The 49,588-nt window shown below is 62.3% G+C and carries 43 protein-coding genes, 4 tRNA genes, 1 other RNA gene, 1 pseudogene and 1 riboswitch (1 of these 50 cut by a window edge); of the genes and pseudogenes, 20 read left to right on the top strand and 29 right to left on the bottom strand.

Features of this window, described 5'->3' with window-relative positions:
- A protein-coding gene (locus IGS55_RS19600) for a carbon starvation CstA family protein (protein WP_230517595.1) crosses the window boundary here: on the top strand, positions 1 to 1,454 show its 3' portion. Its footprint begins 607 nt before the window's first position; the window shows 1,454 of its 2,061 coding nt (coding positions 608–2,061); its start codon lies off the left edge, out of view; its stop codon occupies positions 1,452 to 1,454.
- Entirely contained in the window at positions 1,454 to 1,654 is a 201-nt protein-coding gene (locus tag IGS55_RS19605) for a YbdD/YjiX family protein (RefSeq protein ID WP_010396213.1), read from the top strand. Before IGS55_RS19600 ends, IGS55_RS19605 begins: the two co-directional genes overlap by 1 nt.
- 7 nt (positions 1,655 to 1,661) lie before the next feature.
- Here IGS55_RS19605 and IGS55_RS19610 read toward each other — a convergent pair whose 3' ends face one another.
- Positions 1,662 to 2,630 (bottom strand): IS1595 family transposase, encoded by a 969-nt coding sequence (locus IGS55_RS19610; RefSeq protein ID WP_230537260.1) that lies wholly within the window; start codon positions 2,628 to 2,630, stop codon positions 1,662 to 1,664.
- 461 nt (positions 2,631 to 3,091) lie between these two features.
- Here IGS55_RS19610 and IGS55_RS19615 point away from each other — a divergent pair, with 461 nt between their 5' ends.
- On the top strand, positions 3,092 to 5,947 hold the full coding sequence (locus IGS55_RS19615; RefSeq protein ID WP_230519438.1) for a hybrid sensor histidine kinase/response regulator: 2,856 nt from the start codon (positions 3,092 to 3,094) through the stop codon (positions 5,945 to 5,947).
- A 1-nt stretch (position 5,948) separates the two neighbouring features.
- Entirely contained in the window at positions 5,949 to 8,108 is a 2,160-nt protein-coding gene (locus IGS55_RS19620) for a putative bifunctional diguanylate cyclase/phosphodiesterase (RefSeq protein ID WP_230519439.1), read from the top strand.
- On the opposite strand, the gene IGS55_RS19625 is transcribed toward IGS55_RS19620, so the two are convergent.
- The 7 genes from IGS55_RS19625 to ubiD all read right to left on the bottom strand — a co-directional run bounded on the left by IGS55_RS19625 (position 8,077) and on the right by ubiD (position 15,833).
- A complete protein-coding gene (locus IGS55_RS19625) occupies positions 8,077 to 9,210 on the bottom strand; it encodes an esterase-like activity of phytase family protein (protein WP_230519440.1) in 1,134 nt (377 codons plus the stop codon). The two genes, IGS55_RS19620 and IGS55_RS19625, sit on opposite strands and share 32 nt — an antisense overlap.
- Positions 9,211 to 9,343: 133 nt before the next feature.
- Entirely contained in the window at positions 9,344 to 10,564 is a 1,221-nt protein-coding gene (locus tag IGS55_RS19630) for a CaiB/BaiF CoA transferase family protein (RefSeq protein ID WP_230519441.1), read from the bottom strand.
- Positions 10,565 to 10,571: 7 nt separating this feature from the next.
- Positions 10,572 to 11,162, bottom strand: coding sequence for a recombination mediator RecR (recR, locus tag IGS55_RS19635; RefSeq protein WP_034786598.1), 591 nt, complete (start codon positions 11,160 to 11,162; stop codon positions 10,572 to 10,574).
- Positions 11,163 to 11,209: 47 nt separating this feature from the next.
- Positions 11,210 to 11,536, bottom strand: a complete 327-nt coding sequence (locus IGS55_RS19640) for a YbaB/EbfC family nucleoid-associated protein (protein ID WP_034759121.1) — start codon at positions 11,534 to 11,536, stop codon at positions 11,210 to 11,212.
- Between the two features lie 42 nt (positions 11,537 to 11,578).
- Complete coding sequence (gene dnaX, locus IGS55_RS19645) at positions 11,579 to 13,888, bottom strand: DNA polymerase III subunit gamma/tau (RefSeq protein ID WP_230519442.1); 2,310 nt, start codon at positions 13,886 to 13,888, stop codon at positions 11,579 to 11,581.
- 239 nt (positions 13,889 to 14,127) lie between these two features.
- Positions 14,128 to 14,226: signal recognition particle sRNA small type (ffs, locus tag IGS55_RS19650), an RNA gene on the bottom strand.
- 122 nt (positions 14,227 to 14,348) lie between these two features.
- Complete coding sequence (gene ubiD / locus IGS55_RS19655) at positions 14,349 to 15,833, bottom strand: 4-hydroxy-3-polyprenylbenzoate decarboxylase (protein ID WP_230519443.1); 1,485 nt, start codon at positions 15,831 to 15,833, stop codon at positions 14,349 to 14,351.
- Between the two features lie 478 nt (positions 15,834 to 16,311).
- On the opposite strand from ubiD, the gene IGS55_RS19660 reads away from it, so the two are divergent.
- Positions 16,312 to 17,232 carry a lytic transglycosylase domain-containing protein gene (locus IGS55_RS19660; RefSeq protein ID WP_230519444.1) on the top strand — a complete coding sequence of 307 codons (921 nt, stop codon included), beginning with the start codon at positions 16,312 to 16,314 and terminating at the stop codon, positions 17,230 to 17,232.
- Positions 17,233 to 17,355: 123 nt separating this feature from the next.
- Here the strand turns inward: IGS55_RS19660 and nusB are convergent, their stop codons facing one another.
- The 3 genes from nusB to ribBA form a co-directional block, all read right to left on the bottom strand.
- A complete protein-coding gene (gene nusB, locus IGS55_RS19665; RefSeq protein WP_034759129.1) occupies positions 17,356 to 17,826 on the bottom strand; it encodes a transcription antitermination factor NusB in 471 nt (156 codons plus the stop codon).
- A gap of 91 nt (positions 17,827 to 17,917) precedes the next feature.
- Positions 17,918 to 18,400, bottom strand: a complete 483-nt coding sequence (gene ribH, locus IGS55_RS19670; RefSeq protein WP_034759563.1) for a 6,7-dimethyl-8-ribityllumazine synthase — start codon at positions 18,398 to 18,400, stop codon at positions 17,918 to 17,920.
- A 178-nt stretch (positions 18,401 to 18,578) separates the two neighbouring features.
- On the bottom strand, positions 18,579 to 19,697 hold the full coding sequence (ribBA, locus tag IGS55_RS19675) for a bifunctional 3,4-dihydroxy-2-butanone-4-phosphate synthase/GTP cyclohydrolase II (protein WP_086146059.1): 1,119 nt from the start codon (positions 19,695 to 19,697) through the stop codon (positions 18,579 to 18,581).
- A gap of 434 nt (positions 19,698 to 20,131) precedes the next feature.
- Here ribBA and IGS55_RS19680 point away from each other — a divergent pair, with 434 nt between their 5' ends.
- Positions 20,132 to 20,557, top strand: coding sequence for an OsmC family protein (locus tag IGS55_RS19680; protein ID WP_034759136.1), 426 nt, complete (start codon positions 20,132 to 20,134; stop codon positions 20,555 to 20,557).
- Here IGS55_RS19680 and IGS55_RS19685 read toward each other — a convergent pair.
- From IGS55_RS19685 to glyA, 11 genes are all read right to left on the bottom strand, one after another.
- On the bottom strand, positions 20,554 to 21,963 hold the full coding sequence (locus IGS55_RS19685) for a hypothetical protein (RefSeq protein ID WP_230519445.1): 1,410 nt from the start codon (positions 21,961 to 21,963) through the stop codon (positions 20,554 to 20,556). The genes IGS55_RS19680 and IGS55_RS19685 overlap by 4 nt on opposite strands.
- Positions 21,964 to 22,062: 99 nt before the next feature.
- Positions 22,063 to 22,698, bottom strand: coding sequence for a riboflavin synthase (locus IGS55_RS19690; protein ID WP_034786589.1), 636 nt, complete (start codon positions 22,696 to 22,698; stop codon positions 22,063 to 22,065).
- Between the two features lie 27 nt (positions 22,699 to 22,725).
- Positions 22,726 to 23,826: a bifunctional diaminohydroxyphosphoribosylaminopyrimidine deaminase/5-amino-6-(5-phosphoribosylamino)uracil reductase RibD gene (ribD, locus tag IGS55_RS19695; protein WP_230519446.1), complete on the bottom strand. Its 1,101-nt coding sequence runs from the start codon at positions 23,824 to 23,826 to the stop codon at positions 22,726 to 22,728.
- Between the two features lie 39 nt (positions 23,827 to 23,865).
- Positions 23,866 to 24,396, bottom strand: a complete 531-nt coding sequence (locus IGS55_RS19700; protein ID WP_230519447.1) for a GspH/FimT family protein — start codon at positions 24,394 to 24,396, stop codon at positions 23,866 to 23,868.
- 226 nt (positions 24,397 to 24,622) lie between these two features.
- Positions 24,623 to 25,126, bottom strand: coding sequence for a type IV pilin protein (locus IGS55_RS19705; RefSeq protein ID WP_230519448.1), 504 nt, complete (start codon positions 25,124 to 25,126; stop codon positions 24,623 to 24,625).
- A 56-nt stretch (positions 25,127 to 25,182) separates the two neighbouring features.
- Entirely contained in the window at positions 25,183 to 29,043 is a 3,861-nt protein-coding gene (locus IGS55_RS19710; protein ID WP_230519449.1) for a pilus assembly protein, read from the bottom strand.
- A complete protein-coding gene (locus IGS55_RS19715) occupies positions 29,040 to 29,696 on the bottom strand; it encodes a pilus assembly PilX family protein (RefSeq protein ID WP_230519450.1) in 657 nt (218 codons plus the stop codon). The genes IGS55_RS19710 and IGS55_RS19715 overlap by 4 nt, the downstream gene beginning before the upstream one ends.
- A gap of 12 nt (positions 29,697 to 29,708) precedes the next feature.
- A complete protein-coding gene (locus IGS55_RS19720) occupies positions 29,709 to 30,677 on the bottom strand; it encodes a PilW family protein (RefSeq protein WP_230519451.1) in 969 nt (322 codons plus the stop codon).
- Positions 30,674 to 31,243 (bottom strand): type IV pilus modification protein PilV, encoded by a 570-nt coding sequence (gene pilV / locus IGS55_RS19725; protein WP_230519452.1) that lies wholly within the window; start codon positions 31,241 to 31,243, stop codon positions 30,674 to 30,676. Before pilV ends, IGS55_RS19720 begins: the two co-directional genes overlap by 4 nt.
- A gap of 230 nt (positions 31,244 to 31,473) precedes the next feature.
- Complete coding sequence (gene nrdR, locus IGS55_RS19730) at positions 31,474 to 31,935, bottom strand: transcriptional regulator NrdR (RefSeq protein WP_034759169.1); 462 nt, start codon at positions 31,933 to 31,935, stop codon at positions 31,474 to 31,476.
- A 143-nt stretch (positions 31,936 to 32,078) separates the two neighbouring features.
- Positions 32,079 to 33,326 carry a serine hydroxymethyltransferase gene (gene glyA, locus IGS55_RS19735; RefSeq protein ID WP_230519453.1) on the bottom strand — a complete coding sequence of 416 codons (1,248 nt, stop codon included), beginning with the start codon at positions 33,324 to 33,326 and terminating at the stop codon, positions 32,079 to 32,081.
- A gap of 111 nt (positions 33,327 to 33,437) precedes the next feature.
- A riboswitch (ZMP/ZTP riboswitch) is annotated at positions 33,438 to 33,562 on the bottom strand.
- Positions 33,563 to 33,876: 314 nt separating this feature from the next.
- Here glyA and ybgC point away from each other — a divergent pair.
- The 10 genes from ybgC (at position 33,877) to IGS55_RS19785 (ending at position 41,403) form a co-directional block, all read left to right on the top strand.
- On the top strand, positions 33,877 to 34,278 hold the full coding sequence (ybgC, locus tag IGS55_RS19740) for a tol-pal system-associated acyl-CoA thioesterase (protein WP_230519454.1): 402 nt from the start codon (positions 33,877 to 33,879) through the stop codon (positions 34,276 to 34,278).
- A gap of 46 nt (positions 34,279 to 34,324) precedes the next feature.
- Positions 34,325 to 35,014: a protein TolQ gene (gene tolQ / locus IGS55_RS19745; protein ID WP_128140080.1), complete on the top strand. Its 690-nt coding sequence runs from the start codon at positions 34,325 to 34,327 to the stop codon at positions 35,012 to 35,014.
- A gap of 15 nt (positions 35,015 to 35,029) precedes the next feature.
- Positions 35,030 to 35,470, top strand: coding sequence for an ExbD/TolR family protein (locus tag IGS55_RS19750; protein WP_223278896.1), 441 nt, complete (start codon positions 35,030 to 35,032; stop codon positions 35,468 to 35,470).
- Between the two features lie 48 nt (positions 35,471 to 35,518).
- On the top strand, positions 35,519 to 36,538 hold the full coding sequence (tolA, locus tag IGS55_RS19755; protein ID WP_230519455.1) for a cell envelope integrity protein TolA: 1,020 nt from the start codon (positions 35,519 to 35,521) through the stop codon (positions 36,536 to 36,538).
- Positions 36,539 to 36,543: 5 nt separating this feature from the next.
- Positions 36,544 to 37,812 carry a Tol-Pal system beta propeller repeat protein TolB gene (tolB, locus tag IGS55_RS19760; RefSeq protein WP_442908188.1) on the top strand — a complete coding sequence of 423 codons (1,269 nt, stop codon included), beginning with the start codon at positions 36,544 to 36,546 and terminating at the stop codon, positions 37,810 to 37,812.
- Positions 37,813 to 37,855: 43 nt separating this feature from the next.
- Positions 37,856 to 38,377, top strand: coding sequence for a peptidoglycan-associated lipoprotein Pal (pal, locus tag IGS55_RS19765; protein ID WP_034759187.1), 522 nt, complete (start codon positions 37,856 to 37,858; stop codon positions 38,375 to 38,377).
- 134 nt (positions 38,378 to 38,511) lie between these two features.
- A complete protein-coding gene (ybgF, locus tag IGS55_RS19770; RefSeq protein ID WP_230519457.1) occupies positions 38,512 to 39,270 on the top strand; it encodes a tol-pal system protein YbgF in 759 nt (252 codons plus the stop codon).
- A 67-nt stretch (positions 39,271 to 39,337) separates the two neighbouring features.
- Positions 39,338 to 39,413 (top strand) — tRNA-Lys (locus tag IGS55_RS19775).
- Positions 39,414 to 39,502: 89 nt separating this feature from the next.
- Positions 39,503 to 39,578, top strand: a tRNA-Lys gene (locus IGS55_RS19780).
- A gap of 127 nt (positions 39,579 to 39,705) precedes the next feature.
- The gene (locus tag IGS55_RS19785; RefSeq protein WP_230519458.1) at positions 39,706 to 41,403 is read left to right on the top strand and encodes an AIPR family protein; all 1,698 of its coding nucleotides are present in this window, start codon (positions 39,706 to 39,708) and stop codon (positions 41,401 to 41,403) included.
- A 210-nt stretch (positions 41,404 to 41,613) separates the two neighbouring features.
- Here the strand turns inward: IGS55_RS19785 and IGS55_RS19790 are convergent, their stop codons facing one another.
- The 5 genes from IGS55_RS19790 to IGS55_RS19810 form a co-directional block, all read right to left on the bottom strand.
- On the bottom strand, positions 41,614 to 41,913 hold the full coding sequence (locus tag IGS55_RS19790) for a BrnA antitoxin family protein (RefSeq protein ID WP_230519459.1): 300 nt from the start codon (positions 41,911 to 41,913) through the stop codon (positions 41,614 to 41,616).
- The gene (locus IGS55_RS19795) at positions 41,873 to 42,145 is read right to left on the bottom strand and encodes a BrnT family toxin (RefSeq protein WP_230519460.1); all 273 of its coding nucleotides are present in this window, start codon (positions 42,143 to 42,145) and stop codon (positions 41,873 to 41,875) included. The genes IGS55_RS19790 and IGS55_RS19795 overlap by 41 nt, the downstream gene beginning before the upstream one ends.
- Positions 42,146 to 42,228: 83 nt before the next feature.
- Positions 42,229 to 43,359, bottom strand: coding sequence for an acyltransferase family protein (locus tag IGS55_RS19800; RefSeq protein ID WP_230519461.1), 1,131 nt, complete (start codon positions 43,357 to 43,359; stop codon positions 42,229 to 42,231).
- Positions 43,360 to 43,488: 129 nt separating this feature from the next.
- Positions 43,489 to 44,877 carry a hypothetical protein gene (locus IGS55_RS19805; RefSeq protein WP_230519462.1) on the bottom strand — a complete coding sequence of 463 codons (1,389 nt, stop codon included), beginning with the start codon at positions 44,875 to 44,877 and terminating at the stop codon, positions 43,489 to 43,491.
- A gap of 88 nt (positions 44,878 to 44,965) precedes the next feature.
- Positions 44,966 to 45,283 (bottom strand): ArsR/SmtB family transcription factor, encoded by a 318-nt coding sequence (locus IGS55_RS19810; protein ID WP_230519463.1) that lies wholly within the window; start codon positions 45,281 to 45,283, stop codon positions 44,966 to 44,968.
- A gap of 108 nt (positions 45,284 to 45,391) precedes the next feature.
- On the opposite strand from IGS55_RS19810, the gene IGS55_RS19815 reads away from it, so the two are divergent.
- Entirely contained in the window at positions 45,392 to 46,480 is a 1,089-nt protein-coding gene (locus IGS55_RS19815; protein WP_230519464.1) for an NADH:flavin oxidoreductase/NADH oxidase, read from the top strand.
- On the opposite strand, the gene IGS55_RS19820 is transcribed toward IGS55_RS19815, so the two are convergent.
- Both IGS55_RS19820 and IGS55_RS19825 read right to left on the bottom strand, forming a co-directional pair.
- Positions 46,474 to 47,979 (bottom strand): MDR family MFS transporter, encoded by a 1,506-nt coding sequence (locus IGS55_RS19820; RefSeq protein ID WP_230519465.1) that lies wholly within the window; start codon positions 47,977 to 47,979, stop codon positions 46,474 to 46,476. The two genes, IGS55_RS19815 and IGS55_RS19820, sit on opposite strands and share 7 nt — an antisense overlap.
- Positions 47,976 to 48,434, bottom strand: a complete 459-nt coding sequence (locus tag IGS55_RS19825) for a MarR family winged helix-turn-helix transcriptional regulator (RefSeq protein WP_230519466.1) — start codon at positions 48,432 to 48,434, stop codon at positions 47,976 to 47,978. The genes IGS55_RS19820 and IGS55_RS19825 overlap by 4 nt, the downstream gene beginning before the upstream one ends.
- A 120-nt stretch (positions 48,435 to 48,554) precedes the next feature.
- Between IGS55_RS19825 and IGS55_RS19830 the strand changes: the two genes are divergently transcribed.
- The 3 genes and pseudogenes from IGS55_RS19830 to IGS55_RS19840 form a co-directional block, all read left to right on the top strand.
- A tRNA-Lys gene (locus IGS55_RS19830) sits at positions 48,555 to 48,630 on the top strand.
- A gap of 71 nt (positions 48,631 to 48,701) precedes the next feature.
- Positions 48,702 to 48,777 (top strand) — tRNA-Lys (locus IGS55_RS19835).
- 485 nt (positions 48,778 to 49,262) lie between these two features.
- Positions 49,263 to 49,588: pseudogene (locus IGS55_RS19840) on the top strand (transposase); the annotation flags it as partial.

Here is a 49,588-nt window from a genome sequence, read left to right on the forward strand (position 1 = left end):
CCCTGTTCATGGGCGTGTATTCGCGCTTCATCCGCGTGGGCCGCATCGGCGAGATTTCCATCATCGGCTTCGTCTTGCTGATGCTGGCCATCATCGGCGGCCAGTACGTGCAGGAACACGCGGTGCTGGGCCCGATGTTCACGTTTACCGGCACGGAACTGACGTGGATGCTGATCGGCTACGGCTTCATCGCTTCCGTCCTGCCCGTGTGGCTGCTGCTGGCGCCACGCGACTACCTGTCGACCTTCCTGAAGATCGGCACCATCCTGGGCCTGGCCATCGGCATCATCGTCGTCGCGCCTTACCTGAAAATGCCGGCCATGACCAAGTTCATCGACGGCTCCGGCCCCGTCTGGTCGGGCAATCTGTTCCCCTTCCTGTTCATCACCATCGCCTGCGGCGCCGTTTCCGGCTTCCACGCGCTGATTTCCTCGGGCACCACGCCGAAGATGATTGAAAACGAAAGCCACGCCCGCTTCATCGGCTATGGCGCCATGCTGATGGAATCGTTCGTCGCCATCATGGCCCTGGTGGCCGCCTCGACCATCGAGCCGGGCATCTATTTCGCCATGAACAGCCCGGCCGCCCTGATCGGCACCACGGCGGAGTCCGCCGCACAGGCGATCTCGCAGTGGGGCTTCTATGTGACGCCGGAGATGCTGACGCAGACGGCCAAGGACGTGGGCGAGCACAGCATCATTTCGCGCGCGGGCGGCGCACCGACCCTGGCCGTCGGCATGGCGCAGATCCTGTCCGGCGCCATCGGCGGCAAGGCCATGATGGCCTTCTGGTACCACTTCGCCATCCTGTTCGAAGCGCTGTTCATCCTGACGGCCGTCGATGCGGGCACGCGCGCGGGCCGCTTCATGCTGCAGGATTTGCTGGGCAGCTTCGTGCCGGCGCTGAAACAGACGGAAAACGTCATCGCCAACCTGCTGGCCACGGGCCTGTGCGTGGCGGCCTGGGGCTACTTCCTGTATCAGGGCGTCGTCGATCCATTGGGCGGCATCAACACCCTGTGGCCGCTGTTCGGCATCGCCAACCAGATGCTGGCGGCCATCGCGCTGATCCTCGGCACGTGCGTGCTGTTCAAGATGAAACGTGGCCAGTATGCGTGGGTCACCATCACGCCGACCATCTGGCTGCTGCTGTGCACCCTGACGGCGGGCTGGCAAAAGATTTTCGACGCCAACCCGCGCGTCGGCTTCCTCGCGCACGCCAGGAAATACTCGGCGGCACTCGATGAAGGCACCCTGCTGGCGCCGGCCAAGTCGGTGGCACAGATGCAGCAGATCATCTTCAACGATTACCTGGACGCGGGCCTGGCCGCCTTCTTCGTGGTGGTCGTCGTCAGCGTGCTGTTCTTCGGCATCCGCACCATCCTGAAGGCGCGCGCCGACAGCAAGCCAAGCACCAAGGAAACGCCGTTCCAGGCCTTGCCCACGGTGCAATGATGATCGACGAAATCATCAAGGCCGGACGGTATCTGGGGCAAAGCATGCGGCTCATGTGCGGCTTGCCCGAGTACGACACCTATGTGGCCCACCGGGAAGTCACCCATCCCGGCGAGCCGATGATGACGTATGAAGAGTTCTTCCGCGAGCGGCAGGAAGCCCGCTACGGCGGGGCGGGAAAACGTGGGGGTTGTTGTTAATAGTAGGCTATGTCACCATCAGATGTGGGAATGCGCCCAGCGTTGCTTTCAATAACGTTTCCGGTGAACGGATGCGCCCGGCGTCGAGTATCCAGCGCCATCCCAGGTAGTTCGGCAGGTAGCGCGTCGCCACGCCGTGAAACGGCCCCATCCATTGTCGCAAACGGCTGTGATAGGCGTTGACATTCTGCACGTGGGCGGCGCCCCGCACGCGGATGCCGGCACGCAAGTTGACGGCCTGGTGGCTGATCCCCGCTTCCCGGGCGAAGGCGCGGTAGGCGCGATGGCCGTCGGTGACCAGCAAGACATCCTTGTCGATGACAGGCAACAAACAATGGTGCAGCTGCGCCTTCGTCAGCGCTCCTTTTCCTGTGACGAAATCGAGGGTCTGTCCCGTGCGGTCGCGCGCCACCAGGATGCAGACCTGTTCGTTCGATATGCCGCGCTTGTGGGCATGGCCGCCCCGGCGGCGGGGCGGACGCGTCATCTGCCGCGCTCCCTTTTCCGATTCCAGTACATACAGTTCGTCCGCTTCGGCAATGCCATGCAGGCCATGCGGCCGGTCCGTCTTGGCCAGCGATAAAAACCGGTGACGCCAGCGAAACGTGGTGTTGCGGTGTACGCCCAGCTGTAACGCCGCCTTGCGCACGGAATCCGATGCCAGCAGGCAATCGGCGTAGTCGAGCCACAGCGATTTATGACGCAAGCGCGCCAGCGGCGTGCCGGTGAGCGCATTGAAGGTGCGTCCGCACGGCACGCAGCGGTAGCGCTGCAGTCCATGCGCGTGACCATGCCGGTGCAGGTGAGGCGAGTGGCAGGCGGGACAGGCCAATCGCGGCTGCGCCACATTTTCCAGCAGCGCGACGGTCGCGTCGTGTGGCGCGTTGCCATGCAGCAGGGCAATGCCTGCCTGCCGCTGGCGTCTGCTCAGGTGAGCAAACTGCGCAATCAAGGTGATCCATTCGGCTGGCCGCATGATCTGCTCCCTGCGTGATTGATATGCAGAGTCAGACAGCACGGCCAAGGGAAAATTCCGGCATTCCCCTACTTGCCGATGACAGAGCCTAATAGTATGGTCAGTCCCTTCGGGATCGGCATGTGCCCCATTGGGACACATTCCCCCTCCTGGGTCTGACCCCGGCCTTTCAGGGGTTTAATTGCATCCCCAAAAGCAAATACCGGGGTCAGTTGCGTAGGTCGGATTAGGCCGAAGGCCGTAATCCGACAACATTGTTGGCCCCAATACGTCGGATTACGCGCGGCTTTGCCGCGCTAATCCGACCTCCGTGCTGCCCTCCGTTGTTTCATCTCGTATAAGTTCCCCTCCCCTCTCCTCCATTAGACCCACATCAATATCGGGATGTGTCTTTGCGTCTATATTTTTCCAACAGGAAATTAAAAATCAGTCAATAGACCGACGGGAGAAGCGCCGCAACCATGTTCAATTTCCAACGCTCCAGCATCAGCCAGAAGCTGACCATGATTTCGGTATTGTCGTCGGGCTGCGCGCTGCTGCTGGTGTTCGTGGCGTTTGCGCTGACGTCCGTGCTCAGCCACAAGAACGATGAAGGCAAGCAGCTGCTGTCGCTGGCGGGCGTGATCGGCGCGGCCGGCGCGGTGCCCTTGCTGGCGGGGAAATCGGCACAGCCGCAGGCGGAACAGGTGCTGGCGGCGCTGGCGGCACGCGACGAGGTCGCCCAGGCGGCCCTGTTCGACAAGGGCGGCCGCCTGTTCGCCCTGTACCGCGCGCCGCAGCATGCGGACGGCCTGGCGGCGCCGGAAGACATGGACCCGGCCCTGCTGGCCGATATCGCCGTGCAGCCCGTCACGCAAGGCACGGGCACGGCCCTGGCGCCCGCCATGCGCCTGTACCGCCCCGTCTACCGGCCAGGCGAACCGCAGCAGATCATCGGCGCCGTGCTGATCGAGGCCGACCTGAACCACATGTGGCGCGACATCGGCCGCCACGTGGGCGCCATCGGCGGCGCCACCGTGCTGTCCTTCCTGATCGCCGTGTTCCTCGCGCGGCGTTTCAAGAGCGTGATCGCCGAACCGATCACCAAGCTGATCGACACGGCGCAAAAAGTGTCGAGCAGCCAAACCTACAGCCACCGCATCGCGCACCAGCGCAGCGACGAGCTGGGCGTGCTGATCGACAGTTTCAACGACATGCTGGCGCAGATCGACAGCCGCGACAGCACCCTGGCCAATTACCGCGACCAGCTCGAACGCCAGGTGGGCGTGCGCACGGCGCAGCTGGAAAAGGCCAAGGATGCGGCCGAGGCGGCCAGCCAGGCGAAGAGCGCGTTTCTTGCCACCATGAGCCATGAAATCCGCACGCCGATGAATGGCGTGCTGGGCATGACGGAGCTGCTGCTGGCCAGCCCTTTGAGCCCGCAGCAGCGCCACTACACGAGCATGGTGCAGCGCTCGGGACAGAATTTGCTGGTGATCATCAACGACATCCTCGACTTTTCCAAGATCGAGGCGGGCAAGCTGAGCGTGGAATACATCCGCTTCAATTTCCGCGAATTGCTCGACGACATAGAACACGTGTTCGCGCCGCAGGCGCAAGCGAAAAACATCAGCCTGGAATTCGACATCGCCTACGACATTCCGATCGCCATCTGCGGCGACCCGAACCGTTTGCGCCAGATCATCGTCAATCTGCTGGGCAACGCCATCAAGTTTACGGAAACGGGCAAGGTCACCGTGAAAGTGACCGTCTGCAGCGAAGACGCGCCCAGCGTGGGCTTGCGTTTCGAGGTGCACGACACGGGCATCGGCGTATCGAGCGAGGCGCAGACGCGCATCTTCGAATCGTTCTCGCAGGCGGACGGTTCGACCACGCGCAAGCACGGCGGCACGGGCCTGGGACTGACGATCTCGAAACAGCTGGTGGAACTGATGGGCGGCACTATCGGCGTTGATAATGCTTTAACGCAAGGATCGATCTTCTGGTTCGAAGTAAATTTCGATAAACGGCGAGTCGACAGCGACGACCCGTCCTTCAACCTGAAAACCACGCGAGGGTTACGCGCCTTGATCGTTGACCACACACCGGCCACGCGCGCCGTGCTGGAGCGGCAACTGGCCAGCTGGCACATCGTCAGCGACAGCGCCGGCACGGCCAGCGACTGCCTGGCCAAGCTGCGCGCGGCCGCGCAGGCGGGCACGCCGTATGGCGTGGCGCTGCTCGACATGGAATTGCCGCGCACCAGCGGCCTGGCCCTGGCCGCCACCATCAAGAGCGACCCGCTGCTGGCCGAGCTCAAGCTTCTACTGCTGAGCACGGAACAGGCGGCGGCCGACCCGGTGCAGCGGCGCGAGGCGGGCGTGGCCTTCCAGCTGATCAAGCCGGCCCGTGAATGCGACCTGTTCGACTGCATCGTCACGCCGCCGCGCGCCAGCGAGGGCATGCGCATCCATCCGCCGCATGCGGCGAGACAAGTGGGCCGGCGCCAGCGGCGCCGCGTGCTGCTGGCCGAGGACAATCCCGTCAACGTGGAAGTGGCGCTGGCCATGCTCGACAGCCTGGGCCTGGACGTGGTCTGCGCGCGCAACGGCGAACAAGCCATGCAGGCGGCGCAGGCCGAGGATTTCGATTTGATCCTGATGGATTGCCAGATGCCCGTGATGGACGGCTTTGCCGCCACGGCGGAAATCCGCCGCCACGAACAGCAGTGCGGCCACGCGCGCGTGCTGCCCATCGTCGCCATCACGGCCAATGCGCTGCAGGGCGACCGCGAAGCGTGCCTGGCGGCCGGCATGGACGATTACCTGAGCAAACCGTTCACGCAGCTGGACCTGGGCCACACGATCGCGCGCTGGATCACCCTGCCGCGCGCCGCCACCGTGCACCACAGCGAAGCGCCGGAGCCGCAAGCGCCTGTGGAGGTGCCGCCCGCGCCGCCGCCCGAGCAAACGCCGACATCGGCCCAGCCGCTGAACCGGCAGGCGCTGGAAAACATCCGCGCCCTGTCCGGCATGGATGGCGATGCGCTGCTCGAGCGGGTCATCCTCGCCTTTACCAGCGAGACGCCGCGCCAGTTGAGCGCCATGCGCGCAGCGATTGCCGGCGCCGATGCGGAAGCGCTGCGCAAGGTGGCGCACAGCCTCAAGTCGGGCAGCGCCAACGTGGGCGCCGACAGTCTGGCGCAGCTGTGCAAGGAGATGGAAAAACTGGGCCGCGCCAGCAGCACCGAGGGCGCGGCTGCCCTGCTGCAGCAGATGCAGCAAGCCTTCCTGACCGTACGCGAATCGCTGAACGCCATCCTCGTGAAGGAACACTGACATGACAGCGCCCCTCTCCCCTCCCCGCGGCCTGGTGCTGGTGGCCGACGACGATCCCGTGATGCGCTTGCTGATGCGGCAAATGCTCACGCAGGTGGGCCTGGACGTGATCGAGGCCGAAGACGGCGTGCAGGCGCTGGCCAGCTACAAGCACAGCGGCCCGGACCTCGTCATGCTCGATGTCGACATGCCGGCCATGGACGGCTTTGCCGTGTGCCGCGAAATCCGCCACCAGGAAGTGGGCGGCACGGTGCCCATCATCATGGTCACGGGCGGCGACGAGCTGGAAGCCGTCACGCGCGCCTACGAGGTGGGCGCCACCGACTTCATTTCCAAGCCCATCAATTGGCCCATCCTCGGGCACCGCGTGCTGTACGTGCTGCGCGCCAGCGACGCCATCGCCCGCCTGCGCATCGCCGACGCGCACAACCGCGCCGTGCTGGCCGCCATCCCCGACACTTTCTTTCGCCTCAACAGCGAAGGTTTTTATCTCGACTACGAACAGGGCCACGACGCCAGCGCCGGCTTTTCCATCACCGACTGCGTGGGCAGCCATATCCGCGACGTGTTGCCGCCCGAAATCGCCGTGCGCCTGCTCGACCAGGCGCACGCCGTGCTGGCCACGCAGCACATCGGCTCGGTCGACTACACGCTCACGCACGAAGACAGCACGCGCCATTTCGAAGCGCGCCTGGTGGCGACGGGGGCCGATGAAGTGCTGGGCCTGGTGCGCGACATCAGCGAACGCAAGCGTACGGAAGAGCAGATCCGCCGCCTCGCCTATTGCGACAGCCTGACGGGCATCCCCAACCGGCAGGCGTTCCTGGAAACGCTGGAACGCGAACTGCTGCGTTCGAAAGAGCACGACAAGAAATTCGCCGTGCTGTTCATGGACCTCGACGCCTTCAAGCGCATCAACGACACCCTGGGCCACGACGTGGGCGACCATTTGCTCAAGGTGGTGTCCGAGCGCCTGCGCGAAACCATCCGCCCCAGCGACCTGGTGCTGCGCGCCGAACACGAGTTTGAAGCCACCTTCGGCGGCAGCAACCTGGCGCGCCTGGGCGGCGATGAATTCACGATATTGATACCCGACCTGGAGCGCGTGGAAGACGCGCTGAACGTGGCGCACCGGGTCAAGGAAGCCATGCGCCGCCCGTTCATGATCGAGGCGCACGAAATTTTCGTCACGGCCAGCATCGGCATCTCGCTGTATCCGGAAGATGGCGAGGATTGCAATTCGCTGCTCAAATATGCGGACACGGCCATGTACCACGCGAAGAATTGCGGCAAGAATAACGCCAAGCTGTACAGCTCTTCGCTGACGATGGAAATCATGAGCCACGTCAAGATGGAAGTGGGTCTGCGCAAAGCCTTGCAGAACAACGAACTGTACTTGCTGTACCAGCCGCAGATCGACGTGCCCAGCACGCAGATCGTCGGCGTGGAAGCGCTGGTGCGCTGGCGCCATCCGGAACGGGGCATCATTTCGCCCACGGAATTCATCCCGCTGGCCGAGGAGACGGGGCTGATCGTGCCCATCGGCGAATGGGTGCTGCGCACGGCGTGCAACCAGGCCAAGGCGTGGCAAAACGGTAGCGGGCGCGCCATCCGCATGGCCGTGAACTTGTCGGCCAAGCAATTCAAGGATGAAAACCTGATGCAGATCGTGCTCTCGGCCCTGGCCGACACGGGCCTCGATGCCCGCCTGCTGGAACTGGAATTGACGGAAGGAACCTTGATGGACGATGCGCGCGCCACCATGGTGACCCTGGAGCAATTGCGCGGCATCGGCGTGTACCTGTCGATCGACGATTTCGGCACGGGCTATTCGTCAATGAATTACCTGAAACGCTTCGACGTGCGGGCCTTGAAGATCGACAAGAGTTTTATCGCCGGCTTGCCGCAGGATGCGGAAAACGCGGCCATCACGCGCGCCATCATCGCCATGGCGCATGGCTTGAAGATGGTGGTGGTGGCCGAAGGCGTGGAAACGGACGAGCAGCTGGTGATGCTGGAAGAATACGGCTGCGACATGGCGCAAGGCTATTTCCTGGGCCACCCGTCGCCGCACGACACGATCACGGCCATGCTGGCCAGGCAGGCGAAGCAGCTGGCCAGCGTGGAAACTAGAGCACTTCGAAGGCAAGGATTTGCGTGACTTGCTGCGGATTAAAATTGTCGTCGGAAATCAACACGAGGCTGCGGCGGCCGTTTTCCAGACGCGGGCCCCAGCTGATGCCTTCGATATTGTCGACCCGTGCCAGGCCGATCTTTTCCAGGTCCAGCAGCAAACGCTTGCGCGCCGGCACATAGGTCGCGCCCGCCAGGGCCGGCAGCGCCTGCACATCGGTGGCGCCCTCCGTTTCCATTTCGTAGATGCGCACGTGGTTCGCATAGACGCCGTCCGCGTTGGCCACGCCGGCCCGCTCCACCACCAGCAACTGGTGGTCGTTCACGGCGAGGATTTCCGACACGCCATTGTCCGCCTCGCGTCCGGGCCCGGGCCGCGACGCCACCGGCTCGACCGGATACGCATACTGGCCCAGCACCTTGCCCACGCGGTCCAGGCGCGTGATGCGCACGACGGAGCCGTTATCGGGCGTGGCAAGCGGGCCATCCTGGTACAGGGCCGCTTCCATGCCCAGCCACAGGCTCTTGCCATCGCTGGCAAACGACAGCGCTTCAAACGTCATGTTGTTGCGCGAGCCAACCTCGTCCTTCGAAACATTGAACATGGCCGGTGTCGGCAAGGTGGCCAGGTAACGGCCGCCGCTATCGGCGTGGCGCACGAACGGGTGCAGGCCCACCTTGCGATTGCCTTCGCTGCCGTACCACAGGCTGCCATCCTGCGGATCGACGCGGATGGTTTCGATGTCGGCCACCTGGTCGCCCCGGTCCAGCTTTGCATGCGCCAGGTTCGGATAGCGGCTGCCATCGGGCTGCGTGAAGAAGTGCACGCTGCTCAAGGTCACGCCCACAAATGCCTTGCTGTCGTAATTCAAGGCAGCGCGGTAGAAGCGGGCCGGATTGATTTCCGAGCGGTCATCGCTTTCCATCACCCAGCTCTTGTTGGCCGCATCGTAATCGATGCCGGACAAGCCGCCCACCGAGGTGCCCTCGAACGCGTGTTTGAGCGCGATGCGCTGCTCGCCGATCAGGCGCAGGCCAGCAATCGGCGCGTCGTGGGGGAAGCTGGCGCAGGCGGAGAGGAGGATAGTGCTGGATGCCAGGACAAGCGCACGGTGAAAAAAACGATGCATGATAGATATCAGATGAGTTGCGTAGGTCGGCTTAGCGCGAAGCGCGTAAGCCGACAACATTGTTGGCTTCGAAATTCAGGGGTCAGACCCGCCGGGTCTGACCCCAGCTTTAATTCTGTCGGCTAAGAATGAATCACACCACCCCATCGACCTTGAGCCGCGCAATGGCCGCCGCATCGTAGCCGAGCGACGCCAGCACCTCGTCATTGTGCTGGCCCAAAGTCGGCCCCAGCCACTGCGTCTTGCCCGGCGTGGCCGACAGTTTCGGGCTGATGGCGGGCAATTTGACGGGCGTGCCGTCGGGGAACTGGTGCTGTTCGAACATCTCGCGGGCGAGAAATTGCGGGTCGCTCATCATGTCGCGCACGGAGTAGATTTTGCCAGCCGGTACGTCAGCAGCCTTCAGCACGGCCAGCGCGCTGTCTATCGTGTGCGTGGCGCACCAGGCGCCGATGGCATCGTCGATTTCCTGCGTGCGCGCGACCCGGCCGTCGTTACGCGCCAGTTGCGGGTCGCCCGCCATGTCGATGCGGCCCATGGCCAGCATCAAACGCTTGAAGATGGCGTCGCCGTTGCCGGCAATCACGATGTTTTCGCCATCGCCCGTCGTGTAGGTATTCGAGGGCACGATGCCGGGCAGCGAGCCGCCCGTGCGCTCGCGCACCACGCCCGCCTGGTCATATTCGGGCACCAAGGATTCCATCAGGTTGAACACGGATTCGTACAGGGCCACGTCGACCATCTGGCCTTCGCCAGCGGCCGCACCACCCGTCACGTCGCGGTGGCGCAAGGCCATCATGGCGCCGATCACGCCGTGCAGGGCCGCCACGGAGTCGCCGATCGACACGCCGACGCGCACGGGCGGACGGTCGGCAAAGCCGGACACATAGCGCAAGCCGCCCATCGATTCGCCGATGGCGCCGAAACCGGGCAAATCCTTCATCGGCCCCGTCTGGCCAAAGCCGGACAGGCGCACCATGATGATGGACGGTTTGATTTGCTTGAGCTGTTCGTAGCCGAGATCCCACTTTTCCAGCACCCCGGGGCGGTAGTTCTCGATGATGATGTCCGCTTCCAGGGCCAGCTGGCGCGCGATGGCGCGGCCCTCGGGCGACTTCAGGTTCAGGGTGACGCTTTTCTTGTTGCGCGCCTGCACCGACCACCACAGGGAAGTGCCATCCTTCAGTACGCGCCAGGTACGGATGGGATCGCCGCCATCGGGCGACTCGATCTTGATCACGTCGGCGCCGAATTCGGCCAGCATGCGGGCGCAGAACGGCCCCGCGATCAGGGTGCCCAGTTCCAGCACTTTAATGCCTTGCAATGGACCAGTGGTCGCGGAGGATTCTGTCATGTTGTGGTCAGGTTGCCCTGCGGTCGAGCATCGCGCGGGCAATCGTGCCCGCGTCGACGTATTCCAGTTCGCCGCCCACGGGCACGCCGCGGGCCAGGCGGCTCACGCGCAAGCCCCGCGCCTTCAGCATTTCGCTGATGTAGTGGGCAGTCGCTTCGCCTTCATTGGTAAAGTTGGTGGCCAGCACCACTTCGCCGACCACGCCATCGTTGGCGCGGTTTAATAGTTTTTCGAGGTGGATATCTTTCGGGCCGATGCCGTCCAGCGGAGACAATCTGCCCATGAGGACGAAATACAGGCCCTTGTAGGTCAGCGTCTGCTCGATCATCAGCTGGTCGGCGGGCGTTTCCACCACGCACAGCAAGCGCTTGTCGCGCTCTTCGTCGAGACAGGTCTCGCACACTTCATGTTCGGTAAAGGTATTGCACAGGCCGCAGTGATGCACGGCATCGACGGCCTGGAACAGGGCGCGCGACAGCATGGCCGCGCCTTCCCTATCGTGCTGCAACAAATGAAACGCCATCCGCTGCGCCGACTTGGGGCCGACGCCGGGCAGGCGCCGCAGCGCCTCGGTCAAGAATTCAAGCGACTTGGACATGGATCAACCTTGCCCCGTGCCATAGATCGAGCGCATGCGGCAGTGCATCAGAATGGCATTTTGAAGCCGGCTGGCAAGTTCATGCCGCCAGTCAAGCCTGCCATTTTTTCAGCGGACGTCGCTTCCGCTTTGCGCACGGCGTCGTTGAAGGCGGCAGCCACCAGGTCTTCCAGCATGTCCTTGTCGTCGGCCAACAGCGACGGGTCGATCGACACGCGCTTGACGTCGTTCTTGCACGTCATGACGATCTTGACGAGGCCGGCGCCGGACTGGCCTTCCACTTCCACCAGCGCCAGTTGCTCCTGGGCTTTTTTCATGTTGTCTTGCATTGCTTGCGCCTGCTTCATCAGGCCAGCCAGTTGATTTTTCATCATGAGAATGCTCCGTTCAATTCAGTTTATGAGTTTTATTAATCATTAATGCAGGGTCGGCGCGGCGGAGCCGGCCGGTGCAGGGGTAATCGTTCCCGGCACAACAAAAGCGTCGAATGCACGCTTCATGTCGAGCACGAAGGGATCGCTGGCGATGGTTGCTTCCGCGGCAAGCTGGCACGCCTCGCGGTGGGCCTGCGCTTCCGCGCTGGCCGTGTACCAGACGGCGCCCAGTTCCGTGTCGACATTGACCTTGCGGCCGAAACGCTCGGTGAGCACGGCCGCCAGTTTTTCCACGTTGGCCGGACTGCGCCACGTGTCGATCGGCACGCGCAGGCGGAAAGTCGTGCTGTGGCCGTCGTGCAGGCATTCGATCAGCTCGGCCTGCACGGCCAGCTGCTGGGCTATGCCGCGCAGGGGCAGCACGGCGGCGACGGCTGGCCAGTTGCCGTCCCAGTCCAGGCCCGGCACGGGCGTGATCACATATGGCCCGCTGGGCGCGGCTTGCTTGGCGGCACGCTGCGGCATGACGACAGCCGGCTGCTCGCTGCTCTGCGCGGCGGGCGCGGACACGGCGGCCGAGGCGCTGTCGTCGGAAAATTCGGTGACCCACGGCGGCAAGTCGTCATCTGCTTGCCGCAGTGGCGGCGGCGCGGCGGGACGCGCCGGCTGCACCGGCGCCGGAGCTTCCATCACGGCCACGGGCGGCGCATCGTCCCACGGCGCAGGCGCTTGCGCGGCGGCCGGTGGCGGCGGTGCCACCTGGACGGCCGCGGCCGGGGCTGGCGCCGCTACGGCAGCGGCCGGTGCCGGAGCCGCCGGCTTGGGCGCCGACGATGGCGCCGACGGCGCGCTGCCCGGACGGCCTTTCGAGGCGGCGCGGGCCGCTTCCAGCGCCGCATTGATGGCGGCGCGGGCGGAACTGATCGGGGCGCCCGATGCCGCAGGGGCAGCCGCAGCCGGAGCGGCGGCAGGCGGCGGCGCCGCTGGTGCTGGCGCCGGGGCGGCTACGGCTACAGCTACAGGTGCCGGTGCCGCCGCGCGCGGCGGCGGCGCTTCGCTGCGGGCCATGCTGGCGGCGGCGGCTGCGACCACGGCGGGCGGGGTCACGGCTGCATGGCTGGCCACGCTGTTCGTGGCGGCGCGGGCGGCCGGTGCGGACGCGCCGGCGGCGGCGCGCGCGGCGGCCACGGCGGCGGGACGATTGCCCGATACAGAAGCTGGCGCGGCGGCAGGCACGCCTTCGGCGCCGCCTATGCCGGGCCGAAAGGCCAGCATGCGCAGCAAGGTCATGGTAAAGCCCGCGTATTCGTCGGGCGCCAGGCCCAGTTCATTGCGGCCATGCACGGCGATCTGGTAAAACAGCTGGACTTCTTCCGCGTCAAACGCGGCAGCCAGACGGACGATGTCCGCGTACTCAGGCAGATCCTGCGGCAAGGCGGCGGGCACGGTTTGCGCCAGCGCAATGCGGTGCAGCAAGGTGCCCAGGTCTTGCAGGGCGCCGTTGTACGACAGGCTGCGCGACGCCATCTCGTCGGCCACGGCCAAGAGATCTGCGCCATCCTGCTGCGCCAGCGCGTCGAGCAGGCGCACCAGATACGACTGGTCGAGCGCACCCAGCATGCCTTGCACGGCGTCCAGGGTGACCGCGCCGGCCGCGTAGGCGATGGCCTGGTCCGTCAGGGACAGCGCATCGCGCATGGAACCGTGGGCGCCCTGGGCCAGCAGGCGCAAGGCCGGCTGTTCGAAGGTGATGCCCTCTTGCCCCAGGATATTGTCCAGGTGGCTGATGATGTGGCCGGGTGGCATCTGCTTGAGATTGAACTGCAGGCAGCGTGACAGCACGGTCACGGGTATCTTTTGCGGGTCCGTCGTGGCCAGGATGAACTTGACGTGCTCGGGCGGCTCTTCCAGGGTTTTCAGCATGGAATTGAACGCGTGGTTCGTCAGCATGTGCACCTCATCGATCATATAGACCTTGAAGCGCGCATTGCTTGGCGCATACACGGCTTGCTCGAGCAGCTGCGCCATTTCATCGACGCCGCGGTTCGACGCCGCATCCATCTCTATATAGTCGACAAAGCGTCCCGCGTCGATCGCCGTGCACGCTTCGCACTGGCCGCAAGGCTGGGCCGTGATGCCGCCCGTGCCATCGGGGCCGATGCAATTGAGCGACTTGGCCAGGATGCGCGACAGCGTCGTCTTGCCGACGCCGCGCGTGCCCGTGAACAGGTAGGCGTGATGCAATCGGCCGCTGTGCAGGGCATGCGTGAGCGCGCGCACGACGTGCTCCTGGCCGACGAGCGTCTCGAAATTCTTGGGGCGGTATTTACGGGCGAGGACTTGATAGGACATGCTGAGATTTTACCATGCGATTTTGCGGGTGATCCTGCGCGGCGGGCGCAAGCCTCATGGCCGGGCCAGGACAAATCTGGCAAACGCGGCAAAGCAGCAATTGTATAACATGGCCAGCTAGAAACAGTGAAAACACGGCAAGCCCGGCAATGCTGCGGATCGGCAAGAAAACGGGGCCGTAAAAGCAAAAAAGCTGCCCATGGCAGCTTGATTGTTAATTCTGATAAAACATTCCCGAAGGAGGCGAGCCTGATCTGCGGCACTCATGGTTAATAGCCGTGGCTGCTTCGTTCCCGACCTGACCAGGTTAGCCATGCCACGATGCGCAGGGGCCCGCCGGGGACAATTATAACCGACTTGGGGCGGATTGGGAAAGCAAGCTGAAATCCGGGGTCAGACCCCCGGTCGCGTTGGCAATGACCTTTGCGTCAGCGGTGTTGAGGGTCTGACCCCAGCCGTTCTACAGCCCCAGCTCCTGCCAGATGCCATCCACCTTGGCCTTCACTTCCGGCGTCATGGCAATCGTCGTGCCCCACTCGCGCGTCGTTTCGCCCGGCCATTTATTCGTCGCATCGATACCCATCTTGCTGCCCAGGCCGCTGACCGGCGAGGCGAAGTCCAGGTAGTCGATCGGCGTATTGTCGACCAGGGTCGTGTCGCGAATCGGGTCGACCCGCGTGGTGATGGCCCAGATGACTTCTTTCCAGTCGCGGATATTCACGTCTTCGTCGACGACGACGATGAACTTGGTATACATGAACTGGCGCAGGAAGCTCCACACGCCGAACATCACGCGCTTGGCGTGGCCCGCGTACTGTTTCTTGATCTGCACCACGGCCATGCGGTAGCTGCAACCTTCGGGCGGCAGATAGAAGTCGGTGATTTCGCTGAACTGCTTTTGCAGCAGCGGCACGAACACTTCGTTCAGCGCCAGGCCCAGCACGGCCGGCTCGTCCGGCGGTTTGCCTGTATAGGTGGAGTGGTAGATCGGATCGCGGCGCATGGTGATGCGGTCGATGGTAAACACAGGGAAACTGTCCTGCTCATTATAGTAGCCCGTGTGGTCGCCGTACGGCCCTTCCAGCGCATGCTCGTAGCCGCTCGGATGGTTTTCGTCCGGATAGATATGGCCTTCGAGCACGATTTCGGCGGACGCCGGCACACGCAGCTCGCTGCCGATGGCTTTCACCAGCTCCGTGCGGCTGCCGCGCAGCAAGCCGGCGAACTGGTATTCGGACAGGCTGTCCGGCACCGGCGTGACGGCCCCTAATATAGTAGCGGGATCGGCACCGAGCGCGACGGCGATCGGATACGGCTTGCCCTTGCTTTGAATCGCGTGCTCGCGGAAGTCCAGCGCCCCGCCCCGGTGCGCCAGCCAGCGCATGATGACCTTGTTGCGTCCCAATACCTGCTGGCGGTAGATGCCGAGGTTTTGCCGCTTCTTGTTCGGTCCCTTGGTAATCACCAGGCCCCAGGTGATCAGCGGTGCGACGTCGCCGGGCCAGCAATGCTGGATCGGCAGGCGCGCCAGGTCGACGTCGTTGCCTTCCCAGACGATTTCCTGGCACTTCGCGCCGCGCAACTCCTTCGGCGACATGTCCCACACGGATTTCACCAGCGAGCCCAGGCCCAGCAGATCCTTGAAATCCTTCGGCGGTTCCGGTTCCTTCAGGCGCGCCAGCACATGGCCGATCTTGCGCAATTCGCTGACGTCTTCCGCGCCCATGCCCAAGGCCACGCGGCGCGTGGTGCCGAACAGGTTGCCCAGCACCGGCATGGCGTATCCCGTCGGATGATTGAACAGCAAGGCCGGTCCGCCCGCGCGCAAGGTGCGGTCGCACACTTCCGTCATCTCCAAAATCGGCGAAATAGGGGTCGAAATGGGCTTAAGTTCACCCATTTGTTGCAGTTGAGAAATAAAATCTCGTAAATCTGAATATTTCATGTGTTTTTAATTTTTTTTGACGTCGGACGCCGTTGCTGAAGGATCTATGCCAAGTAATTGATTTTATTGGCTTTTGGCACAATGCAAGTCAAAAAGTAAGACATAAAAGTAATAAAGAAACGATTCGTTAGTATTGACTTGATATAAAACGGCTTCTACAATTCGCCCAACTTGAAAGAGCACGCCGGCCCAGAGCTTGATTTTAGCGTTTCTCTTTCATTCACGGAGTCGGGGCTCCACATGACATTTTAAGGAGTGTTTTCAAAAGGCGTCTGCCTTACCCCCGGTAAAAGTTGTATTGCGACTGATCCAATACCAGCATGGGACCGATCAGCTCAAGCAAGCAATGACGGCGTTTCTCGCACGCATCCATACGCGGCGGAAACGATGATATTTCTGATGCACGGCATTGGCAGTACCCACAACACCGCGACACCGCGGAGGGACCGCCTGTTGACGCGACATTTCGGGGAACTCTATGACTCATCGTAGCACTGAAGCAGCCTTGCCTGCTTCAACCGTGGCTGGTCAGCCAGCGTTGGCGCGTTTGCGCGCCCGCGCACAAGCCATTTCGGCCCGTGGCGTTTTAACCACTGCGCAACACACACTGACAGTCTTCGGCATTTCCGCCCTGGCACTGATCGCCCTGCTGATGTTCCGCCCTGACCTGGGCAAGCAACTGACGCACAGCCTGTTCCCGCTGCCGATGGCGGAAGCGCAAGCCGTTGAAGCGCCGGCCCTGTCGGCACTGATGGAAGCGCCCGCGTCCGTGCAAACGGCCGCCGCCAGCGACGCACCTTTGACCAAGGAAGAAAAAGCCTTGCTGGGCACGCAAAAGCAGCAGCAATGGGTCACCAACTGGCTCTCCAAGCGCTACCGCGTGGCCAACGATGCGACCAATATGCTCGTGTCGACGGCGTACCTGACGGCCCGCGAAATCAAGCTGGACCCGCTGCTGATCCTGGCCGTGATGGCCATCGAATCGGGCTTGAACCCGTTTGCGGAAAGCCCCGTCGGCGCACAAGGCTTGATGCAAGTCATGTCGAAAGTGCACCATGAGCGCTTCCAGGAAATGGGCGGCGTGCAAGCAGCCCTGAATCCCGTCGCCAACATCCGCGTCGGCTCCCTGATTCTGAAAGACTACGTCACGCGTGGCGGTTCCGTCGAAGCGGGCCTGAAAACCTATGTCGGCGCCGCCAACTTCGCCACCGACTCGGGCTACGGCTCGCGCGTGCTGGCCGAATACCGCCGCCTGAAACAAGTGTCGGCTGGCCAGCGCGTACCGACCACGACGCCGGTGATGGCATCGAACACGCCAGCGCCAGCCAAGGCACCGGCAGCGGAAAGCGGCAGCATCACCATCAAGATTGCCCCACATAACGAGATCGCCGGCCTGTGACCCTTTAAAAGCCCTCACAGGGGCATCCAAAAAGCAGCACCCAACAAAAAAGCCACCGTTCACGCAAGTGCCGGTGGCTTTTTTGTTGCCCTGCGGCAGCCGCCGCAGGAACTACGCTGTATATTACTTGCGCTTGTTGGCGTTAACTTCTTCCTCGCGGAATTTCACTGCCAGTTTGTCCAGCACGCCGTTCACATACTTGTGACCGTCGATACCGCCAAACGACTTGGCCAGCTCGACCGCTTCGTTGATAACGACGCGGTACGGGATTTCCATGTTGTTCTTCAGCTCGAAAGCGCCGATCAGCAGGATGCCGTGTTCGATCGGCGACAGTTCCGCGATATTGCGGTCGATCAATGGTGCCATGCTTTCGCGCAGCGCCAGCGAATCCTTGATGGCGCCGTACAGCAGCACCGTGAAATGATCGCCATCGGCCTTGTCGAAACCATGCGCGGCGCGAATATTGTTCACGACGGTGGTCGCGTCTTCATTGTTCAGCAGCCACTGGTACAAGCCCTGCAGCGCAAACTCGCGCGCGCGGTGACGCGGCGTGCGGTTTTTGCTGGGATTGGCGAGCAAATTTTTCTCAGTCATGATTGTTACCTGTTCTTAAATACGTATTTACTGCAGATAGTGACGAATACCGCGGTGCGCTGCCAGGCAGCACTCCGCGGCGCAAGCACGATTAATCCTCGTCTGTGTCTTGCAACTCTTCCAGCGCTTGCGCCAGATTGGCCATTTCCACCGCCACGCGTGCCGCTTCGGCTCCCTTGACCAGCATGCGCACTTCCGCCTGCTCGTCGTTTTCGGTCGTCAACACTGCGTTGGCGATCGGGATGCCGTAATCGAGACCGACGCGCGTGATGCCCGCGCCCGATTCGTTCGATACCAGCTCGAAGTGGTAGGTTTCACCGCGAATCACGGCGCCCAGTGCGATCAGGGCGTCGAATTGCTCGGTTTCCGCCATTTTTTGCAGAATCAGTGGGATTTCCAGGGCGCCCGGCACGGTCACGTGCAGGATATCTTCATCGGCCACGCCCAGCTTGCTCAACTCTTCCAGGCATGCCGACAGCAAGCCACCACCGACGATTTCATTGAATCGTGCCTGGACGATACCGACGCGCAAACCTTCGCCGGCAAAATTGGTTTCGTATGCTCCTACGGTCATCATATGCCTCTTTAATCTGGTGGTTCAGGGCGGCATGCACATGCCGCCATCGTTTACTCTTACATCGACGCCTGACAAAATCGTAGCGAGCGGCAGCGAGTTGTGGTCAAGAAGCGCAACTGTACGAATAGTACAGTGAGCATCGCAGGCCGCAAATCGCGACGCGCAGTAGATTTGGTTAGGCGTCCTGGCCTGGATGGCACTGAAAACCTGTGACTTCCAGGTCGAAACCGACCATCGACGGCATCTTGCGGGGGCTGGCCAGCAATTGCATCTTGCTCACGCCCAGGTCGCGCAGGATTTGCGCGCCGATGCCATAGCTGCGCAGATCCATGCTGGCCGCGCGGCCTTTCGGCTTGGCTTGCGGCGTGTCCAGGGCGGCGAACTGGGCAAACAGCTCGCTCGACGTCTCGCCGCAGTTCAGCAAGACCATCACGCCACGCTCGGCCTGCTTGATGGCGGCCATCGAGGCGGCCACCGTCCACGAGTGGGTGGTCGCTTCGCTTTCCAGCACGTCCAGCAGGGAAACGGGCTGGTGCACGCGCACCAGCGCTTCCAGGCCGGGAGCCAGGTCGCCATGCACGAGGGCCAGATGGGCCGACGCGCTGGGCTTGTCGCGGAAGGCGATCAGGCGGAATTCGCCGTGCGCCGTGTGCAGGGTGCGCTCGGCAACGCGTTCGACCAACGATTCTGTCTGGCTGCGGTAATGGATCAGGTCGGCAATCGTGCCGATTTTCAGGCCATGTTGCTCGGCAAACACCAGCAAGTCCGGCAGACGCGCCATGGTGCCGTCGTCCTTCATGATTTCGCAAATCACGGACGCAGGGGTCAAGCCGGCCATGGCCGTCAGGTCGCAACCGGCTTCCGTATGGCCTGCGCGCATCAGCACGCCGCCTTTTTGCGCTTTCAGCGGGAAAATATGGCCAGGCTGGACGATATCGCTGGGCTGCGTGCCCTTGGCTACGGCCACCTGGATGGTCTTGGCGCGGTCGGCGGCGGAAATACCCGTCGTCACGCCTTCTGCCGCTTCGATGGAAACAGTAAAGTTGGTACCGTAGGCGGTGCCGTTGCGCGAGGTCATCATCGACAGGTTCAGCTCGTCGCAACGCTCTTCCGTCAGGGTCAGGCAGACCAGGCCACGCGCATGCGTGATCATGAAATTGATGGCTTCAGGCGTCACGAAATCGGCGGCAAGCACCAGATCGCCTTCATTTTCCCGGTCTTCTTCATCGACCAGTATCACCATGCGGCCGGCGCGCAATTCAGCGACGATCTCTTCGGTGCTGGATATAGACATTGTTCATCCTCGTATGACGCCGGTCAAAACCTGCTGCGCATCGGTATAGGCGGCCTGCGATGCTCACCGTACCTTCGTACGGTTGCGCTTCTCAGCCACCTCTCCCTTCCGCTCGCGACGGTTTTGCCAGGCGTTGTTAATGTAACTAAAAACTGAACCTAAACCTGAAACATCAAGCGAGAATATTCCGCGAATTTCCGGGAATTTTCTTATAACCTGCTATTTTAAAGGATTTAGCGCTTGCAGACCTGAAATAAGACAGCTTTACGGCACGGATGCCGCAGCCTGCATCACAAAGCGCCGATTCCCCGTTCCAGCGCACACGGCGGCGGCAAGACGCGCGCCGCCGGCCTTGCAAAGAGCATAAGATCAGCCCGTCACCGCCACGGCGCTGATACCCCACTCGCAGCGATACCCCACACAGGAGCGGCAATATGAAAACCAACGGATCGGCCATCTGGTCAGGCGGCATCAAGGATGGCAAGGGCGCCATCAGCACGCGCAGCGGCGCCTTGCAGGAATATCCCTACGGCTTTGCCAGCCGCTTCGAAGGCAAGCCCGGAACCAATCCCGAGGAATTGATCGGCGCCGCCCACGCGGGCTGCTTCACCATGGCCCTGTCGCTGATCCTCGGCGAAGCGGGCCTGACGGCGGAAAAGATGGAGACGACGGCCGAAGTGACCCTCGACAAGGTGGACGACGGCTTCGCCATCACGGCCGTCCACCTGATCCTCAAAGCGAAGATACCGGGCGCCGACCAGGCCAAGTTCGAGGAATTGACGGGCAAAGCCAAGGCCGGCTGCCCCGTGTCGAAGCTGCTGAAAGCCAACATTACCCTGGACGCCACCCTGCTGCCCTAGATTTTAGGCACGGGCTTGACGGGTTCCACGGGGGCCACCGGTGCCACCAGCGGCAGGCGCGAGTCGCCGGCCGGCAATGGCCGGTTCATCAGGCCGGGATTCAGGGCTGCATTGTTCAGGTTATAGGCGGCGATGGCTGCCGCCACGGATGGGTCTTGCGATGACGGCAAGGGCACGGCCTGGCCCGCGTTTTGCGCAGCCAGCTCTTGCGCCTGGGCATTTTGCTGGGCCAGCCGGGCCTGGGCCGTCGCCTCCAGTCCTGCTTGTGCCTGTAACTGGGTATCGCGCGCCCGGGTCTGCGCGCGCGCGGCCTCTGCCTGCGCCAGCAGCTGGGCATCGCTGTCGGCCAGCTGTGCCGAGGTCAGCCGTGCACGCTCCATCGCATCGGCTGCCGCCTGTGCCTGCTCTTCGCGCTGCGTCTGCTGCAATTGATCCTGGCGCAACGCGTCCAGGCGCGCGTCTTCCTGCCGCAGGGCCTGGCGTTCGGCGTCCAGGCGCTGCGTGTCGATATCCTGGGCGTCAAAACGCCGCTGGCCGGCCCTCTGCGCCTGCTGCAAGTCCTGCCCGGCTGTCGCCGGTGGCGGCCGCAGCTCCTGCAAGTCCAGATTCAGCTCTTCCGCTTCCAGTTGCCGCTGCAGTTCCAGCTGCCGCTGCGCGATGGCAGCCGTTTGCGGCGGCGCCCCGTCGATGGGCTGCGGCTGCGGCTGCGTGGCTTGCGACGCCTGCGCGGCGCCGGACGGCAATGTTTCGCCCGTTAAATCCGCTTCGACATTGGTCGCCAGCGGCGCGCCCTGCTGCCGGGCCAGCACGGCGCCCACCTGCGCCAGCACATCCGTTCCCTGTTGCAGGGCATCCAGGGTGGCGTTGCTGTCGGCCGCATAGGCGGCTTGCAACATTGGCGCATCGACATCTTCATTGCGCAAGTCGATGCCGATGCGGGCCAGCTGCGCTTGCGTGAGCAAGCTGCCGTCCTGCGCCAGCGCGGCGGCCGCATCCGTCGTGCCGTCGCCCGACAGCAAATCGTAACGCTGCGCCAGGCTGCCCGGGGTGTCGCCGGCCGTCGCCAGCTGGCTGGCGTCGATGCCGCTCGTTTGCAGCTGGGCGAACGATTCCGTCAACTGCCGCGCCAGCGCCAGCAAGTCGTCATTGACATTCACGGGGGTATTTGCCGCCCTGGCCTCTTCCGTGGCGCCCTGCAAGGCCAGCAGTTGCCGGCGCGACAAGGCCACGCCGGACAGGAACTGCCCCAGCGGGGAAATGTCGACCTGGGTCGAGGACTGGATGGCAAGGGCCGCCACCGCGCTGGACGGCGGCACGGGCAGCGCAGGCGCCAGCGGTACCGTCGCGCCCACGCGGGACGTGGCCGGAATGGTGTTGGGCACGGTTGCGCGCGAAATCGGGTCCATGGCTAGCCTCCACTGCGGAAAGCTTCATAGTATGCGCGTCTGAAGGAAAAGCAACACACGCTTGGCAAGGCGGCAGCTGTGTTGCTTCAAGCTGCGGTGTTAAGCGGCAGCCTTGTCCAGCGACAGCATGCGCTCGACATAGCGGGCGATCAAATCGATTTCCAGGTTGACCTTGCCATCGACCGTCAAGTGTTTCAGGGTCGTCATGGCGATCGTATGCGGGATCAGGTTGATCGAGAAGCGGCAACCGTTGACGGCGCCCGCGCCCAAGTCTTCCACACGGTTGACGGTCAGCGACACGCCATTGACGACGACGGAACCCTTGAAGGCCAGGTATTTCGCCAGTTCATGGGGTGCTTCGATCACCAGTTCCCACGATTCGCCCACGGCTTCGAACTTGCGCACGATGCCCAGGCCGTCGACGTGGCCGGACACCAGATGGCCGCCCAGGCGCTCGGCCAGGGTCAGGGCTTTTTCCAGGTTCACTTCCGTCGTGGTATCGAGGCCCACGGTGCAATTGAGGCTTTCGCGCGAGACATCGACGGCAAAGCCCGTATCCGATTTTTCCACCACCGTCATGCAGGCGCCATTGATGGCGATCGAATCGCCCAGGGCCACGTCGGCCAGCGGCAAGCCGCCCGCGTGGATGTTCAGGCGCACGCCTGCATCGAGGCCGCCGTCGAGTGGCTGCACGGTTTCAATCTTGCCGATGGCGGCAACAATTCCTGTAAACATGAACTAACCCTATAAAGTGTAAAAGTATTAATTGCGCTGAGCGAATCTTGCAAGGATACGCACATCTTCGCCCACTTGCTGAACCTGGTGAAATTGCAAAGTGCGCTGCTGCTTGATATCCGTCAATGCGGGCAAGGCAAACATGCCTTGCGCGTCTCCCAGCAAGGTGGGCGCCAGGTAGACCAGCAACTCATCGACGCAGCCTTCGCGGATCAGCGAACCGTTCAGCTTGGCGCCGGCCTCGACGTGGACTTCATTGATTTGCCGGCGCCCCAGTTCCAGCATCAGCGCGGGCAAGTCGACCTTGCCGTCCCCGTTCGGCAGCACGATGACTTCCGCGCCCAGGGCACGCAACTGTGCTTCCTTTTCCGGGTTGGCGACGGCCGCCACGATCCACGTGCCGCCACCTTGCAGGATGCGCGCGTCGAGGCTGATGTCGAGCCGGCTGTCGATGACGATGCGGCGCGGCTGGCGCAGCGTCTCGACGGCGCGCACGTTCAGTTGCGGGTCATCCGCCTTGACCGTGCCGATGCCCGTCAGGATGGCGCAAGCGCGCGCGCGCCACGCGTGGCCGTCGGCGCGCGCCAGCGGCCCCGTGATCCACTGGCTTTGCCCATTGTGCAAGGCCGTCATGCCGTCCAGGCTGGCCGCCGTTTTCATGCGCACCCACGGCTTGCCGCGCTGCATGCGCGAAAAGAAGCCGATATTCATTTCATAGGCCTCATCGGCCAGCACGTCCGTGGTCACGGCGATGCCGGCCGCTTCCAGCTTGGCCAGTCCCTGCCCCGCCACCAGCGGGTTCGGGTCCGTCATGGCGGCCACGACGCGGCCCAGCCCCGCGCGCACGAGCGCATCGGAGCATGGCGGCGTGCGGCCATGGTGGTTGCACGGTTCCAGGGTGACATAGGCGGTGGCGCCGCGCACGTCATTGCCGCGCGCCGCCGCATTGGCCAGCGCTTGCACCTCGGCATGATCCTGCCCGGCCGCCTGCGTCACGCCGGCGCCGATCACCTGGCCATCCCTGACAATCACGCAGCCGATGCGGGGATTGGGCGAGGTCGTGTACAGACCGCGCGCCGCCCATTCCAGCGCCAGGCGCATGCCATCGATATCGTTGAGTATTTCCACGGGCTACTTTGCTTGAAGGTGAGTAATTGATCAGTCTTGCTACGAACTGTCGGCCACGCCGCTGCAATTGACCGCTTGCTGCTGCGGATCGCACACGCGCACCCTGCCCAGCATATTGATTTTAATATGGCGCACCTGCTTTCCCAAAGCCAGGGACAAGGTACCCCAGCGCGCCGCCAGGCTATTGGTCGCGCTGCAACTGCGTCCTGCGCCATTGTAGGCGATATAAAACGGCGCCGTGGCCGACGAAAACGCGAACTGGGCCGTGATGCCCTCCGGCAGCGGTCCCTGGCGGAACAGCAATTCGTCATTACCGTCGAACGCCAGGCTGGCATTGCGGTCGATGAAGATCAGCCAGCCCGTGCGCCAATCCGTGCCACCGGGCCCGGCCGGCATCAGCAGCACGCGCTGTCCGCGCGCCATCGCCTGCGCCCGCGTCAATTCGATGGCCGAGAACAAGTCCGTGGCCGCCGCGCGCACCTGCTGTCGCGCCAGCACCTGCTGCAAGCTGGGCATGGCAGCCGCGACCAACAGCGCGGCAATCGCCAGCACGGCCAGCAATTCGAGCATGGTGTGCCCGAGGGTGCGCCCGAATGTGTGCCTGCTCCGCGGTGGTCGCTTGCGCGTGGCCATGGCCTAAGTAATCCTCAGGAAATTATTGTGAATTTATGACGAACAGAACCGGATGCCATGCAAGGCGCCCGCTGCGACGCAGTGCGAGCACTGTTAGCAGCGGGCAACGTCGCAGAGGGCCGGTTATGGAAGTCAGAAATCACAATAATTTATTGGGGGTTACTTAGCGCCAGCAATGGCTGGCCGGGCCGCTGCTGCCGCGCTGGCCCGTGCTGCTCAAGGACAGGACACCGCAATCGGCATCCTGGAACTGCGCATCGACCTTGGACGTGCCCGGCATCGCGCGCAACAGCACGCATTGCCCGATCGCCAGGCCGGGACAAGCCAGCGCCTCGATTTCATACGCGCTGCCGACCGCGCCCCCTTCGCCCGACCACCACGGGAATTGCTGCGCTTGCGAAGCCGGCGACGCCGAGGAAAACGCCAGATAGTGATTGTTTTGCGAGTAATAGCGCTCCTGCTGTTGCATCAGGCGCAGCAGGGCCGCCTGCCCCTGCACCCGCTTGGCGCGCACGAGATGGCCTTGATAAGCGGGCACGGCCAGCGCCAACAGCAGGCTCATGATCGCCAGCGCGGACAGCAGTTCGATCAGGCTGAAGCCCGGCGGGCGGGCAGCAAGAGCGCCACCGTTTGCAGCGGCCCGGTTCTGCCTTGCCAACGTTCCCATGCGATCTTCCTTTCCAAAAAGCGCCTGCCGATACGCTGCAACCGCCTTGCCGGGGCCTATTTTTTCTTGGCCGCCTCGTGCAATTCGCGCCAGTTCGCCACTTCGCGCCAACTGAGGCGCCGGGCCGGCAACGGCGCGCTGACGACCTTGACGCCCGCCACGCTGGCCGCGCCGGGCAAGCCAGGCTGCAGCACGGCCAGTTCCTTGCGCCCCTCGGCCCGCCCTGCCGCCGTCGCGGCGCCCACCGTGCTGTTCAGTTCCAGCGCCAGCGGCGGCGCGCGCGCCAGGCCATCGTACAAGCGCCCTGTCTGCGCGCCCGCCTGCACGACCCCGTCGCCATCGGCGGCAAAGCCGCTCAGCACATCGAGCACGTACAGGCGGGTGGCCGGCCTGGCGCAAGGATCGCGCCCCGGCAGGACGGTATTGAACAGCACCTTGCCGGCGGCCAGCACGGCACTGTTGATGCTGCGTTCGCCCGTCTGCGCGGTATCGAGAAAATCGAGGTACCAACCGCGCATGGCATCGCTGCCCGTGTAGCGCAGTTCGGCGCCATCGACGCGCACGCCGCCCGTCGCCTCGCTCAGGCTGCGCTGTTCCAGGTCGGCCCGGCTGCGCGTGGGAGACGACTTCCGCACATCGTCGTGCACGGCGTAAAACGACTGCGACAGGAAAGCGGCGGGCCAGGTATCGGCCGCCTCGACCAGCTTGCCCGTGCCGAACAGCAGCAGATAGCCGCCACCGGGCGCATACGCCACGCTCAGTTGCTGCGTCACGGGCTGGCGCCGGCCCTGCGCATCGCGCGCGACAAAGACGAGCTTGCGTCCCTGCCCCTCTTTCCATGGCGGCCCGCCAGCCATGTCGAGGCGCCAGATATTGCCCTGTAAATCGCCCGCATACTGGAAAGCCAGCGCGCCGTCGCTGCCCGGCACCACGGAGGGCGGACCCAGCGCGTGGGGGGCGGCATCGGCGCCCGTATCGGCCTCGCTGCCATGGCCACCATCACCGCCGCCGCTGGCCACAGGCACCTTGAGCCGGAAGTAATTACTTCCCAACTTCCATGGTGTGCCGGGCGCCTTGTCCAGCGCCAGCAGGAAGATGGCGGCGGCCGATGCGGGCGCCGTCGTGTCCTTGCCGTCATTGACATGGTTGTTGTAGCCGCTGGCGACGATGGCAAAATCACGGTAGGCCGGCGCCCCCTCCTTGCCGCCCATGTTGATGCGGGCGAAGGCGGGCAGTGCGCGCACGTTGCCCATGAGCCTGTCGTCGCGGTCCGTAAACTCCCACAGCGCCCCATCTTGCGCGAAGCGGGCCGGATCCGTGATATCGAGCGCAAACACGCCTTGCGCTCCGCCACCCATGCCCGACACCAGCACCGTCTTCCAATGTCCCGACGCTTGCACTTCCGCCGTGGCCGCCGCGCCGTCGAGCAGTGGGCCGGGGCTGTAGTGAGTGCTCGCAGCGGCGACAGCAAGGCGCAGCAGCGCTTGCGGCAGATAGGCAAACACTTCACTGCCCGTACGCGCATCGAACGCATGCAGCAAACCATCGTTGGCGCCCAGGTACAGCATTTTGCGCCGCTGCAGCAGCGCCTTGCGGTGCACGCCATAGCTGGCGCCCGGCATGCCCAGCCCCGGCGCGCCCACGTACAGCAGATTGCCATGCGGCGCGGTACCCAGGCTGCCTGAGCGGCGCCGCAGGAAGCCACCCGGCTGGCCCGTCTCGTGCGTGCGCTGTCCCAGCAGATACGCCAGGCGCGCTTCTCCCCGTCCATCGCCACCGTCGAATGCGCCGCGCTGTTCCGCGTCGAGCCCCTTCCAGGCCAGCGGCATCAGGGCGCCCTTGGCGTCGATCGTATAGACGGGACGCAAGGCCGCCGGCGCTCCATCCGGCGCGGGCTTATCCTGGCCGCCGGCGCGCCACCATGGCTTGCCGGGAAGCACTGCGCCATCGGCGCCCACGGCAAACGCGGTGCGCGACACGGTCATGCCGCCATCGGCCAGGCGCAGCTGCGTCTGGAACCAGTACGCTTCTTCCGTACCGCTGGCCAGCGCCATCAGGGCTGGCCCCGCCAGCGTCGCCGCCAGCGTGCCCTTGTCGGCGGAGACAAAGGCTGCGCGCAGTCCCGCGATCAGGGCGGCCGGATCGCTGCCGGACAAATAATGGGCGGGCCAGCGGCCATCCAGGCTCCATTCATCGAACGCGCTGCCCGTCGCGCTCTTGAACGGATTGGCGTCGCCGTTCGCATCGAGAAAGCCGCCATATTTTGCCGCCAGCAACAGTGGTGTGGTGGTGGGCACGCCGGCCGGGTCGCCCTGGCGCAAGTCGCCCGCGTAGTGCTCGACCTTTGCAACGCCGTCGTTCTTGCCGCCAGGACGCAAGGCTTGCACATGCGACCAATAGGCCAGCCCTGCCGCATGGTAGCTGGCGCCGCCCGCCCCGTCGGCCAGCAATTCCAGTGCCGCCAGGTCCGGCCGTGGCGCGGGATTGCCCTGCGCGCCGCCGCTTTCCAGGCTGGCCACCGCATGCGTCCAGGCCATCGCGTCGAACGGCGGCGGCGAGAAGCCATCGGCAGCGCGTGCGCGGTCGCCGTTGGATGCGGGAGCCACAGGGACATTACCGGGCACATAGCGGTCGCCCGCCATGCCCGCATCGCCCAGGCTGACGACGATGTGGCGCTGGCAACCGGCCGTTTGCGGGTCGCTCCAGGGCGTCACGACCGGCAAGCCGTCGTCAATGGCAGACGGGGCCGTGGCGGGCGGCACGACAGGGCTTGCCTGCCGTCCTTGCAGGTAGCGCAGCGATTCGTACAGCAATTCAGCCAGCGGCGCCGCCTTCGCGTACGCGCCCGGATGCCCGGCATTGCCGCGGCCGAGGCCATTGATGTAAGCGGTCACCCCGCCGCCAGGGCCCGCAGCCTGAGACGTAGATTGAGTCGCATACACGCCGTTGGCGGGATTCCACTCGGCGTCGGCATTGTCTTGCGGCATAAAGTCGGGCGCCGCCCAGCGTTGCCTGCCCACGTGAGCCAATGGCGCACGCAGCACGCCGCCATACACGGGGCCGGCATTGCCGGACACGCCGTTCAAGTGGCCAAACACGCCCACGCGCACCCTGCCGCCATGGCGCTGCACGGCGCCCACCGGCTTGTAGTTCTTGCCATACGCGAGGCACAAGTCGTCGCGCAGCGGCCCTTCATCGGCATCGCAAACGCGCACGCGCGCGAGGAACACACCGTGCGTGGCCGCAGCGCCAGGTACGTCGCAACTGCCGCCCGGGGGCAAGCTGGCGTCGCCGAACAGCAGGCGATTACGGCAGGAAACGATGGCCAGTTGCGCCAGCGCAAACGGCGTCGCCGCCGCCACGCCCGCCTGCAAGACCTTGCGCGGGAAAAAGACGGGGTGGGCAAAGAAGTCGATGGGGCTGTCCGCATCGGGCAAATAGGCGCGCTGCAGCACCGTCTTGCGCACTTCGTCGATGACGCGGTCGCCGCCCGTCAAGGCATAACGGACGATGTCGAGCATGCTGGCGCCGGCCCAGTTGAGAAAGTTGCCGCTGAAACTGTCGCCGCCGCAGCCATGCAAGGCATCGGCCGGTTTCAGCACGGAGAAGTAAGCGGTCGCTATGCGCAAGTCCGGCAGCATGACGCCGTCCTTGCTGCGGTACGGATAGCTGTAGCACATGCGCGCATGGAAGTACCCTGCGTATTCGCGCTGCGGCGCATAGTCGCCGCCATGCGCGGCAGCGGCGGCAGCGTGCGTGAGGGACAGGTTGAGCAGCAGATTCGGCGGCACCCTGGCGCCGTACAAACCCGCGTCGTCCCGCGCCAGCACCACGGGAGGAGCAGCCGCGATGGCGGCGCCGCAAGCCAGGCAAACGAGGCCGACCAGCAGCCGCCAGCCGCACCAAAGCGCCCTCATGGCCCCGCTCCCACCGCCTGCTTGCGGTAATAACTTTGCAGCACGACTTGCGTGCTTTCCTGCGCCCCAAAACCGATGGCCGTGATGCGGTACACATAGCTTTCCGTGGCCATGCCGCCGGCCATTGCCGTAGCCTGCGCCCCGGGCGGGTGAAACGGCAGCAGTTCGATCAGGTAGCGGGGCCGGCGCGACGGCAGAAAACCCTGTCCTGTCTGCATGACGGCACCCGTAAACTGGCCATACGGCACCGCGCGGCTGCCAGCGTCGGCACCATCGAGGTCCGTGCTTAGCCAGAGGGCCGGCGCGTCCGGCGCTGCGGGCAGGCACAGGCCCAGTGCGCCTCCCTCGCCGCAGCCGTCCGCGAAGCCGGCCGCACTGCCTGGCGCGAAGAGGCTGCTGCGTCCCGGCGCACCAGGTAAACCTTCGATATCGTTCTGCGCATCCACCAATGCCTCCTCCGCCGCCTGAAACGCGATCTGCCGGTCGCGCTCGCCGCGTGCCGCCTTCTCGCCCTGCAAGGCCATCTGCGCCGCCGATATGCCCAGCAACAAGATAATCACCAGCAGGCACAGCACATACACGAGGGTGGCGCCACCGTGGCGTACGCAAGTTGGGCACCACGGTTCGCAACGGCGGATGCCCCTGCCTGCCATCGCGCCGCCCGCCTAGGCCGGCCCGTTGCGCAGCATGATGCTCGTCTGCACCAGTTGCCGCGGCCGCGAGCGCGTCGCGGCGGGCAAGGAGGCGCGCGCGATGCGCACGCCCGTGTCGCCGGCGCCGTGCGCCTCGGCATATGCCTTGCCGAACAGGTCGAACTGCGCCGGCCCCAGTTCCGTCATCTTGTCCGCCTGGCCCGCCTCGCCATGCAGCAACAGGGCCACGCGCACGCTGGCCACGCGCTTCCAGTGCGTGCGCCGGTGCAGATCGCGCTGGCGCGCGGCCGCATCCGCCCCCTCCAGCACCAGCGCCGCATCGTAGGCCTCAAGCGCGCTGGCGTTGACATACTGGTTCGCCACGCCATCGGGCGGCGTATCCGTGTCGAGGCCATACAGGACCTGGAAAGCGTCGACGCCACGGATGATGGCGTCCGCGCCCCAGCCGTTCTCGCCACGGTATTTGCAGCGCAACTCGCCCTCGCCATCGGCACCTTGCGCCACATAGAAAATGCTCCAGCCCCGCTGCGCCTCCGTTTGCGCGGCACCCACGCCGAAGCCCGCGCAATTGAGCACGGAGCCGTCGCCGCCCTCTTCCTTGCCGGCGCCGTAATAGCGCAGGGCCAGCACGTCGCTGCCATGCAGGGCGCCGGGCAAAGCCTGGCTGATGCCCTCGCTGTTCTTGCCCAGGCTGCGCGCATCGAGCCCGGCCACATTCGCGCTGTCGTCATCGGCATGGGCGACGGGCGCGGCGCTGCTGTCCCAGTTCACGTACGCCGTCTGGCGCACGGCGCGGGCGACGGTGTCGAGCGCATAGCGGCCGTTGTCATCGAGCCGCGCACTGGCGGACTGGTCGCCATAACCGCCGCTGGCCGCCAGCAATACGCTACCGGCGGCCAGCATCAACAGCGCACCCAGCGACAGGGCCACCAGCAATTCGACCAGGCTCATGCCGCGATGCCGATACAGGACCTCGCTCATGCACCGCCTCCGCCCAGCTGGAATGCCAGCCTGGGCAGCGACTCGCCTGCCGCATCCACGGCGGGCGAGCCATCGGGCAAGCGGGCGCGCCAGCCCAGCTTGATGACGATGGGTGCGCCCTTGCCGCCGCTGCACGCCCACTGCAAGCCTTGGGCGGCGGCATCCCATGCGGAAGTGTCGCGGCAGATATGCAGGCGCGCGCCGGGCAAGGCCGCATGCAGCCGCTGCTTCCATTCGGCGATATCGAATTGCGCCAGGTCGGCCGCGCTGCAGACAGTGGCGCCGAAGCAGTCAGGCGCACCGCCGCCTGCTTCGGCGTCGTCCGCCGCCGCGTAGGCCACGTTCAGGTAGGGATTGCCCGTATCGGGGCCATTCATGAGCACGCTGTTCGCGCGCATGCGTTCGGCCATGCCGGCAGCCAGTTGCACGCCCGCCGACAACAGCGCCGACTCGTGGCGGGCGCGCAGCGAGTGCAATTGCAGGATGCTGGCGCCCAGCAGACCCAGCGCCAACAGCAGCAGCGACACGAGCACCTCGACGAGGCTGCTGCCACCGGCAGAAAACATAGTGTGACCGCCCTTGCGCATGCGCTACTCCCTTCCGCAGAAAGAGTCGCAGGAACAGGCGGCCCAGCTACAAGATAGGCGCGCGCAAAAAGCCGGGTCTGCGCTGGCGCAAACAACACGGCAATAAGATGGGAAGAACAGCGGTGGGATTGATCAGGCCGCTTGCCAGGCGAACGCTGGTGTGGTGAACATGGGGCGCATGACCAGCCCCGCCTTCAACAAGGTGGACGTCAGGGCTTGCGCGCCTGCCCCACTTCGGCGATCGCATCCTGGAATTCGGCCAGATCTTCGAAATTCTTGTAGACGGAAGCGAAGCGGATGTAGGCGATCTTGTCGAGGCGCTTCAATTCTTGCATGACGAGTTCGCCGATATAGCCGGAATCGACTTCACGCAAGCCGCTGGTCAGCAGCTTTTCCTGGATGGACGCGATGGCCGTATCCACCGAGGCGGCCGCAACGGGACGCTTGCGCAAGGCCAGCATCAGACTGCCGCGCAACTTATCCGCAGCGAACTCCGTCCGGCTGCCATTCTTTTTGACGACGGCCGGCATGATAAGTTCAATCCGTTCGTACGTGGTAAAACGCTTGTCGCATTTGCCGCAGCGGCGGCGGCGCCGAATGGCATCCCCTTCCTCCGATACGCGCGTATCGAGAACCTGGGTGTCGCCGTGCTGGCAAAATGGACATTTCATGGGCTGGCTACAACTTTATAGTAATAATTACGGGAAATCGCCGCCCTTGTACAAAGGGCGCCCGAATCACTCCGGGCGCCCTTGGGCACGAAGGAATGTGTCATACAGAATCTTACTCCGTATGACACATTCTGGACAAATTATTATGCGGCGTACACAGGGTGCGCGTCGGCCAGTACTTTCACGGCCGCTTTCACGCGCTCGATGATGGCGGCGTCATGCGGATTGTCCAGCACGTCGGCGATCAGGTTGCCCACTTCTTCCGCTTGCGCTTCCTTGAAACCGCGCGTCGTCATCGCCGGGCTGCCCAGGCGGATGCCCGAGGTGACGAATGGTTTTTGCGGGTCGTTCGGGATGCCGTTCTTGTTGCAGGTGATGTGCGCGGAACCGAGGATGGCTTCGGCTTCCTTGCCCGTCAGGTTCTTGGCGCGCAGGTCGACCAGCATGACGTGCGATTCGGTGCCACCGGACACGATGCGCAGGCCGCGCTTGATCAGGGTTTTCGCCAGCACGTCGGCGTTCTTGATCACTTGCTTCTGGTATTCGACGAATTCAGGGCTCAGTGCTTCCTTGAAGGCGACGGCCTTGCCGGCGATCACGTGCATCAGCGGGCCGCCCTGGATACCAGGGAAGATGGCCGAATTGATGGCTTTTTCGTGTTCGGCCTTCATCAGGATGATGCCGCCGCGCGGGCCGCGCAACGATTTGTGCGTGGTCGATGTGACGAAGTCGGCGAACGGCACCGGGTTCGGGTACAGGCCGGCGGCGATCAGGCCGGCGTAGTGGGCCATGTCGACCATGAAGTAGGCGCCAACTTCCTTGGCGATCTTGCCGAAGCGTTCGAAGTCGATCTTTTTCGAGAATGCGGACGCGCCGGCGATGATCAATTTCGGCTTGCGTTCGCGCGCCAGGCGCTCCATTGCCTCGTAGTCGATGTCTTCTTCCGCCGTCAAACCGTAGGACACGACATCAAACCATTTGCCGGACATGTTCAGCGGCATGCCGTGGGTCAGGTGGCCGCCTTCGGCCAGCGACATACCCATGATCAGGTCGCCTGGTTTCAACATGGCAAAGAACACGCCCTGGTTCGCTTGCGAGCCGGAGTTCGGCTGCACGTTCGCGCATTCGGCGCCGAACAGCTGCTTGACACGGTCGATGGCCAGTTGCTCGGCCACGTCGACGTATTCGCAGCCACCGTAGTAGCGCTTGCCTGGATAACCTTCGGCGTACTTGTTCGTCAGCTGCGAGCCTTGCGCTTCCATTACGGCTGGCGACGTGTAGTTCTCCGACGCGATCAGTTCGATGTGATCGTGCTGGCGCGTGTTCTCTTTTTGAATGACGGCGAACAATTCAGGATCGACGTTGGCGAGGGTGTGATCTTTTGCAAACATGTAAAAACTCCAAGTATGAGGGTGCTTGTACTGGCAGATTGGATCGAATGAGGGGAGCCGGCGTTAAGTGAATAACAACATTGGACAGGCAGCCTCTTCGTGCTTTTCCATAGTGGCTACCCAGGCGAACGGCTGATGAAAAATCTCACGTTTCCCGGTGGGTGCCCACCTTTCGCCGGTTTGCCGACCGCCATCCATGGAGATCGCCCGACTTTTCGCCAGTCACGTGAGACGTAATGGAATGCAAATTGTAAGTTAAGTGCCGAAATTGAGCAAGGAATGCAACCGTGCGGCTATAATCGCCGCGCGCCACCGCAGCCCGGACACGGCCACAGGCCGCCCGGAGCATGCCTGCGGCTCTTAAGCTGGACTTAAACCTGGTCATGGCTTGTAAGCGTATGTTACGAAGCTTGCCATTGCACACGCCGGATTTACAATGCTGCGGTGCAACTTATATGCAGCTTTTGCATGGCTTTCCAGCAAGCGCCCACAGTCACAAGAAGAAAAATCGCGTAAAATGTTGCTCAATCTCACTACTGGCGCAATAAACATGCCTTCAGTCTTTACCTGGAACGTACGTGTCTACTATGAAGACACCGACGCCGGCGGCATCGTCTATTACGCTAACTACCTGAAATTCTTCGAGCGCGCGCGCACCGAATGGCTGCGCGCCATCGACGTGGGCCAGCAGGAATTGCTGGAGCAGCATGACGCGATGTTCGTTGTCAAAAGCGTTAACGCCGACTATCATGCGCCAGCCAGGCTCGATGACACGGTAAGATTGACATTAAGCATAGAGAAAATGGGGCGCGCCTCCATCGTTTTCCTGCAACAAGCCTGGTGCGGCGACAGCCTGCTCAACACGGCACGCGTCAAGATCGGCTGCGTCGATTCGGCACTGCGCCCGCGCGCCGTGCCCGATGCGGTAGCGGCCCGCATGCGCGCCGCCTGAACCCCACCCGCCACTCCGGATAATTCACCCAACAGACTGCCAGCCAATGAACGTTACACAAGATCTTTCTTTCCTCGCGCTCATCTCCAATGCCCACCTGATCGTGCAACTGATCATGGCACTGCTGCTGCTGATTTCCCTGACCAGCTGGACCTACATTTTCCGCAAGATGTTTGCCGTGCGCCAGGCGCGCAAGCAAACCATCGAATTCGAACGCAGCTTCTGGGCGGGCGGCAACCTGCATGCGCTGCACCAGAACGCCAGCGGCAACCGCGACCAGAGCGGCGCGCTGGCCCGCATCTTCGACGCCGGCATGGGTGAATTCATCAAGGGCAAGGCTTCCTACGGTTCGCGCGACGCGCTGGACGTCGGTGCCGTGCTCGACGGCGCACGCCGCGCCATGCGCGCCGCCTTCCAGCGTGAAATGGACGTGCTCGAATCGCACCTGGCCTTCCTCGCTTCCGTCGGCTCCGTCTCGCCGTACATCGGCCTGCTCGGCACCGTCTGGGGCATCATGAACGCCTTCCGCGGCCTGGCCAACGTGCAGCAAGCCACCCTGGCCGCCGTCGCGCCCGGCATTGCCGAAGCGCTGATCGCCACGGCCATCGGCCTGTTCGCCGCGATTCCCGCCGTCGTCGCCTACAACCGTTTTTCGCATGACATCGACCGCCTGGCGATCCGCTTCGAGAGCTTCGTCGAGGAATTCTCCAACATCTTGCAGCGCCAGTCGCGCTAAGAGGGGGCAGCGTCCATGGGTTCCTCATTCAATAGCGGCGGCATGCGCGGCGGCCGTGGCCGCAAGTTCAAGTCCGAGATCAACGTCGTGCCGTACATCGACGTGATGCTGGTGCTGCTGATCATTTTCATGGTGATGCCGTCGTCGAACAATCCCAGCGTGGTGAACTTGCCCAACGCGGAAAAGTCGGCGAAACCACCCGATGACTATATTCAGATCGTGCTGAAACCGAATGGTTCGCTGTCGATCGGCGTCATCGGCAAGGAGCAGTTGTCGCCGGAAACGGAACCGAACCGCGACGCCCTGCTGCGCAAGCTGCGCGGTTTGCACGAGAGCAATCCAGACTATCCCGTGATGATCGCGGGCGACAAGGAAAGCAAGTACGACGATGTGATCCAGCTCATTTCGGAAGCGAAAAAGATGGGCATTACCCGCGTTGGCCTGGCCACCAAGTAAGCGCAGCATCCTGTTTCCAGACTTGACCGTTTTTAGATAGACTAGACTTTGCAGAACAAACAAATCGACCATGTACTCGGCAAGCCCTACAGCGTGCCGCGCGAACGCAGCCGCTGGCCCTCGCTGGGCCTGGCGCTGGCGATGCACCTTGGGCTGCTGTTTTTCCTGTGGGTGGGCGTACACTGGCAAAATACGGAACCTGTCGCCGTCGAAGCGGAAGTGTGGGACATGAAAGTGCAGACGGCCGCGCCGCCGCCCGAAGTGGCGACGGAACCGGAGCCGACACCAACGCCGCCGCCGGAACCGGAAGTGGAACAGCCGGCCCCGCCGCCACCGCCGCCGGTGGCCGCGCCCGAGCCGAAGGTCGACCTGCGCGAGGCGGAGATCGCCCTCGAGCGCAAGAAGGCCAAGCTGAAGGAAGACAAAGAGAAAGCGGCAGCCGAAGAACGCCGCAAGCAGGAACAGAAGGAACGCGAGGAAGAAAAGCGCGAACTGGAAAAACAGAAGCAGAAAGAAAAAGACAAGGCTGACAAGCTGGAAAAAGAAAAGGCCGACAAGCTGGAGAAAGCCAAGCAGGCCAAAGAGAAAGAAAAAGCGGCGGAAGAAAAAGCCGAGAAAGAACTGTCCGATAAAAAAGCGGCGGCGGAAAAAGCTGCCAAGGCGAAAAAAGCGGCGGAAGAGAAAAAGGCCGCCGACAAGGCGCGCGCTGCGGAAATGAGCCGCATCACGGGTGCGGCGGGCGCCGGCACGACGGGCACGGCCGAGAAATCGACCGCGCCACGCAAGGACAGCGGCTATGTCGCTGCCCTGACGAGCAAGATCAAGAGCAATATCGCGTACAGCGGTAGCACGGACGTGCCGGGCAACCCGCGCGCCGTGTTCAAGATCGAGCAACTGCCAACTGGGGAAATTATTTCGGTCCGAAAGATTAAAAGTAGCGGCCTGCCGGCGTATGACAGCTCGGTGGAAAACGCCATTAATAAATCGTCGCCACTGCCGAAGAAAAAAGACGGCACCGTGGAACGCGAGATTGAACTCATATTCGAGATGAAGGATTTGCCTAAATGATGACCATGAAAAAAATGAGCTATGTCGTGCTCTGCGCCAGCCTGATGCTGGGAGCGTCCAGCGCCCAGGCGCAGCTGCGCGTGGAGATTACGGGGATCGGCAGCAACCAGATTCCGGTGGCTGTCGCCAGCTTCGTCAATGAATCGGCGGCGCCGCAATCGCTGTCGGGCATTATCAAGGCCGACCTGGCACGCAGCGGCGTGTTCAAGCTGATCGACGCCGATGCGCCCGTATCGGAAACGGCGCCCGTCAGCTACGAACAGTGGAAGTCGCGCGGCGCCGACGCGCTGGCGGCCGGCACCGTGCAAAGCATGGCCGATGGCCGCATGGACGTGCGCTACAAGCTGTTCGACACCATCAAGGGTGCGCAGATTTCCAGCATGAACAATGCGGCCGCGCCGCAGTTCAACCGCTTGCTGGCGCACAAGATCGCCGACGATATTTATGAAAAGCTGACGGGTGTCAAAGGCGCGTTCGCCACGCGCATCGCCTACGTCACGCAATCGGGCCGCGAATACCGCCTGGAAGTGGCCGACGCCGATGGCGAAGGCATCCAGGTCGCCCTGCGCTCGAACGAGCCGATCATTTCACCTGCCTGGTCGCCGGACGGCACCAAGGTCGCGTATGTGTCGTTTGAAAAGAAAAAGCCCATCGTCTACGTGCAAAACCTGGTCACCCGCCAGCGCACCATCGTGTCGAATGAAAAAGGCAGCAATTCCGCGCCGAGCTGGAGCCCGGACGGCTCGCGCCTGGCCGTGGCCCTGTCGCGCGACGGCCATACCCAGATCTACACCGTCAATGCCGACGGCAGCGGCTTGCGCCGCGCAAGCACCAGCAGCGGCATCGACACGGAACCTCAATTCTCGGCCGATGGCCAAAGCATTTACTTCACCAGCGATCGCAGCGGCGGACCACAAATCTACCGCATGTCGGTCAGCGGTGGCGAAGCCAAGCGCGTGACGTTTGGCGGCTCCTACAACATCAGCCCGCGGATTTCGTCCGACGGGAAGACCCTTGCTTATATTTCCCGTCGCGACGGCAATTTCCAGCTCTACGCGCTCGACCTGGCTAGTGGCCAGGAACTGCGTCTGTCGGACACCGCCAACGACGAATCACCGAGCTTTTCGCCCAACGGGAAATATATCATGTACGCGACCGAATCCGGACGACGCAAGTCGCTGGCAGTGGTATCGGTGGATGGCCGCGTCAAACAGCGTTTGACTACGCAAGCTGGCAATATCAAGGAGCCCACCTGGGGTCCTTTTATGAAGTAAATGCTGTACAGTTTCACCTTTAACCATGACCCGGAGAATAAAAATGAGTAACTTTAAAAGTTTGGCTTTCATCGCCGCTACCGCAGCCCTGCTGTCCGCCTGCAGCACCCCAGTCAAAGTAGCAGAAACCCCAGTGGTTGAGCGCGCCCCTGAAAAAGTCGCGGCTCCAGTTGACACCCGTCAAGTTCAGCCAGTAACGACCGCATCGGTCGATCCACTGGACGATCCAAAAGGCGTGCTGGCTAACCGCAGCATCTACTTCGACTTCGACAAGTACGTCGTGCGCGAAGCGGACACCCCAGTCGTGCAAAACCACGCTGCTTACCTGGTAAAAACGCCTAGCCGCAAGATCCTGATCCAAGGTAACACCGATGAACGCGGTGGCGCTGAGTACAACCTGGCCCTGGGCCAGAAACGTGCTGAAGCCGTGCGCAAGTCGATGGCAGCCCTGGGCGTGCCAGAAGGCCAAATGGAAGCCGTGTCGCTGGGCAAAGAAAAGCCTAAAGCACAAGGCAGCAACGAAGCGGCATGGGCAGAAAACCGCCGCGCTGACATCGTTTATTGATGTTGATAGGTGAGCGCGCCAGCATTGGCGCTTACCTAACTGGCCAGTCATAGGCATAATAATGGGGCGCAGCGCGGTGATTCACCGCCCGGCGCCCCGTTTGCATGTTTGCGTAACCTTAGAAAGCCCGACCCATGATGACATTCTCGAAAGCCGGCGTCGCCGCCGCCTTGATGGCCGCGTTTGCCTACCTGCCCCTGCACGCCAACGCCGCCCTGTTCGATGACGACGAAGCGCGCAAGGCCATCCTCGAGCTGCGCGCCAAGGTCGACGCCATGGCGCGCGACCTGAACAGCCGCGTTGACAGCAAGGCGGACAAGACCAGCACCTTGAGCCTGATCAACCAGCACGACCAGACCATGCAAGAGATCGCCCGCCTGCGCGGCCAGATCGAAGTGCTGGGCAACGACCTGGCGAATGTGCAAAAGCGCCAGAAGGATTTCTATACCGACATCGACGCGCGCCTGCGCAAGCTCGAGCCGCGCCAGGTCACCATCGACGGCCAGGAAGCGGCCGTGGGCGTGTCCGAGCAAAGCGCGTACGAATCCGCGTTCGGCCTGTTCAAGTCGGGCGACTACAAGGGCGCCGTCACGGCCCTGGACGCCTTCGTGAAACGCTATCCGGAATCGGCCTACGCGGCCAACGCGCAATACTGGCTGGGCAACGCCTATTACGCCCAGCGCGACTGCAAGAACGCCATCACGGCCCAGCAGGCAGTGCTGAAACACTACCCGGACAGCCCGAAGGCGCCCGACGCCATGCTCAACATCGCCAGCTGCTACACGGAGCTGAAAGACAAGCCGAACGCCACCAAGACCCTGAACGCCCTGATCTCGCGCTACCCGGAATCGAGCGCGGCGCAAGCGGCCAAGGAACGGGCCGGCAAAAAGTAAAAGCAGGGAAAAAGTTGCCCGTTAGGTTTGACAGAATCCCGGGCACCCCCTATAATCTTCCTTCTTCGGGTCGTTAGCTCAGCTGGTAGAGCAGCGGACTTTTAATCCGTTGGTCGCAGGTTCGAATCCCGCACGGCCTACCACGAATACGCAGTACTGATCTGCTTGCGAGTTGTTATAGCAAGCATTTTTTTACGGCACAGTGTTACCGAAGTTGTTGTAAAAAGTTTTTGGGTCGTTAGCTCAGCTGGTAGAGCAGCGGACTTTTAATCCGTTGGTCGCAGGTTCGAATCCCGCACGGCCTACCAAATACTATGAAGAAGCCAACCGTTCGCGGTTGGCTTTTTTGTTTTTCAACTCAACTCCCGATCCCGCAAACAAAAATAGTGTTACAGTATCTATATCTTGGCTCAACTCACTTTGAATTGAAATTTCATGCATAGAATTGTAAAAAGTCATTTGGATAGCTTCATAAAAGAACATGGATTCTTAAGCGACGATGAAGCCACGCAGTTTGAGAAATTCTGTAACTACTGCTTTTTACATCAACGCATTTCAAGCAAGCTTGATCTGGATGATATTACAACACTAACTGATGATGATGGCATGGATGGCGTCGCGCTGGTTGTAAACGAGGATTTAGTACAAAGCAAAGAAGATGCGGATGTTATTTTTGGCAAAGATAGACGAAATAATGACGTAGACATTTGTTTTGTTCAGGCCAAACGATCTGACAGCTTCGATCTTGGAGATTTTCTAAAATTTAAAGACTCGATATTAAGATTCCTAAGTCAGGCCCCATACTTGGCTATCAGCTCTCTACAAAAAGATGTACGAGCTGCATTTGACGTGGCTATCGATAATGCTCCAAAAATTCGCGGTGGGAAACCCTCATTATTTGCTCACTTCGTGACTACTGGGGTATACACTTCTCAGTCAGCATTTGAAGTAGCAAAAAGAGAAATGCTTTCTCAAATTGAGTCCATGGGGCTCTTTTCGAAAATTGATATCAAAATATTTGGACGTGACGAATTAGTCAAATCTTGGGTCGACAGCTATAGCGGCGTAGAAGCAACGTTATTAATGCATTCGCACGCTGGCCTTCCTCAACTTTCAGGAATTGCAGAGTCTTACTTAGCAGTAGTAAAGGCCAAAGACTTTATCCAGCAAATTTTATCAGGCCCAGACGGAACAATTCGAGGTCAAATATTTGAAGACAATGTTAGACACTATCTAGGCTCAGAAAATCCTGTCAACCGTTCAATAGGTGATACATTAGAGCAAGCCGAGACAAGTTCACGATTTCCAGTATTGAATAATGGGGTAACGCTCGTTAGTCCAGATATTGTGGTTCAAACCAATCGTCTCTTCATAAAGAACTTTCAAATTGTTAATGGCTGCCAGACCTCACATGTTCTCTTCGACAACAAGGATAAAATTGGAGATGACGTAATGGTAACACTAAAAGTAGTAGAAACAGATGACGAAGATATATTTGGTGAATTAGTTCGCGCAACAAATAGCCAGAGTGCAATTCCCGAATCACAATTTCTATCCCTAAGTCCAATAGCAAGGAAGGTTGAGGCATATTTCAATACATTTGAAGGGCAGGAAGGGCGCCTATATTTTGAAAGAAGAGACCGACAATATGTTGGCAAAGGCGTACCTACATTGCGCATCGTGGATCTAGATGCCGCTGCGCGCGCTGTATGCGCAATGTATTTGCAACGTCCTGATTTGGCATTCAAATATCCAAAACAAATGTATGAAGTTTTAGGACAACAAATTTTTGATGAACAGAACCGTGAAATTATTTACTATTCCAGTGCTTTAGTTTTATACAGAATTCACTTACTAAGTTCCAATGGTGGAATTGCTGGTGCAGTTCGAAAGTACAAATGGCATATCTTAGCTTTAGTGGGTGCCATGATTTCTGGAAAATCAGTTCCACAACTCAATAGCAAAAAAATAGATACCTTTGCACAGAAGATTATTAAAGTCTTCCAGGTTCAAAATGATAAAATCAACGACACGCTGACACGCGCAGAAGCATTGATAGCTGAGCTAGGTGAGATATCCAATGATCGAATGCGCCGCCAAGGTACACTTGATGAATTGTTCGACAGGATATAGCCCCCCTCAAAAACGGCAAGGATCTACCTGCCCAATTAGATGAGTAAAAATCAAAAACTCTTAAAAATCTTTTGATAAACATCTGGCTAAATTTAAATAACTACAATCCTGACCTCTATTAGAATTTTAGTGGATTGGTCGCAGGTTAAAATCCCACACTGACTAAATATTACAGAAAAGCCAACCGTTCGTGGTTGGCTTTTTTATTTTCTAGGCTTGCCTGGATCGCAACCACTCCTTCAGCGCATCATTCATGCGCGTTTGCCAGCCATCACCGGTGGCCTTGAAGGCATCAAGGATCTCGGCGTCGAAGCGTATGGTCGTGCTGACTTTGCCGCCAGTGCCGGCGGGCCTGCCGCGGCGGCGCGCCACTTCCTGTTGCGCCTCGGGACGGGAAACGGGCTTGTCGCCCACTTGCCAGACGCCCTGCTCGAAAAAACCGTCCGTCAATTCGGGCGCATCGTCGGGATCAACCCAGGCTTTGCCAGTATTTTGCGATTTCGCGTTCATTTGCTTTCCTCATGCTGATGATTCTGCGCGCCAGTCCACGCGGCGTCCAGACCAGTACGACCAGGCGCTCGTCGAGCCAGCCGGCAGTGATGAAGCGGGGTTCGCCATAGTCCTGGCGCTGGTCCTGCAGCGTCATGGTGAGTCCGTCAAACACCTCGCGCGCACGCGCAAAGTCGAGACCCCGCTCCCTGAGCGTCTTTTCACGTTTGACAGCATCAAAAGTGATTCTCATTATTTATTGTAGTAACAAATAATGGGAAAATCCAGCCCTGTTTTCGAAGCAAGGGCACCATCAGAGAAGCTACATCTCTGGTCTCAACGCGACGCCAACGCCGGCCTTCCAGCCAGATGCGCGACCACCGTCCCCATCACCCGCCCCAGCGGCACCTCCACCCAGCGGTAAAACGCGGCGCCCGCCGCCAGGCTGGCGCCCCAGGCCGTCAGCATGCCCAAGGCCTGCCACTCCGGTTCGAGCGGCACATACGTGATAAACAAGGCATTCACCAGCAGGCTGACGGGAAAGTGCACGAGGAACACGGCATACGAGATGCGGCCCAGCGCGTTGACGATGCCCCAAGCGCGGCCTTGCGCGGGCGTGCGGGCGCGGCCGAACAGGAACAGGGCGCAGGCGACGATCAGGGCCAGAACGATGCGGCTGCGGTAGTCGACGGCCAGGGCCAGCAGGACGGGCACGGCGGCCATGGCCATGAGCACGGTCATGGCGCCAGGTTTACGGGCCGGATCGCTGGCCCACCAGGCCAGCATGCCCAGACCATAACTGCCGAAGAAATACGGCGCCCAATTGTCCCAGTCCGCGTCCAGATTGAAATACAGCAGGGAAAAGGCGATGCCGACGGTAACGGCCAGCGGCATCAGCCAGTGCCGGCGCCGCTGTCCCGCCACGCGGCCGCTCAGCCACAGCAGCGATACGGTCAGCAGGTACAGCTGGAAATCGATGGCCACGTACCAGGCGCCGGCCGACAGCGACTCATAGCCCAGTACGCCATGCAGCAGCAAGGCATGGGCGCTCAGCTGGCCCAGGGTGACGGCGGCCGACATGGAGTCGTGCATCATCCAGATGCCGGCCACAGGGGTGATCACGGCGGCAAGCAGGGTGGCGGCCAGGAAAGGTGGCGCCAGCTTGGCATAGCGGCGCCAGACCGCTTGTAGAGGGTTGGCGATGCCGGGGCGGCCTGCGGGCGAGAGCGATTTGGCGACGAGAAAGCCGCCGATGACGAGGAACACTTGCACGGCGATGCGCGCGCTGCCACCGAGCCAGTCCAGCAACTCGGGCCACAGCGGTTGCACGTAGTCGGACATGGGCCCGTAAAACGCCAGATGGTGCAACACGATCAACTGCGCCGCGCCCGCCTTCAAACCATTGATCCAGCCAAACTGCGGACGATGTGCCAGGTCCGCCTGTGATACCACTGCTGCTGCCGTCATTCCCTATCCTTGCCGTGCCAGGTAGTCTCGCCAGCCATGCGCGCAACGGGCGCGCGGCCGGGGATTTACCGAAAGGCCGACATCATAGCCGAGCCTGGCACTTCGGTGACGCGCGGCAGGCGACCGATATCAATCCTTGCGCGACAAATCGGCACGCAACAGGGTCTGGATCACGCTGCCGCCCTGCGCGTTTGCGCGCACGGCGACCGCCATGGACGGCATGACGAACAGCACGCCATCCCGCTCTTCCCAGGTATCGAGCAACTGCTCCAGTTCGCGCCCGAGCGATTCGGGCCGCCCGATCTGCCGGGCCAGCTGCGCCGCGCACTTGCCCTCATTGCCGGCGCGGCGCGGACACTCGTCGACGCGCACGAAAGGCGTCTTGCTCTCGCGCAAGCGTGCGGACAATTGCGCGGCCGCCGCCGCCGGCGCGCCATCGAGATACAAATGATAAGACGGCACACGGCAGCATCCCCCGGACAACAACAGCAAGCCGACCCCGGCGCCGAAAGCGCTTGCAGGGGCCGACGGCGCGTAGGCAAACGGCGGCGCGTCGCCATCGCGCACAAAAGTGATGGCCTGCTCGGCGGCGTTCGCGGCGCGCCAGCCCGGCAAACAGGCGGCATTGGCGGCGGCAAAACAGCTACGGTAACCCGTCTGATCGCTGATAAACAATTGCTCGACCGCATTACGCGCGCCGGCAGCCTCGGGCGCGGTGCCGTCCGGCCGCACTTCCCAGCTGCCCGCGCCGTTCTTGTGCCATGGCAGCGCCGTGCGCGACCAGGCCCATAGCCGCTCGTAAGGGTGGAATTGGTAGGTGGGCGCGTCCGCCAGGTAAATTCTCGGCAGCGGGATCGGGTCGCGCCGCTTGCCGTCCGCATCGACGACGAGCACCACGGACGGCGCATATTCGCTGTCGACATAGGCAAACGATGTCCCGTCGGGCGAGATGGCCGCCAGAACATAGGCTTGCAGCTGGCCGTCGCCTTCGCTCGGACTGGGCAACACAGTGGTTTTCAGCGGCAAGCCACGCAACAGGAAACCGGGGCGCTGGTCGCCGGGAAAATAGCGCACGCCTGGGGACAATGGAAAACCATGCGTGTACGTCTCGGTGCCCCGGTAGCCGTCTTTCGACGCCGCGATCTTCTCGACCACGGCCTTGCCCGCTTGCTCGTGGACCAGCGCCAGCACGCTGTCATCGTCAGGCAATCTGACGAAATACACGGGCTGGGCGAAGTCGGTCCAGCGTTCGATGCCATCGGTGGCCTTGACGACGACTTTATCGCTATGGATCAGCCGCATGGAATTGTTGTGCGTGGACATCAGGGAGCCGCCGCCTTGGCGGTACTCGACCGACAAGGCGGCAAACCGCCCGTACGTGTCGGCCTTGGTCACCTTTTCGCCGCGCCGCAGCACGGCGGCATATTCGCCCGTGGCCGGCTCCGTATAAGGCCAGCAGCCAGTCAGCAATACGAAAGCGGCGGCGCACCACCAGCGATACCGTGCGAAATTTTTCATGCGTCTTCAGCCCTTCAGGTCAGGACTGCCCGCCCATGCTGCAAATTCGGCAATCTTGCAGGCATTCTACGGCAGATTCAGGGCTGATTCAGGGCTGATTCGCTTGCGGCTGCTGCGCGAGGATGGCGCCGAGCAAGCCGGGAAAACGGCTCTCGATATCGGCGCGGCGCAGGGTGTTCATGTGCGTCGTGCCCGCGTTTTCCGTGTAGACGAGGCCCGATTCGCGCAAGACCTTGAAATGGTGGGAAACGGTCGATTTCGGCCGTCCGCCGTCCAGGTCGCCGCAAGCGGCCGCGTCGACCCTGGCCAAGTGGCGCACGATGTCGAGGCGAATGGAATCGCTCAAGGCGTAGAGCACGCGTTCGAGGACGAATTCGCTGGCGGCAGGATGTTTGTGTGGACGCATGTGCAGAATCATACAGCATGCGCTATACTAATTCCATTCTTCGAATATTTACGAACTACCGAATCAGCATCTCCCCCTACTTTTTCATCCACACACACAAAGGCCACCATGTCCGCCCTCTTCCAGCCCTACACCCTCAAAGACATCACCTTGCGCAACCGCATCGCCGTGCCGCCCATGTGCCAGTACATGGCCGTCGATGGCCAGGCCAACGACTGGCATCTGTCGCACTACGCGGGCATGGCCCGTGGCGGCGCGGGACTGGTGATCGTCGAAGCGACGGCCGTGGCGCCCGAAGGGCGCATCACGCCCGGCTGCACGGGCATCTGGAACGATGACCTGGCGCAAGCCTTCGTGCCCATCGTCAAAGCCATCAAGATGGCCGGCTCCGTGCCCGGCATCCAGATCGCCCACGCGGGCCGCAAGGCCAGCGCCAACCGTCCATGGGAAGGCGACGACCACATTCCTGAAGGCGACGCGCGCGGCTGGCAAACCATCGCCCCGTCCGCCATCGCCTTCGGCGGCGGCCTGGGCAAGGTGCCGCGCGCCATGGACCTCGACGATATCGCCCGCGTGACACAGAACTTCGTCGACGCGGCCATTCGCGCCCGTGAAGTGGGCTTCGAGTGGCTGGAACTGCACTTCGCCCACGGCTACCTGGCGCAAAGCTTCTTTTCCGCCCACTCGAACCAGCGCAACGATATCTATGGCGGCAGCGTGGAAAACCGCAGCCGCTTCCTGCTGGAAACATTGAAAGCCGTGCGTGAAGTATGGCCCGAGCACCTGCCGCTGACGATCCGCTTCGGCGTGCTGGAATTCGACGGCCGCGACGAGCAAACCCTGCTCGAATCCATCGGCCTCGTGCGCCAGTTCAAGGATGCTGGCATGGACATGATCAGCGTCAGCATGGGCTTTACCATTCCCGACGTATCGATTCCGTGGGGCCCGGCCTTCATGGGACCGATCGCCGAGCGCGTGCGCCGCGAAGCTGGCGTGCCCGTCTCGTCCGCCTGGGGCTTCGGCACGCCGGCCATCGCCGAGCGCGTCGTCAAGGAAGAACAGCTCGACGTGGTGATGGTCGGCAAGGCGCACCTGGCCAATCCGCACTGGGCATACTTTGCCGCCAAAGAACTCGGCGTCGAACGCGCCTCGTGGACCCTGCCGGCACCGTACGCGCATTGGCTCGAGCGCTACTGATCGGTCTTGGGCTTTAACGTTGCCGGATGCCCCTCCAGGGGCAGTTCCGGCAAGAACAACAGGAAGACCAGTCCCGCCAGCAGCAGCACGGCGCCGGCGCCAAACACGCTGGCGATCGCATGGCGGTACACCTCCACCGTCTGCACCGCCGCATGCGCGCCCAGCGCCGACACGGCTTCCACACCATGTTGGTGCAACTGGTGCGCGAGGATGGCGCCGGATGCCGTCACGCCCAGCAAGCCGCCCAGCGAGCGGAAAAAGGCCAGCATGGCCGTGCCCACGCCGCGCCGCGCCAGGGGCAAGGCATTTTGCACGGCGATCGTCATGTTCGGCATCACCAATCCCAGTCCCGTGCCGAGCAGGAAGATGGCCGGCTCGATGACCCAGTAACCGCGCGACGTTTCCATGGCCCAGGCCAGCACGGCAAACGCCAGCAGCGCCACAGCCAGCCCCGCCACCTGCACCATCTTGTACTTGCCCGAGCGCGACAGCACCCGGCCGTTGAACATCGAAGACGCCACCAGCCCCACCATCATCGGCACCGTCATCACGCCGGACTCCGCCGGACTGGTGCCCATCACCAGCTGGAAGAACAGGGGGAAGAAGACGCTGGCGCCCATCAGGCCCATGAAGGTCACGGCCATCACCAGGCTGGCGATATTGAAAGTGCGGTTCTCGAACAGGTCGGGCGGCAGCACGGGTTCATCCACCGTGCCCACGTGCACCGCCAGCCAGATACCAAGCAGCAGCGCGACGCCGCCGCATACCTTGATGGCCAGCGCATCCCACGGCCACTCCGTGCCGCCCAGCGCCAGCACCAGCAGGGCCGCCGTGACGGCGCCCGTCAGCAAGGCCGAGCCCAGATAGTCGATCTTGTGCGCATGCGTGCGCGCCGGCTTGCGCATGGCGCGCGCGATGATGACAAAAGCGGCCGCGCCGATGGGCAGGTTGACGTAGAAAATCCAGTGCCACGACAAGGCATCCGTGATGACGCCGCCCAGCACGGGACCGAGCACGCTGGTGACGGCATACACGATGGGCACCATGCCTTGCCGCTTGCCCCGCTCGGCCGGCGGCACGATGTCGCCGATAATGATTTGCGCCAGCGGCATGAAGCCGCCCGCCCCGAAGCCCTGGATGGCGCGGAAGATGATCAGTTCCGTCATGTTCTGCGCCAACCCGCACAGCACGGATCCGAGCAAGAAGGTCAGCAGGGCCGTAATGATCATGGGACGGCGGCCGTACTGGTCGGCCAGCTTTCCGTACAGGGGCATGGTGGCCGTCGAGGCCAGCACGTAGGCCGTCACCACCCACGACAAATGCGCCATGCCGCCCAGGTCGTCGACGATGCGCGGCAGGGCCGTGGCGACGATGCTCTGGTCCAGCGCGCCCAGGCCCAGCACGGCCATCAGGCCCAGGTAAATGGCGCGCACTTCGCGTTCGGTGACGGGTTTCGCAGCGCCTTTGTCTGCGCCTGCGGCGTGATCGTGGCCGCTCATGCTTGTCCGATCTCAAGCAGCGGCTGCATGGCCGCTTCCAGTGCATCGATCTGCTGCGGTGACAAGCGGGCGATGCGCCGCGCCAGCGCATCGCGGCGGCGCGCACGCAGGGTTTCGAGGATGGCCAGGCCTTGCGCGGACACCTGCAGGCCCGAACGGCGCCGGTCCTGCGGATCGGGCGCGCCGCGCTCGACCAGCCCCGCCTCTTCGAGCGCCTTGACCTGGGCGCTGACGGTCGGTCCGCGCACATTCTGCAGACGCGCCAGCGCGGCCACGCCGATGCCCGGCTGCTCGTGGATCAGGGCCAGCAGCATGTATTGCATCATCGATACGTTACCCTCCAGCTCGCCCCCTTCGCGCTGCATGGAGCGCAACAGGCGCTTGAACGCCACGCGCAAGTCATCGGACAGCGCCAGCGCGCGTTCGGGGATGGGAAGGTCTTCGGTAATGGGCATGGGAATATATAAATAGGTAGACTATCTACCTATATTAGACCGTGCATGAGGGTCATGCAAGGCTTTTTTCCGCCCCGGCCCTTCCCAAAACCGCCATTGGCCGTCATAATAGCCGCCCTTGGGTCGTTAGCTCAGCTGGTAGAGCAGCGGACTTTTAATCCGTTGGTCGCAGGTTCGAATCCCGCACGGCCTACCAAGATTCAGTCGTCATCATGGCAAGCATGTTGATACGGCATAGCGTTACCGCAGTTCAGTTGTAAAGTTTTTGGGTCGTTAGCTCAGCTGGTAGAGCAGCGGACTTTTAATCCGTTGGTCGCAGGTTCGAATCCCGCACGGCCTACCAAATACTTCAGAGAAGCCCACGAATTCGCGTTCGTGGGCTTTTTTGTTTCTGGTCGGTCTCTGGTCGCCTCAAAAACGGAATTCAGGAGATACTCTGCCGTGGGCAGCACCTAGCCCGGCATCATGCATAAATATCATCAAGGTAACGGATTTTTACGATTATAATGGGGTGTCCGGTATCTACAGGTCTAGGTATGGTTGCCTGATACTTAGCTTTCTCATCATCTGGAAGTAACGATAGAAGAGTCTCGTGTGCGATCTGTCTCACTACCGATTTTACTAACCTCAACGCGCCCCCCTTCTGAGAAATATCGGTCCTGATTTTGTCGTCGGCAAAGAGTTCCGGGTTAGATACCGCATCGCCACGGACAAATGATGAGGCATACCTTCCTTGCTCTCTGCTCAGTGCGAAATAATCGGGATGTAGTGGTTTAATGTACCCGGACACCAATTTAGGCGAGAATGCTCGCCATGGAGAGGTGTTTGATGAGCAAGCAAAGACGTACGTTTTCCCCTGAATTCAAACAGCAAGCAGCAAGCTTGGTGCTGGATCAAGGATACAGCCATGTGGAGGCAAGCCGATCCGTTGGCATCGGCGAATCGGTGCTGCGCCGCTGGGTGCAGCAACTGCAGATGGAGCGACAAGGGATCACACCACAGGGCAAGGCAATCACGCCGGACCAGCAGCGTATACAGGAACTTGAGGCGCGCATCGAGCGGTTAGAGCGGGAGAAATCCATTTTAAAAAAGGCTACCGCGCTCTTGATGTCGGAAGGGATCGAACGTACGAGGTAATCGATCAGATTTGTGGT

It is taken from the genome of Janthinobacterium sp. EB271-G4-3-2 (genome assembly GCF_020858035.1).
In the GTDB taxonomy this organism is placed as follows: Bacteria; Pseudomonadota; Gammaproteobacteria; order Burkholderiales; family Burkholderiaceae_D; genus Janthinobacterium; species Janthinobacterium aestuarii.

Excerpts from the sequence above, each read along its gene's own strand:
- IGS55_RS19800 (WP_230519461.1), bottom strand. The coding sequence starts at position 43,359 with ATGACGGCAGCAGCAGTGGTATCACAGGCGGACCTGGCACATCGTCCG.
- IGS55_RS19640 (WP_034759121.1), bottom strand. The coding sequence starts at position 11,536 with ATGATGAAAAATCAACTGGCTGGCCTGATGAAGCAGGCGCAAGCAATG.
- tolQ (WP_128140080.1), top strand. The coding sequence starts at position 34,325 with ATGAACGTTACACAAGATCTTTCTTTCCTCGCGCTCATCTCCAATGCC.
- recR (WP_034786598.1), bottom strand. The coding sequence starts at position 11,162 with ATGTCCAAGTCGCTTGAATTCTTGACCGAGGCGCTGCGGCGCCTGCCC.
- IGS55_RS19825 (WP_230519466.1), bottom strand. The coding sequence starts at position 48,434 with ATGCCCATTACCGAAGACCTTCCCATCCCCGAACGCGCGCTGGCGCTG.
- IGS55_RS19810 (WP_230519463.1), bottom strand. The coding sequence starts at position 45,283 with ATGCGTCCACACAAACATCCTGCCGCCAGCGAATTCGTCCTCGAACGC.
- IGS55_RS19790 (WP_230519459.1), bottom strand. The coding sequence starts at position 41,913 with ATGAACGCGAAATCGCAAAATACTGGCAAAGCCTGGGTTGATCCCGAC.
- ybgF (WP_230519457.1), top strand. The coding sequence starts at position 38,512 with ATGATGACATTCTCGAAAGCCGGCGTCGCCGCCGCCTTGATGGCCGCG.
- IGS55_RS19705 (WP_230519448.1), bottom strand. The coding sequence starts at position 25,126 with ATGGGAACGTTGGCAAGGCAGAACCGGGCCGCTGCAAACGGTGGCGCT.
- IGS55_RS19710 (WP_230519449.1), bottom strand. The coding sequence starts at position 29,043 with ATGAGGGCGCTTTGGTGCGGCTGGCGGCTGCTGGTCGGCCTCGTTTGC.
- IGS55_RS19660 (WP_230519444.1), top strand. The coding sequence starts at position 16,312 with ATGACTCATCGTAGCACTGAAGCAGCCTTGCCTGCTTCAACCGTGGCT.
- IGS55_RS19685 (WP_230519445.1), bottom strand. The coding sequence starts at position 21,963 with ATGGACCCGATTTCGCGCGCAACCGTGCCCAACACCATTCCGGCCACG.
- IGS55_RS19615 (WP_230519438.1), top strand. The coding sequence starts at position 3,092 with ATGTTCAATTTCCAACGCTCCAGCATCAGCCAGAAGCTGACCATGATT.
- IGS55_RS19700 (WP_230519447.1), bottom strand. The coding sequence starts at position 24,396 with ATGCTCGAATTGCTGGCCGTGCTGGCGATTGCCGCGCTGTTGGTCGCG.
- IGS55_RS19720 (WP_230519451.1), bottom strand. The coding sequence starts at position 30,677 with ATGAGCGAGGTCCTGTATCGGCATCGCGGCATGAGCCTGGTCGAATTG.
- IGS55_RS19815 (WP_230519464.1), top strand. The coding sequence starts at position 45,392 with ATGTCCGCCCTCTTCCAGCCCTACACCCTCAAAGACATCACCTTGCGC.
- IGS55_RS19750 (WP_223278896.1), top strand. The coding sequence starts at position 35,030 with ATGGGTTCCTCATTCAATAGCGGCGGCATGCGCGGCGGCCGTGGCCGC.
- IGS55_RS19680 (WP_034759136.1), top strand. The coding sequence starts at position 20,132 with ATGAAAACCAACGGATCGGCCATCTGGTCAGGCGGCATCAAGGATGGC.
- ubiD (WP_230519443.1), bottom strand. The coding sequence starts at position 15,833 with ATGAAATATTCAGATTTACGAGATTTTATTTCTCAACTGCAACAAATG.
- IGS55_RS19795 (WP_230519460.1), bottom strand. The coding sequence starts at position 42,145 with ATGAGAATCACTTTTGATGCTGTCAAACGTGAAAAGACGCTCAGGGAG.
- IGS55_RS19620 (WP_230519439.1), top strand. The coding sequence starts at position 5,949 with ATGACAGCGCCCCTCTCCCCTCCCCGCGGCCTGGTGCTGGTGGCCGAC.
- nrdR (WP_034759169.1), bottom strand. The coding sequence starts at position 31,935 with ATGAAATGTCCATTTTGCCAGCACGGCGACACCCAGGTTCTCGATACG.
- IGS55_RS19805 (WP_230519462.1), bottom strand. The coding sequence starts at position 44,877 with ATGAAAAATTTCGCACGGTATCGCTGGTGGTGCGCCGCCGCTTTCGTA.
- IGS55_RS19630 (WP_230519441.1), bottom strand. The coding sequence starts at position 10,564 with ATGACAGAATCCTCCGCGACCACTGGTCCATTGCAAGGCATTAAAGTG.
- IGS55_RS19610 (WP_230537260.1), bottom strand. The coding sequence starts at position 2,630 with ATGCGGCCAGCCGAATGGATCACCTTGATTGCGCAGTTTGCTCACCTG.
- nusB (WP_034759129.1), bottom strand. The coding sequence starts at position 17,826 with ATGACTGAGAAAAATTTGCTCGCCAATCCCAGCAAAAACCGCACGCCG.
- tolB (WP_442908188.1), top strand. The coding sequence starts at position 36,544 with ATGAAAAAAATGAGCTATGTCGTGCTCTGCGCCAGCCTGATGCTGGGA.
- IGS55_RS19625 (WP_230519440.1), bottom strand. The coding sequence starts at position 9,210 with ATGCATCGTTTTTTTCACCGTGCGCTTGTCCTGGCATCCAGCACTATC.
- IGS55_RS19785 (WP_230519458.1), top strand. The coding sequence starts at position 39,706 with ATGCATAGAATTGTAAAAAGTCATTTGGATAGCTTCATAAAAGAACAT.
- IGS55_RS19690 (WP_034786589.1), bottom strand. The coding sequence starts at position 22,698 with ATGTTTACAGGAATTGTTGCCGCCATCGGCAAGATTGAAACCGTGCAG.
- IGS55_RS19715 (WP_230519450.1), bottom strand. The coding sequence starts at position 29,696 with ATGGCAGGCAGGGGCATCCGCCGTTGCGAACCGTGGTGCCCAACTTGC.
- glyA (WP_230519453.1), bottom strand. The coding sequence starts at position 33,326 with ATGTTTGCAAAAGATCACACCCTCGCCAACGTCGATCCTGAATTGTTC.
- ribH (WP_034759563.1), bottom strand. The coding sequence starts at position 18,400 with ATGACCGTAGGAGCATACGAAACCAATTTTGCCGGCGAAGGTTTGCGC.
- ybgC (WP_230519454.1), top strand. The coding sequence starts at position 33,877 with ATGCCTTCAGTCTTTACCTGGAACGTACGTGTCTACTATGAAGACACC.
- pal (WP_034759187.1), top strand. The coding sequence starts at position 37,856 with ATGAGTAACTTTAAAAGTTTGGCTTTCATCGCCGCTACCGCAGCCCTG.
- IGS55_RS19605 (WP_010396213.1), top strand. The coding sequence starts at position 1,454 with ATGATCGACGAAATCATCAAGGCCGGACGGTATCTGGGGCAAAGCATG.
- pilV (WP_230519452.1), bottom strand. The coding sequence starts at position 31,243 with ATGTTTTCTGCCGGTGGCAGCAGCCTCGTCGAGGTGCTCGTGTCGCTG.
- IGS55_RS19820 (WP_230519465.1), bottom strand. The coding sequence starts at position 47,979 with ATGAGCGGCCACGATCACGCCGCAGGCGCAGACAAAGGCGCTGCGAAA.
- dnaX (WP_230519442.1), bottom strand. The coding sequence starts at position 13,888 with ATGTCCTATCAAGTCCTCGCCCGTAAATACCGCCCCAAGAATTTCGAG.
- ribBA (WP_086146059.1), bottom strand. The coding sequence starts at position 19,697 with ATGTCTATATCCAGCACCGAAGAGATCGTCGCTGAATTGCGCGCCGGC.